This is a genomic window from Sphingobium sp. WR1, assembly GCF_059693745.1.
In genome coordinates this window covers 1-57,671 of record NZ_JCATID010000008.1, presented here as the reverse complement: position 1 = coordinate 57,671, position 57,671 = coordinate 1, and the positions used below count along the sequence as shown (strand labels likewise).

Sequence of the window (57,671 nt, the reverse complement as noted above, 5' to 3'; positions counted from 1 at the left end):
CGCCGCCGCGACGATGGATGCCTGCGGCACGTCGGGCGCCCGCGCCTCGCGCAGCGCGCCGTCGAGATCACCCTGAAGCAACAGCGCCTGCGCCATCACGGCGCGGCCCTGGGCGGCGGGCCAGCCGAGCGAACGGGCGCGTTCCACTTCCGCCTGCGCGCCGGCACCGTCGCCCAGTTCGGCGAGCGCCCGGGCCTGCGCGGCATGGGCCTGCACCGACCGGCCATTGCCCTTGATCGCATTCATCAGTTCGACCCGCGCACTGCGGGCGTCGCCCCGGTCGAGCGCGGCAAGGCCTCGCGCCAGCGCCGCGCTGCCGTCGCGTTCATGCGCGCGCCATTGCCACAGGCCCGCCGCACCGAGCATCAGGGCAGCCGCGCCGGCAAGCAGAAAGAGACGGGAGCGGCGCATGGATCAGTTCTGAATCTGATATTGTTTGAGCAGGTCGTAGAGCGTCGGCCGGCTGATTCCCAATATCTTAGCCGCGCCGGAGATATTGCCGTCGGTGCGCGCGATGGCGCGGCGGATGGCGCGACGGTCGGCCATTTCGCGCGCGGCCTTCAGGTTCACGACGTCTCCCCCTTCAAGCCGGTCGTCATCCAAGTCGAGATCGGCCGCGGTGATGAGCTTGCCGTCAGCCATGATGATCGCCCGTTTCATGCGATTTTCCAGCTCGCGAACATTGCCGGGCCATGGCCAGGCGTCAAGCGCGGCGAGCGCGTCGGGGGCAAGCCCCTTGACCTGCGGATTCATTTCGCGCGCAAAGCGCATCAGGAAATGACGCGCCAGCAGCGCAGGGTCGCCTGGCCGGTCCCGGAGCGCGGGGATGCGCACGACGATTTCGGCAAGACGATAATAGAGATCCTCGCGGAAGGCGCCGGCGGCGATCATCTCGTCCAGGTTCTGGTGGGTGGCGCAAACGATGCGGGTGTCGACGGCGATCGGCTGGCGTCCGCCGATCCGTTCGATCACGCGCTCCTGAAGGAAGCGGAGCAGCTTCACCTGAAGCGGGAGCGGAATGTCGCCCACTTCGTCCAGAAAGAGCGTCCCGCCCTGCGCCTGTTCGATCTTGCCGGGCGTGGTCTTGATCGCGCCGGTGAAGGCGCCCTTTTCATGCCCGAACAATTCTGATTCCAGCAGGGTTTCGGGAATAGCGGCGCAGTTGATCGCGACAAAGGCATCCTTGCGGCGCGGGCTGGCGTCGTGCAGCCCCTGCGCCAGCAATTCCTTGCCGGTGCCGCTCGCGCCCAGCAGCAGCACGGAAACATCGGCGTTGGCGACGCGATCGATGGTGCGGGCGACCTTCATCATTTCCGGCGCGCCGGTGATCAGGCGCCCCAGCACCCGCCCGTCGGCCGGCGCGGTTTCGGCAAGGCGGGCATTTTCCCGTTCCAGCGCATGAACATGGAAGGCGCGGCGGACGATGAGGCCGAGTTCGTCGATATCGACCGGCTTCTGGTAGAAGTCATAGGCGCCACCCGCGATCGCATCCAGCGCGCTTTCGCGCGCGCCATGGCCCGATGCGACGATCACCTTGGTGTCGGGCTTGATCCTCAGCATCTCCGTCAGGGTCGCGAAACCCTCGCTGGTGCCGTCGGGATCGGGCGGCAGGCCAAGGTCCAGCGTCACCACGTCCGGGGTTTCCGACCGCAGCATCTCGATCGCTTCCTGACGGTCACCGGCGATGAACAGCTGATAATCCTCATAGGCCCAGCGCAGTTGCCGCTGAAGGCCCGGATCATCCTCCACGATCAGCAATTTGGGGCGCGTATCACTCATCAGGCGGCCTTTTCTGTGTCTATGCGGGGCGCCAGCGGCAGGCGCAGGGTGAAGCGGCTGCCCAGCCCGAGCTGGCTTTCGACCTCGATCCGTCCGCCCATCGCTTCGGCCAGGCTGCGCGCCTCGAACGCGCCGAGGCCGAAACCGCCCGCCTTACTGGAGGAAAAGGGCTTGAACAGGTCGCGGCGGACATATTCGGCGCTCATGCCGCTGCCCTTGTCGATCACTTCGACGATGGCGTCGCGCGCATCGGCGGAAAGGCGCAATTCGACCGGACTGTCGGGCGGACTGGCGTCGATGGCGTTCTGCATCAGGTGGATGAGAATCTGCTCGACGCGCACGGGATCGGCGATCGCCATGGGCGCGGCGCCGACGACATGCACGGGATGCTGGCGGGCGCGGGTCCGGGCGACCTGATCGAGCAGATCGCGCAGCGCCATCGGGCGCGGCTCTTCTCGCCGGCTTTTGTTGTGCTGCGACAGGCGGGCGAGCATGTCGTTCATCTTGCCGACCGATTCCCTGAGCGTCAGCACCATGTCGGCGCGAAATTCGGCATTGTCGGCATGGCGCTCCGCATTGCGCGACAGCAGGGACAGCTGGCTCACCAGATTCTTGATGTCGTGCGCGATGAAGGCGAAGCGGCGGTTGAATTCGTCAAAGCGCCGCGCATCGTCCAGCGCCTGTTGGCCTTGCGCCTCGCTGATATAGGTTGCGGCCTGCCGCCCGGCGGCGCGCAGCATATCGAAATCCTCCCAGTCGAGCCGCCGGTCGATCGGCGGGCGCGCGAGCAGGATCGCGCCGATCAGCCGATGATAATGGATCAGCGGGGCGAGCGCCCAGGCGCGTCCGTCCTGCATGACCCAGTCGGGCGGCGGGGGCGCATGATCGGCCTTGGCAAGGTCCAATACCCAGCCGCTTTCCTCCAGCCAGGCGACCAGTTCGGGCGAGAGCGTCGCCGCTTCGGGCAAGTCACCGCTCCAGTTCCAGTGGGTTTCGAAAGCCAGCCCGCCCTGCTCGTTGCGCAACAGCAGCATGGCGGCGGGGGAATCGGTGATGTCGGCGACCGCCTTCGCCACGCGCTGACCGAGCGGCGCGGGATCTTCGCCGGGGCGGGCGATCGTCTCGCCAAAGCGCATCCATTCGGTGCGATAGTCGTAGCGATGCTGGAAGAAATGCTTGGCGACCTGCACCTTCCACAGCGCGCGCATCTGCGGCGAGGGCAGCAACACCAGTGCGGTTACGGCGGTGAAGAAGACCGCGCCGATCTCCACCAGCCGGGCATAGGGACCGGCGATCAGCTCGATCAGCACCGCCGCCGCGGTGATGATCACGACGTAGAGGGCGACCGCGAAGATGGAGAGCGACTGGACGGTCAGCGTGCGCGACAATTGCAACCGCCCGGCCATGTCCTTGCGCATCCCGATGGCGATGACCGGCGCGAGCAGGGCCATCAGCAAGCCCCGCAGCGCATAGAGTTCGCTCACCCGATCGATCGCGAAATAGCTGATGGCGTAGAGGCTGAGATCATAGGTCCACATCGCCGCCAGTGCGCCGAGCAACAGCGCCACCCTGCCCCGTTCGCGCGACGGCCAGGCGGTATAGAGCTGATGAACCAACAGCAGGCTGCCGATCGCGGTCATCATGCGCAGGATCAGCGAGCAGGTGACGAGCGCGTCATGTATGTCGCTGTCGACCGGCAATTGCCGCCAGGCAAGATCGGTGAAGGTCTGAAGCAGGATCAGGCCGGCGACCGCCGCATAGACGGCGGCTACCGCACCGATCGGGCCGGAGCGGCCGACAGGGCCACGGCGCAGCATCGCGAACAGGGCGAGCAGCCAGGCGGCGTTGCGGATGCTTTCGCCCACGCCCGACAGCGGTTTCGACACGCCGCCGAACGAGACGTAGAGCGCCCAGCAGGAGGTGAGCAGCAGCGCGCCCGCCAACATGCGCAGATCGATCGCTTCCTCGCGCCGGCGCAGCAGGAAGATGCCGAGCGCGGCGAACAGCACCGCCGCCAGCGCATGGCCCCAGTCGCCGATAAATTGCAGGAGGACGCCCACGCCCCGCCCCTCAGCGCGCGCCGTCGGGCCAGAGGATGACCCGCGCGGTCTGGAGGAGGATCAGCAGATCGAGGAAGGGCGTGTAGTTCTTGGCATAATAGAGGTCATATTCCAGCTTGTGCCGGGCATCCTCGATCGATGCGCCATAGGGATAGTTGATCTGCGCCCAGCCGGTGATGCCGGGCTTCACCATATGGCGTTCGGCATAATAGCGCAGATGCTGTTCCAGATCCTCGACGAACTGGCGGCGTTCGGGGCGCGGGCCGACGAAGCTCATTTCGCCCTTCAGCACCGTCCAGGTCTGCGGCAGTTCGTCGATACGGAGTTTCCGCAGCCAATAGCCCAGCCGCGTGATGCGCGGATCATCCTTTTCCGCCCAGACCGCCTGGCCTGCGACTTCAGCGTCCTGGCGCATGGTACGCAACTTAACGATCCAGAATTCCTGGCCGTAAAGACCGACGCGCTGCTGGCGGTAAAAGGCCGGCCCCTTGCTGTCGAGCTTGACGAGCAGCGCGGCGAACAGGATGATCGGGCCTGTCAGGATCAGCAGGATCAGACTGGCGACGATGTCGAACAGCCGCTTGGCAATGCTGGACAGACGGCGGCCGGCGGAAAAACCGTCGGAGAAGATCAGCCAGCTGGGGTTGACGCTGGCCAGGTCGACGCGGCCCGTCTCGCGCTCCAGAAAGCTGGACAGGTCGTTCACATGGACGCCGGTCGTCTTGATGCGCAGGAGGTCCGCCATGGGAATGGCGTTACGCCGTTCCTCCAGCGCCAGCACGACTTCGCTGGCGTTCAGGCGGACGACGAAATCGGCAAGATTATAAACCGCGCTGCGGTTGATCGCTTCCTCAATCACCTGCGTGCCGTCATTCATCGCGATATAGCCGACGACGAGAAAGCCCGAGCCCCTGCGCCGTTCCAGTTCGCGGATGCGATCGGCGCGATGGCCCGCGCCCAGCACCACCAGCCGCCGCTTGAAGGCTTCGCCCCCCAGGATCGAGCCGAGCAGCAGCCGGACAAGCAGGAGCAGCGAGAGCGACAAGCCCATGGCGTAGAGCGAATTGGACCGCCAAAGCGTCATGCCCGGTAGCAGGAAATAGAGGACGGAGAGAAAGATCACGCCAAGCGACACTGCCACGAGAAGCCGCGCGAAGGCGAAACGGATCGATTGAAGGGATTCGGGGCCATAGACGCCCACGGCGATCATGGCGGTCTGGATGGCGGCGGCAAAGCTGAGCAGCGGGCCGATCCGGGTGACGACAGGGTCAACCGTCATGCCGATCTGGTGGGCGCGCAGGATCCAGCCCGCTTCCGCCGCCGCAAGCAGCAGCATGAAATCGAGCAGCCCCAGCAGCAACACCGCGTGCGGCACATAATGTTTGAACAGCCTGATCATCGTCGCGTTTTTTCCGCTGCCGTCCGACCGCGAATCCCTAGTTGCACCGGACAGCGCCTTACAGAAGATTGTAAGGAAATCCGACGCTGACCATCCTGTCGGAAAATGACGAAGAAATTCTGAATCCGGCGCTAGGGATCTGCCGGCAAGGGCACGGTTCAGGCCGTCAGTTACGGTTGCGCAATTGGTCCGCCGCCTTCTCCGCCGCGTCACCCACCACGGCGGCGGCGTTGTCGACGGCGCCCGCCGCCTGGGTCAGCTTGTCCGCCTGCCGATCTTGCCGCCGCTCATTGGTCAGATAGAAAAAGGCGATCGCCAGGATCAGGGCCAGCGCAACCAGGGCGAATACCACGCTGCCGCCGCGCGAGCGCATCGGCTTCTCATCGCCGCCAGGCGGTTCCCGTGGGGCAAGGGGATCTTCGTCCATATCGCTTCTCTCCTCCCTGGGACTGCGAAGCGCCATGCCGAAGCGTTCCGATCGTCAGTCCTCTTCGTCCGAATGGCTTTCGACGCCGCGGCTCAGACGATCGACATCCTCCATGATCTCGTCAAGCACCGCCGAATCGGTCGTGACCTGGCTGCGGCGCGAGGGGAGATCGCCATTCTCCAATATCTGCTCCAGCGCGGCCCGGCCGCGCGCGACGCGGCTCTTGATCGTCCCGACCGCGACGCCGCAAATCTCCGCCGCTTCTTCATAGGCGAAACCGCCCGCCCCGACCAGAATCAATGCTTCGCGCTGCGGCTGGGGCAATTGCAGCAGGGCGCGCTGCATGTCGCTGAGTTCGACATGCTTGTCCTGCCCCGCCGGCGCCGCGAGGATGCGGTCTGCCGTCAGATCGTCCCAGTCGCCGCGGAAACGCGAGCGCCGCATCTGCGAAAGATAATGGTTGCGCAGGATGATGAAGGTCCAGGCCCGCATATTGGTGCCCGCCTGGAAACGCGCCCGCGCCGCCCATGCCTTCAACAGGGTTTCCTGAACCAGGTCGTCCGCGATATCGCGGTTCCCTGACAATGAGCGGCCAAATGCGCGCAGATGAGGGATGACGGCCGCAAGCTCGCGCTTGAAATCCGCATCCGACAGTGCGGCCCGCTCCTCGGCGCCACCAACGTCTTCATTCATGGGAACAACCCCCGTGCTGGCTGTCGCCCTCGTCGCATGAACCGACGTCGTCAAAGCCATAAATGCGCCCGTATCCTAAACCGTTTATCGTCAAAACCCTGCGCCCCGTCCACGCCCAAACACATCCAAAGGCCTCATCCAGGGATCACATCCAGAGCAGGGCCAGCATCGCGATGACTGCCAGAGCCAGCGAGATGCCGAGGACATATCGCACGACATGCTCCTTGGAGCCTGCCCGAGCCTTGTCGGTCGCGATGTGCTGTTCATGGTCAACCATGGCACGTCTCCCGATCGTTACGGTTCATTAACGCGACCGTCGACCGGGAGTTCCGTCCTGTCCGCAAAAGGGCGGTCAGGCGGGCGCCGTCGCTTCGTCGAAGAAGAGCGCCTGGGAAATCGCCGCCTTCACCGTCGCACGCTGGAATGGCTTGGTGATGAGGAAGGTCGGCTCCGGCCGTTCGCCGGTCAGCAGGCGTTCGGGGAAGGCGGTGATGAAGATCACAGGCACCGAAATCTCCGCGAGAATATCCTTCACCGCGTCGATACCGCTCGAATCATCGGCGAGCTGGATGTCGGCCAGAACCAGTCCCGGCCGCTCCGCCATGGCTTCGCGCACCGCATCCTCGCGCGTGACGGCGATGGCGGTGACTTCATGGCCAAGGTCGCGGACGATGGTTTCGATGTCCATCGCGATGATCGGTTCGTCCTCGATGATGAGAACCTTGGCGCGCGTCTGCGCCTCGATTTCGGTCAAGGCTTCCTCAACCAGTCCCTCGACATCGGCGCCGTCCAGACCGACCAGATAGGCGACGTCATCGACCGTGAAGCCTTCGAGCGCCGTCAGCAGCAGCGCCTGGCGCGGCAGCGGGGTCAGGCGGCCCAGCCGCGCCTGGGCAATCGCCTCACGCCCGTCGCCGGCGGTCAGCGGCACATCGTCCAGATGCGAGGAGGACCAGATGGCGTGGAAAGTCTTGTAGAGGCCAAGGCGCGGATCGACGTCGGACGGAAACTCCTCCGGCGCAGCGACGATCGCCTCCAGCGTGGCGCGGACATAGGCGTCGCCATGCGCCTGGCTGCCCGTCAGCGCGCGGGCATAGCGCCGCAGAAACGGAAGATGGGGGTGGAGTTTCTGTCCAAGCGACATCGTCAAATCTTCTCCCTGCCCGATAACAGGCCAACACTCTCCGGCCCGCGGACGGAGGAAAGGAAGGATGGAATGTCCATGCTGCGATGGCAACCCCCCGCCCCCCTTCGTCCCGCCCATGGCCGGTGGCGTCAAAAAAACGCTTCGCGTATCGGAACCATCGAAGCGCAAAATTGTTTCGCAGCCATATGGTTTTTTCGACGATATCGTGAATTTCGCAGCCATTATACGGGACGATGAATTGACGTCCCGCGCGATTCCCGCGAATACGGGCAGGCCGGCGTGATTGAGATTGCTTCAAAGGGGCAGATTTTGGTTTCTTCAACAACGGAACGACGGTCAGCGGGAGAAGGCGGGAAAGGCGCGAAATCGCCTTCGCGCAAGAATCGCAGCGCCAGCGCCAAGAATGAAGGCCATGTGTCCCAGGTGTTGCGCACCGTCTACCAGCGTGCGGTGGACGAAGATATTCCCGCGGAAATGCTGGATCTTTTGAGCAAATTGGATTGACGTCATCATGACCGGGGGCAGTCTTCCTCCGGCGGCCCGGTCGCTGACGGAACCGCTTGCCAACTTCTTCCGCTCCACCGGCGTCAAGATGTTCCTCATCCTGACGCTCGCGCTCCTGCCGCTCGGCCTGATCGCGCTGATCGCGTCATTGCAGGCAATCCGCACGGCCGACCTGGAAAAAGAGGCGCTGCTGCGCGTCGCCGTCACGCAGAGCGCGCGCAAGATGACCGCCGACCTGCAATCCGACCGCACGGCGATCCAGCTGACCATCAATGGCCTGGATGCCCTCGATACCCGTATTTGCGACCGGCTGGACCTGTTCCTGACATCCAACGACGCCGAAGGCGGGCTTTTCTATATCTATGACCGGGCTGGCAAGCGGATATGCGGATCCCGCCGGGCCGAGCCGGATGGGCTGGACCCGCGCGAACGCTTCACGGGGCCGCCGGCGCAAATATTGACGGACACGCCCTATCTCGTGACCCGGATCAAGAGTCGCGACAATCGGCTGGTGGGCCTCGTCTATTATTCGCGGCTCCATCTGGAGAGCGTCGCCGATCCCGCCACAGCGCTTCAGAACCGGCAATTGAGCCTGCGTCAGGGCGACAGTCAGTTGATCATCAGCCGCCCCAGTGCCCCACTCATCTACGGCCATAAAACCAGCCTGTCCGCCCGCATCGATCCGCCGGACATCGTGCTGACCATGACGGTAAGCGATCCGCCCGCAACGCTGGCGCGCACCCTGTCCCTCTTCCTGCCGCTGGTGATGTGGTTCGCCGCAGCCGCGATCGGCTGGTTCGTGGTCAACCGCCTGCTCATCCGCCCGCTGGTGCTGCTGCGGCGTGCGGTCGCCAGCTATCATCCCGGCGAGGTGCTGGAACCGATGCGGCGGGTGCGCACGCCCGCGCAGGAGATCGTGGCGCTGGGCGATACGTTCCGCGAGATCAGCGAGGATGTCGCCACCCATGAGGCGGAAATGGCCGAAGGGCTGGACACCCAGCGCAAGCTGACCCGCGAGGTGCATCACCGGGTCAAGAACAACCTGCAGATCATCGCCAGCCTGATCAATCTGCACGCCCGCTCCGCTCATGATCCCGAAGCGGTCGAGGCCTATGCGTCGATCCAGCGTCGCGTCGACGCGCTGTCGGTCGTGCATCGCAACCATTTCGCCGAACTGGAGGATAATCGCGGCGTCGGCGTGCGCCCGTTGATCAGCGAATTGTCCGCCAGCCTGCGCGGCACCGCGCCGTCCGATGCCCGCCGCTTCGGCATCCAGATCGACAGTGACGACCTGCATATCAGCCAGGACGTGGCCGTGCCGGTCGCTTTCCTGGTGACGGAACTTGTGGAACTGGCGATGCAGCTCGCGCCGCAGGGCGGGATGCGGATTTCGGTTCAGCAGCAGGCCGACGCGGAGAATCGCGCCGTGCTGGAGGTTCGATCAGCGGGCCTCAGCGAATCCGAGGCGATGACCGATCTTCTGGATGACCGATATCGCCGCGTGCTGACCGGCCTGTCGCGCCAGTTGCGCGCACCGCTGGAGCAGGACGGCGAGTCGGGGTCTTTCGCCATCGCCATCACGATCATCCCCGACCGTCAGACACGCCTATAATCGCGGCGGAAGTCGGCGGTGAAGCCGGCCAGCGTGCCGGCAGCGATATTGTCGCGCAGGCCCTGCATCAGTGCCTGATAGAAATGGATATTGTGCTGGGTCATCAGCATGGCGCCCAGCATCTCGCCCGCCTTCACCAGATGATGGAGATAGGCGCGGCTCCAGGTCGCGCAGACCGGGCATTCACAGCGCGGATCGAGCGGCCCCAGATCCTCGGCGAACTTGGCGTTGCGGATGTTGAGCGGACCGGCCCAGGTGAAGGCCTGACCGTTGCGGCCCGATCGGGTCGGCAACACGCAGTCGAACATATCGATGCCCCGCTCGACCGCGCCGACGATATCGTCGGGCTTGCCCACGCCCATCAGGTAGCGGGGCTTGTCCTGCGGCAGCATGTCCGGCGCGAAGTCGAGCGTGGCAAACATCGCCTCCTGCCCTTCGCCCACCGCGAGGCCCCCCACGGCATAGCCGTCAAAGCCGATCTCGATCAGCTTCTCCGCCGAAATGCGGCGCAGTCCTTCGTCGAGCGATCCCTGCTGGATGCCGAACAGGGCGGCCCGTTCCGCATGATCGCCGCCTGCGTCGAAGCCGTCGCGCGAGCGCTTCGCCCAGCGCATCGAGCGTTCCATCGACCTGGCGGCCTCGTCATGGGTGCAGCCATTTTTAGTGCATTCGTCGAACGCCATGACGATATCGCTGTCGAGCAGCCGCTGGATTTCCATCGAGCGTTCAGGGGTCAGCATATGCTTCGACCCGTCGATATGGCTGGAAAAGGCGACGCCCTCCTCACTCATCCTGGTAAGGGCGGACAGGCTCATCACCTGATAGCCGCCGCTGTCGGTCAGGATCGGCCGCTCCCAGCCCATGAAGCCGTGCAGCCCGCCCAGCCGCGCCATGCGCTCCGCGCCCGGCCGCAGCATGAGATGATAGGTGTTGCCCAGGATGATGTCGGCGCCGGTCGCGTGCACTTCGGCCGGACGCATCGCCTTCACGGTGGCGGCGGTGCCCACGGGCATGAAGGCGGGGGTGCGGATTTCGCCACGGCGCATCTGGATCGCGCCGGTGCGCGCCTTGCCGTCAATTGCGCTGATCGAAAAGGAAAAACGAGGCTTTGTCATGCCGGCGCTCTACGGGCGAACAGCGTCGCGCACAAGAATGGCCGGTCGGCGCGCGACTCAGCCGGCCCGGCGCACGCCTTCGAACAATGCCATCGCATCGATGTTGAAGCCCTGGACGCGGCGATAGGGTCCAACGAAGCGCAGACAGTCGGCGGACAGATGAAGCGGCCATGGCTCCCCCTGCTCATCGTGCAGGGCAAGGATGACGCGGGGCGATTCAGGGCGCGGCTCGATCATGGAGACGGGAATAAATAATGAAGGTTAACAAAGCCCTGAGCCTGGCCTCTGCGGATGGCTGAAAAAATTTATGTGGCATTCGCGTCACATCGTCTCCGTTTTGGGCCAATTTGCGGCGACCTCCCTGCAACAGTCTCCAATAAAAATGGTTAATGGCCTGTCAATAATTGGTCACTTGGTTGCATCATGCCGGCGAGCCTGATCCGTTCATTCGGAATAGCAAATTGGGGGCGCAGATGATTGATTCAGGACGCTTTAGTCCGACGCGAGATGATGCCGAAGCCGTCTCCGAAGACCATTTTGGCGACAGCGGCGACCATATCTCGCCTGCCGTTACGGAAACGCCGCTCGCGGCCGCGATGCGCCAGTCGACTCTGTTCGACCTGGGGCAGATCGACGTGCGTTGGGATGAGAAACTGGCGACGCTCTGGGCGTTCATGACGCCGCTCGAACGGCCCAACTCCAACATGGGCCTGATTCGCGACACGATGGCGTGGCAGCGCGAAAGCCGCCAGGTTTTCGGCGACAAGGGCGGCATGTTGAAGTTCATGGTGCTGGGGTCGCGCTTCCCCGGCGTGTTCAACCTGGGCGGCGATCTGGAGATGTTCGCCGAATGCATCCAGCGGCGCGACCGCGAGACGCTGCTGAAATATGGCGTCGCCTGTTGCGAGATCGTCGATCGCATCTGGCATTGCAACGACATGAACATCATCAATATCGGCCTGGCCCAGGGCGATGCGCTGGGCGGCGGGCTGGAAGCGCTGATGTGCTTCGACGTCATCATCGCGGAGCGGCAAGCCCGGTTCGGCCTGCCCGAAGTGCTGTTCGGCCTCTTCCCCGGCATGGGCGCCTATTCGATCCTCCAGCGCAGGGTCGGCCCGGTGCTGGCGCGGCAGATGCTCGCGGATGGACGCATCTACACCGCCGACGAGATGTTCGAGATGGGGATCGTCACACAAGTGGTCGACACCGGCGATGGGGAGGAGGCGACGGCGCGCTGGATCAGCGAGCATATGTCGCACCATGCCGGCTATGTCGGCATCAACCGCGCCGGACGGCGGGTCAATCCGATGACGCTGACCGAACTGACCGACATTGTCGAAATCTGGACCGAGACGGCCCTGTCGCTGTCCGATCGCGACCTGCGGATGATGCGGCGGCTGGCGACCGCGCAAACCCGGCTGCGCTAGGACCCTGAGATATTCGGAAAGCCGTCCGCGTCGGTCCCCGCGGGCGCGAAACGCGATGAACAGCGATGGTCAGGCCCGGCGGCGGCGCGTGTGAACGACCGGGTCCGGGCGCTCGGCCCCTTCGAGCGGGCCGGCGGCGATCATCTCGGCAATACGTTCGCTCACGACGGGGCGGCTGAAGAGATAGCCCTGCACATTAGTGAAGCCGGCTTCGCGCGCGTGGCGAAGCTGGTCCTGCGTCTCTATCCCCTCGGCCACCGTATCCATCGACAGGTCGCGCGCCAGTTTGCCGATGGCGTGGACGATCGCGCGGTCCTCGGCATTGGCGCTGACCCCCGCCATGAAGCTCTGGTCGACCTTGAGCGTGTCGAAACGGTAGGAACGCAGATAGGAGAGCGACGAATAGCCGGTGCCGAAATCGTCGAGCGCCAGCCGCAGGCCGATCCTCTGCAATTCGCGCAAAATGGCATTGGTCTGGCCACTATCGTCCAGGAAGATGGATTCGGTCACTTCCAGTTCCAGCCGACGCGCGGAAATGCCGGTTTCCAGCAACGCGGCGATGACATAACCGGGCAGTTCCGCCGACTTGAGCGAGGCGGGCGAGATATTGATGGCGATGCGCACTTCGCCTGGCCAGGACGCCGCGGCGATGCAGGCCTGACGCAGCACCCAGCCGGTCATCGCCTCGATCATGCCGATGTTTTCCGCGATCGGAATGAACTCCGATGGCGGGATGGCGCCCAGCACCGGATGATCCCAGCGCAGCAACGCTTCGCAGGCGTCGATCTCGCCAGTGGCGAGGTCGACGATCGGCTGGAACAGCAGTTTGAGTTCGCCGGCATCGAGCGCGCGGCGCAGGCCTGTTTCAATTTCATGCACGCGGTTGAACCGCTCCTTGAGCGACCAGTTGAAGCTGGCGGAACGGTTGCGCCCCTCCCCCTTGGCTTCATAGAGCGCCAGATCGGCATGTTGCATCAGCTCGTCCATGTCGCGCCCATCCTGCGGCGCGACGGCATAGCCGATCGAGGCTGTCACCTGGAGATGATTTTCGCCCAGGTCGAAACCATGGGCGAAATAGGCGATCAGTTCCTGGGCGATGCCGGCGGCCGTCACCCTGTCGGTGTCGGGGCAAATGATGACGAATTCGTCGCCGCCGAAGCGCGCGATCTTGCCTCTTTCCTGCACGACTTCGGTCAGCCGGTAGGCCACCGCCCGCAATAGCTGGTCGCCGACCATATGGCCGAGCGAGTCGTTGATTTCCTTGAAGCGGTCCAGATCCATCCACAGGATCGCGACGGCGTCGTTGCGCTTCTGGCTGGTCTGGAAGATGTCGCGCAACCGCATCTGCATCGCCATCCGGTTTTCGAGGCCGGTTAGGCTGTCGAACCGGGCAAGCCGCTCGAACTTTTCGGCCAGCAGCGATTTGTCCCGCTTGCCGAGCAGCGCCTGAACGACGATGCGATGCGTGGTCGAACTGATTTCAGCCAGTCCCAGCACCATCATCACCATGGCGATCGAAAGGACGCGATAGCCGGTGGAGCCTTCGAGCCACAGGCCGGTGGCCGTCGGCAACAGGGTGAGGCAGACCTGCCCGATGGCGATCTGCACCCGACCCGCATTGCGGCCGGAAATACCGCCGGCATAGCCCGTCGCCATCGACACGGTCAGCATGTGGATGACGCTGTTGCCCGAGCCGACGAGCGACACGAACGCCATCAGGCCGAGCAGCCCGGCATAGACCCAGGCGCCCAGTTCATAGGCCAGTTCCCAGCCGCGCGAGGCGACGGCCGTGCCGCGCACCAGTTGGCGATGGAAGAAGACGGCCGAAATGACGCGCAGCGTCGCGACGATGCAGAGCAAAGTCACCACGCCATGGATTGCCCCGCCGGGTGAGAGGCTGGCGACGACCAGTCCGACCGCCACGCCCGTCACCGCGCCGATCGTGAGCGATGCAGGCGAGGCATAGAGGGATTCGATCAGGCTGCGACGCACGTCCGCTTCCTGGCTCGGCTGCTGCGCCCGCTTTTCCAGCAATGTTTTCAGGGCGCGCAAATGGGCAGATCTCCGATTTCTCCCGGTCTTCGCATTTTCCCTTTATTTTTTCGTTAACCGCGACGGTCAGGCGAAAATCCGTCGGGCGACGCGGGCGCCCGCCCCCCTCGCCCTCAGCCGATCATCATCAGGCTGGCGTTGCCGCCCGCCGCCGTCGTGTTGACCGACGTCGACTGTTCCTCCAGCAGCCAGTCGAGGCAATAGCCATGGCCATGATCGTCGGCATGGACCGACACGATCGGACCGGGCAGATCGGCGACGCACTGGCCGGTGGCCGCGATCTTGGCGGCGTCGCCCTCCACCAGCGCGGCGGCATAATGGCCGGTGGCGTCGGTGCCGAAGCAGGCGGCGACTTCGGCAGGCAGACCCGGCGGAACCGTCATGCCCTGCACCACGCCATGATTGCCGGTGGCGAGGACGGCGCCCATCTGGCGGAACAGCCCCTGCCGTGTCGCCGGGCGCAGCAGGATGCGGCCGCGCGGATGCAGGGCATAGAGATTGCGTTCCCCCACTGGGCCGGGCAGCGCCAGTTCGACGCCCAACGCCGATGCGTCGCCGGTGCGGCGCGCCTGCGTGGCGGCATCCCCCTCGCCCTGGCTGTCGAGCCAGTCGGCGAAGGCGTGGAGCGGCGAGCGCAAATGGCTGATGCGGGCGGCGAAGACCGGGGGCGTGGCGACCAGCCGCCCCAGATAGAGCGGCCCGCCCGCCTTGGGACCAGTGCCCGACAGGCCGCAGCCGCCAAAGGGCTGCACCCCTACGATCGCGCCGATGACATTGCGGTTCACATAGATGTTGCCGACCTTCACCCGGGCGGTGACGCGGGCGATCGTCTCGTCGAGACGGGTGTGCAGGCCGAAGGTCAGGCCGTAGCCGGTGGCGTTGATCTGATCCACCAGCGCATCGAGCCGGTCGCGCCGGAAGCGCAGGACGTGGAGGACCGGGCCGAAGACTTCGCGGCTGAGGTCCGCGATCGAGTCGATCTCGATGATCGTCGGGGGAATGAAGGTGCCGTGCACGGCCTCGGCCGGCAGCACGCTCTGCTCGACCTTACGCCCCAGCGTCGCCATCGCGTCGATATGGGCATTGATGCCGTCGCGCGCCTCGGCGGTGATGACCGGGCCGATATCGACCTTCAGCGCGTCGGTGCGGCCGATGCGCAGTTCGGCCAGCGCGCCCTTCAGCATCGTCAGCGTGCGGTCGGCGACATCCTCCTGCAGGCAGAGGATGCGCAAGGCCGAGCAGCGCTGGCCCGCGCTGTCGAAGGCGGAGGCGATGACGTCGGCCACCACCTGTTCGGCGAGCGCGCTGCTGTCCACGATCATCGCATTCTGGCCGCCGGTTTCGGCGATCAGGGGGATGGGACGGCCGGTAGGCGAAAGGCGGGTGGCGAGTTGGCGCTGGATCAGGCGGGCGACTTCGGTCGATCCGGTGAACATGACGGCGGCGGTTTCGGGCGCAGCCACCAGCGCCGCGCCGATCCTGCCGTCGCCGGGGAGGAGGTGCAGCGCATCGGCGGGAACCCCGGCTTCGTGCAGCAGGCGGACGGCCTCCGCCGCGATCAGCGGGGTTTCCTCGGCCGGCTTGGCGAGCACCGGATTGCCCGCGACCAGCGCCGCGGCGACCTGCCCCGTGAAGATGGCGAGCGGGAAGTTCCACGGGCTGATGCAGGTGACGGGGCCAAGCGCCTGCTGCGCCGGGCCGAAAGTCGTGCGCGCCTGCGCGGCATAATAGCGCAGAAAGTCGATCGCCTCCCGCACTTCGGCGATGGCGTTGGGCAGCGACTTGCCCGCTTCACGGACGATGAGGCCGAGCAGGATCGGCATCCGCGCCTGCATCGCGTCGGCAGCGCGATCCAGCGCGGCGGCGCGGTCGGCGACCGGGATGGTCGGCCAAAGCGAGGCGGCGGCGCGGATGGCGGCGACGCGAGCTTCTTCCGGCGTCGCTTCGGTGACGCGCCCCACCACATCACGATGATCGGCGGGATTGAACACAGTCCGGGCAGGACCGGCAGCATCTTCGAGCGCAGCCGTCCAGCGGATCGTCGCGCTATGGCGCAGCGCCTCACCCAGGCTGGCAAGCGTGGCTTCGTTGCTGAGGTCGAGGCCGTCCGAATTGCGGCGGTCGGGATAAAGGTCGGCGGGCAGCGCAATCTGGTCATGATGCTGGCCGGGATGGGCCATGGCGCGCACGACATCGACCGGATCGGCGATCATCTCCTCCACCGAGACATTGGGATCGGCGATGCGGTTGACGAAGCTGCTGTTCGCGCCATTTTCCAGCAGGCGGCGGACCAGATAGGCGAGCAAAGTCTCATGCGTGCCGACCGGCGCGTAGATGCGGCACGGACGGTTCAGCTTCGCCGCGCCGACCACCTGTTCGTAGAGCGGCTCTCCCATGCCGTGGAGGCACTGGAACTCATATCGGCCGATCTGGAAGTCGGGACCGGCGAGATGGTAGATGGTCGCCAGGGTCTGGGCATTATGGGTCGCAAATTGCGGGAAAACGGCGTCCGGCGCGGCGAGCAGCTTCTGCGCGCAGGCGACATAGGCGACGTCGGTATGGACCTTGCGGGTATAGACCGGGAAGTCGGGCAGGCCGTCGACCTGCGCCCGCTTGATCTCCGCATCCCAATAGGCGCCCTTGACGAGGCGCACCATGATGCGACGGTCGGCGCGGCGGGCGAGATCGACGATCCAGTCGATGACGAAGGGGCAGCGCTTGCCATAGCCCTGCACCACGAAGCCCAAGCCGTTCCAGCCCGCCAGATCCGGGTCCAGCGCCAGGCTTTCCAGCAGGTCGAGCGACAATTCGAGCCGATCAGCCTCCTCCGCGTCGATATTGAGGCCGATGTCGTAGCCCTTGGACAGCAGCGCCAGTTGCTTCACGGCGGGCAGTAGTTCAGCCATGACCCGGTCGGCCTGCGCGCGGACATAGCGGGGGTGGAGCGCCGACAGCTTGATCGAAATGCCCGGCCCCGCATAGATGCCGCGACCGGCGGACGCCTTGCCGATGGCGTGGATCGCCTGCTCATAATCGGCATAATAGCGCTTCGCGTCGGCGGCGGTGGTCGCCGCCTCGCCCAGCATGTCATAGCTGTAGGCGAAACCCTTCGCCTCCAGTTCCCTTGCGCGCTTAAGTGCTTCCCTGATCGTCTCGCCAGTGACGAACTGCTCGCCCATCATTCGCATGGCAAGGTCGACGCCGCGGCGGATGACCGGCTCGCCGGCGCGGGCGACGAGACGGGTGAGCGCCGCGCCGAGGCCGCGATCATCGACGCTGCCGACCAGCTTGCCGGTGACGACAAGGCCCCAGGTGGCGGCGTTCACGAACAGCGACTTGTCCCCGCCCAGATGCGATCCCCAGTCACCGTCAGCGATCTTGTCGCGGATCAGCGCGTCGCGCGTGTCATTGTCCGGGATGCGCAGCAGCGCTTCGGCCAGGCACATCAGCGCCACGCCCTCCTGACTGGAGAGTGCATATTCCTGCACCAGCCCCTCGACCCCGCTGCCCTTGTGATTGGCGCGCAGCGCGGTGACAAGGGTGCGGCCAGTGTCCGCGATCGCGGCGCGCGTCTCGTCCGGCAGGGTCGCCGCGGCGATCAGCGGGGCGAGCGCCTCCGCCTCGTCGCGGCGATAGGCGGCGGTGATCGCTTCGCGCAGCGGCGTGGGCTGGCGGATGGCGGGGGCGAAAGCGGCGAAGGGTTCGGTCATGGCAGCAGAATAATCCAGATCAGATTTTCGTTCCGTCTTATGAATCACCCTCCTCTGGTCGGAGTGACTTTTTAAATAGCCCATGATAGGCATATTGGATGGAGAATAAGTCAATCATAGTCGAAATGGACGAGTTCGACCGGCGGATCATAGCCGCTTTGGTCGAGGATGGGCGAATGACAGTCACCGATCTCGCCGCTTTGGTCGGCCTGTCCAAGACGCCATGCCAGGTGCGGTTGAAACGGTTGCAGGAAGCGGGTGTCATTCGCGGCTTTCGGGCGATCGTCGATCCGGCGAAACTGGGGATGGACCATATCGCCTTTACCGAGGTGAAGCTGAGCGACACGCGGGAGGCGGCGTTGCGCGAGTTCAATGCGGCGGTGCGGCGTATCCCCGAGGTCGAGGAATGCCATATGCTGGCGAGCAATTTCGACTATCTGCTGAAGGTGCGAACGGCGGATATAAGGCGCTATCGGGCTGTGCTGGGGGAGAAGATCAGCGCCCTGCCCCATGTCGCCAGCACATCGACCTTCGTAGCAATGGAGACGGTGCTGGAGGCTGGAAGCCGGCGGGTGAGAGGGAAATCCTGACCTCCGTGGGTTAATCGAACAGGCTCAGAGGTATCGCCTCCCCCATCGCCCTGTAGCCCTTGGGCGAAGGATGGAGCGCGTCGCCGTCGTCATAGGCGGGCAGCAGCCGGTCGGGACGCGCCGGGTCGCGGGTCACGCGGTCGAAGTCGATCACCGCGTCGAAATGGCCCGGTGCCCTGATCCACGCATTCACCGCCTGCCGGTCGGCCTCATTCCGGGCATCGGCGTGATAATAGGCATTGCCCATGAAGGGCATGACGGTCGCGCCGATGACCCTGATCCCCTTCGCATGGGCGCGGGCGACGATCTGGCGATAGGCGCCGATGATGCGGGCGACATGGGCCTGATGCTCGGCCACGCTCACCGGCGCGTCGCGGGTCAGGGTGCCGAGATCGTTGATCCCTTCGAGCAGGATCAGGTGGGTGACGCCCGGCTGGGCCAGCACGTCGCGATCCAGCCGCGCCAGCGCATTGGGACCAAGGCCATCGTTCAGCAGGCGGTTGCCGCCGATGCCTTGATTGACGAGGGCGACGTGGCGGCGTTTCGGATCGGCCTGAAGCCGCTGCGCCAGCACATCGGTCCAGCGGTCATTACCGTTGGTGGTCGAGCCTTTGCCGTCGGTGATGGAATCGCCCAGCGCGACGATGAGCCGGGCCGGGGCGCAGCGTTCCACCTCCAGCGCGGCGAGATTGAACCAGTGGTCGAAGCTGGCGGCGCCAGTCATCTTTTCGTCGGTCAGGTGATTGCTGGGCAGATGCCAGGAGGTGGCGCGCGATCCGGGGTGCGAAGTCTGTTCGGGTTCGCCCTGATAGCGGATCGAGACGGCGATATTGTCCAGCGCCCTGGCGGGCAGCGATACCGGGTCGGAGAGATAGTCCGCACCGGCGGGGATCACGACTTCGGGCGCGCCGTCAAAGCGCAGCGAGATGAGCGTGGCGGGATCGACCGTCGGCGCGGCGCTGCCGAGGGCGCGGGCGATGCTCGCCCCGGCGATGCGGAGCGGCTGCGTGCCGGCAAGATTGGAAAAACGGACGCGCAGCCGTTCGCCCGAGACGGAGGGGCGGACGATCTGGCGCAGCGTCCGGTCCCTGAGCGTTCCGGCGGGCAGTTCGGCGTCGCCAGTGGGGCGGAATTGCGAAGAAGCCCAGCCCGCAACCCAGGTCGACGTGCAGGTCTTCGCCTGGGTCGGCGTCGCGATGAGGGCGAGCGGAAGGCAGAAAAAAAGAGAGAGACGCATCGTCGCCTTTCTTTGCACCGTCACAGTCGGGGCACAGCCGCGAAGTTCACACCATTGTCGGCGGATTCGAGGCAAACGCGCCCGCGAAGCGTCTGCAACGCGCTCGCGACGCGCCACTTGCATGAAGGCGGTTGCAGACCGGCGGAGACGGGAATGTAGCACCGGCAGGATAGACCAGATTAAATCCAACATTGGAAGCGCCGGCTGTTCCAGGAAAAAAGGGCCGGCGTTGCGACCGGCCCTGTGTGGCTCCTGGGGGAGGATCAGAAGTTCGCCCGGATGCCGGCCAGCACCTGACGACCCGGATAATAGACATAATAGGGCGCATTGTCGTAGCCGAAGGTCTGACGCAGCGGCTCATTGGTGATGTTGAGCACGTCGAGCGTGACGCGGAACGCCTTGTTCATGAAGGGCAGCTGATAGCCGGCCGACAGGTCGAGCTGACCGCGCGCGTCATTGCCCAAGCCTTCGGCGCGGTTGTTTTGCGGGCCGTTCGCAGCGACCGACTTGTCGTTCCAGACATAGTTCACGCTGATCGATACGCCATGATCTTCATAGAAGCCCTGGAGGTTATACGACCATTTCGGCACACCGGTCGCGACCAGACCCGACGACGAGGACTGCTTAAGATAGGTGCCGTTGGCCGAGAAGCCGAGGCCCTTCACCGCGAAGTCGAGCGGCTGCACCCAGGTCGCTTCGACGCCCTGAATCTTCAGGCTGGACAGGTTGACCGGACGATTGACCGTGATCGGCAGATTTTCGACCGACACGCCCAGCGCCGACGCGCGGTCGCGCATCGCATTCTGCTGTGTCGAGATCAGGCTGTCGAAGGGAATGTTGAGCGAACCGAAGGTCGCCTGCTGCTGGATGGTCGCGGTAAAGCCCTGGATCGTCTTCTGGAAGCCGGCAACGCCGACATAGCCGATGCCGCCGGTGTAGAATTCACCGCCAATGTCGAAATTGTCGGAAGTATAGGGTTGCAGATCGGGGTTGCCCGCCGATGCGATGATGCCCGAAGGATCGGTGAAGGTCACGCCCGGCAGGATGCTGCCCGCTTCCGGGCGGGTCATGGTGCGGGCGGCCGAGAAACGCAGCTTCACATTGTCGGCCACGTCCCAGGTGACATTGAGCGACGGCAGGAAATTCTCGTAGCTCGATTCCGCCCGAATATCGACGATGCTGGTGCCGACCTGGCTCGGCCCGACCACCAACTGGTCGGTATGGGCATAGCGCATACCCGCATTGACGTTGAGGTCGCGGCCAAACAAGGTCGTCTTGCCGTTGACCTCGAAATAGGCGCCCCAGACCTTTTCATCCACGTCACCGGTCGCGCCGCCCGTCACCGCACCGCGCGTTTCGGGTGCGCTGTCGCGATACTGGTTGTAGTTGGTGGCGTCGATGATCTTCTGGAAATCGGGCACGACAAAGGCGGTGTATCCGATGCTGCCGCTCGCCAGATGGCCGAAATTGCTGACCGGGAAGCCGGTCAGATATTGCGACACCTGGCTGTTGGGGATGGATCCGGTCAGGCCCTCGCAGTTGGTGCCGCAGACCGATTGCTGATAGGCCGCCGAATTGTCGTAGGCGCGGACGATGCGCTTGGCGCGGTCATAGGCGCCGCCGATCTTCAGGTTCAGATATTCGTCGCCATAGGTGACGTCGAGATGCGCGCCCTGCGTTTCAGTCTTGCGGCGGACCAGCTGGACATTCTGGCGATACCATTGCCAGCTGCCATTGTTGGGATCGTTGAGGTCGAGATTGGTGGTGATCGACGGATAATCGCCGCCACTATTGTCATAATAGACGTCGACACCCGACTGCGGCGTGGTCTGGAAGGCCCAGGTCGGCTGTTCACGGAAGAAGGTGCTCTTCGAATAGTTGACGTTCGCCACGACCTTCAGCAGGTCGCTCGGCTGCCAGGTGACGCTGGGGTTGACGTTCCAGAATTTGGTCGTCTGGATGAACTTGCTCGCTTCCAGGAAGAAGGAGGAGTTGGCGAAGGTGCCGCTGGTGACGACGCCATTGTCGTCGACGGTCAGATCGATGGGGATCATGCCGCCGGTCGCCTGGGGGGACGTGCCCGGCCCCGAGTTGCGGACCTGCCAGTTCATATTGACCTTGTCATAGTCGCGCTTCGATTTGGCCCAGATGCCGTCAATGGCGAAATGCAGCGCATCGCTGGGACGCCATTCGACCGATGCCAGCGCCGAAATGCGCGAGCGATCGCCGGTGGTGAGGCTGTTGCGGCCAAGGCGCGGCAGGAGGGCAGTGCTGAGCTGGTCGCGCGTCAGGCCCGAGGTGGCGACCACATCGACCGGCTGGCCCGCGACCAGGCCGTGGCCGGCGTTGCGCGGCACGACCGACGCCCAGGAAAAATTGTTGCCGCCCGCGTCGCCAACGCCCAGATTGCCGTCGGTCCAGCCCACGGTTTCAAAGCCGTCGATGCGGGTCTTCGTCTTCACGCCCGCAATGCCGACCAGGATGCCGAACGTGTCGGTGGTGTGGCTGGCGACGATCGCGCCGCGCGGGCTGATCTTGTCATTGGCGTCGGTATATTGGCCCTGCGCGACCACGGTGACATGGGTGCCCGGCTTGTCGAAGGGGCGCGCATTGCGCAGGTTGACGGTGCCCGCGATGCCGCCCTCGATCGTCGAGGCGGTCGAGGATTTGGCGAGATCGAGGCGGGTGAAGAGTTCGGACGGGAAGAAGTCGAGATCGACTTCGCGATTGCCGCCGCCCGTGCCGTTGGTATTGCCGTCCGACGCGACCGCGATCTGCGAACCGTTGAGCAGCACCTTCGAGAAGCTCGGCCCAAGGCCACGGATCGCGACCTGTGTGCCTTCGCCATTGATGTCGCGGTTGAGGCGGACGCCGGGCATCCGGTTCAGCGTTTCGGCGAGGTTGGTGGCGGGCAGCTTGCCGATATCCTCGGCAAAGATCGAATCCCCGAAAGCCACCGCATCCTTCTTGGCGTTGGTCGCGCTCTGGAGCGAGCCGCGGATGCCGGTGACGACGATGTCGGCGACGTCACTGTCCTGCGGCGCGGCGGCGGCAGCATCTGCCTGCGGCGCGGCATCCTGCGCCAGCACCGCCTGCGACAGCGTCAGCGAGCCAAGCGCGGAGGCCGCGAACAGCGCGATGCGAAAATGGCGATTGCGTGAAGACATGGTCAATCCCTCTCCCTGAGCGCTGCCCCCGACTCTCCGGTGGGCCTCGATTGGTAGCGCTATCAATATTGCCTCAATAAACGCCGCGTCCTTTTTGTCAAGACGCAGCGTTTTGCGTCAGTGGTAACGGTATAATATGTTCAATTCACTCGCTTTGCCGTGGTGATTTCCACCGTCGCATCGGCAAGGCCGGCAGCGCGGGCGCGGACCACTATCCGGCCGACTCGGGCGGGGTCGCCCTTCACGATCACCAGCGCAAGCCCGTTGAAGGCAGCCCGCTGGTGCGAGGGGAAGGCGATCATGTCGGTCGGGTCGCCATTGTCGGTGGCGACGATCTCGCCCGGCCCCTCGATCGTGAAATCGATCTTCTGCTTGGCGGCTGGGACGACATTGCCGTCCTTGTCCAGCACCCGGAGCGTCACGAAGCTCAAATCGCGGCCGTCGCCGGCGATGGCGGAGCGGTCAGCGGTCAGCGACAGCTTGGCTGCCTCGCCCACCGTATGGATCGTCTCGGTCGCCCAGGGCTGACCCTTCTTCCAGGTGACGACCTTCACCTCGCCCGGTTCGTAGACGACATAGTCCCAGCGGAAGCGATATTCATAGTCGCGCTTCTTGATCCTGCCCTGCGACTTGCCGTTGACGAACAGTTCCGCCTCGTCCGCAGAGGAGAAGACATGGACCGGCGTGATCTGGCCGACGCGATCAGGCCCAATTCTATCAGGCCACGTCCAGTGCGGCAGGATATGGGCGAACTTCAGGTCCGGGCGCCAGCGCGCCTGATAGAGCCAGAAACGATCCTTCGGGAAACCGGCGAGATCGACGATGCCCGAATAGCTGCTGCGCGACGTGTAATAGGGTGTCGGTTCGCCCAGATAGTCGAAGCCGGTCCAGACGAACTCGCCCGCGACATAGGGATGCTGGTCGTCGGCGGCGAAGACGCGGTCGGGCGAGGAGCCGAAGTCGGAGGCGTGGAGTTCATAGGCGCTGACCTGATGCGTGTCGGGATTGCCGCCCGACCAGGGGCGCACCGGGCCGCTGATCGCGCCGGCGACCGGGAACATATATTCGCCGCGGCTGGAGAGGGCGGAGGCGCTTTCGGTGGACAGGATGACCTTGTCCGGGAATTTCGCGCGGAAATTGGGATATTGGCCGACGATGCCGCGAATGCCCGCGCCCTGATAGTTGAGGCTGATGACGTCGACCGTGGTCGGCAGCAGCATGTCCGCCTTCGCATAGTTCATCGCGCTGGTGGCGGGACGGGTCGGGTCTTCCTCATGCGCGATGGCGACCAGTTCGCGGCCGATCTTCGCGCCCGCTTCGCCGTCATATTGCTCGCCAACCTCGTTGCCGATGCTCCAGAGGATGATGGAGGGATGGTTGCGGTCGCGGCGCAGCATGGCGCGGGCGTCGGCCTCATGCCAGTCGGGGAAGATCAGGTGGAAGTCGTGCGGCGTCTTCTTCTTTTCCCAGCTGTCGAACACCTCGTCCATGACGAGGAAGCCCATGCGGTCGGTCAGTTCGAGCAGTTCGGGCGCGGGCGGGTTGTGGCTCATGCGCACGGCGTTGGCGCCCATGTCGCGCAATATTTCGAGCTGGCGCTCGGCCGCGCGGGCGTTGAAGGCGGCGCCCAATGCGCCAAGGTCGTGATGGTTGTTGACGCCGCGCAGGGGGATATGCTCGCCATTGACGATCACGCCCCTGTCGGGATCGAACTTCACGTCGCGCACGCCGAAGCGGGTTTCGTAGCTGTCGATCTGCCTGCCGCCCTGCGTCACGGTGGAGATGGCGACATAGCGGTTGGGCGCTTGCGTGGGCGGCGGTCCCCAGAGGCGAGGGTTGGTGAGGATGGTGCTGCCGTTCAGCACCGCCTTCGCGCCGGGCGCGATGCTGGCGGACTGGCGGGCGATGCTGGCGACGGGGCGGCCGGTGCGCTTGCCGTTGGCGTCGAGCGCGTAGAGGGCGGTCGCGACCTCCACCTGCGCAGGCGTGTCGCCGTCATTGTCTAGGGTCAGGCTGAGGTCGATGGTGGCCTGTTCCTTGCTGACTTTGGGCGTGCGGACGGTGCTGCCCCACTGGCCGACATGGACCTTGTTCGTGGTGGTGAGATAGATGTCGCGATAGAGGCCGCCGCCCGGATACCAGCGCGCCGAGGCAGCGGGATTGTCGAGGCGGATGGCGAGCTGGTTCCTGCCCCCCGGCACCGCATAGGGTGTCAGGTCGAGGCGGAAGCTGTTATAGCCATAGGGCCAGCCGCCGACGAGCTTACCGTTCAGCCAGACGGTGGCGTAGGACATCGCCCCTTCGACATCGAGGAAGATCGATTGGCCTTTGGCACTGGCGGGGATGTCGAGCGTCTTGCGATACCAGCCGATGCCCCAGCTCGGCAGGCGGCCCATGCCGCCATAGGGGCCATCCTTGATAAAGGGACCGGCGATCGCCCAGTCATGCGGCAGGTCGACATGCGTCCATGCGCTGTCGTCGAAATTCGCCTGCACATAGGACACGTCGCCGCCGGGATTGCCTGCGGGGCGGACATGATGCCTGGTCGGGTCTTTGATGAATGGATTGGCGCTGGGGAGAATCCAGGGTTTCAGGACTTTCGCGCCGCTGTCGTCCACCTTCACCGCGGCGTCGGGGCGCGCGTCGGCCAGCTTGCCGTCGCCCGTATCCTGGATGGGCGGGCGGACGTCATAGCGCAGGTCGGTGGTGAGGCCGGCCGGGTCGCCCTTGGTGAAGCGCCAGTCCTTGCTGATCGAGACGCTGTCGCGCGGCGATGCGGCAAGCGCAGTCGGGGTCAGCAGGCAGGATGCCAGCAAGATCGTGCGGATGGGCGACATGGACTCCCTTTCTCTGTCAGAGCCGGGCCAGCGCCGCGCGGGCGCCGTCGGCTTCGAGGATGGTCAGCCAACGGGTGAGCGCCGCGCGGAACCGATCGCTGGTCGCGAGGTCAGGCGGCACCACCGCGTCGAAGGCCAGGATCGCGGCGATACGGTCCTCGGTCGATGCGGCTCCGGCCAGCGCGGCGGCGATGGCGTCGGCCAGGGGATCGTCCACCTTGTGGCTCGCGCCGCTGTCGTCCACGCCCGCCTGCCAGCGGACCCAGGCGGCGACGGCCAGCGACAGGGCGTCGATCCCCTGCCCCGCCGCCAGACGCGCGGCTATGGTGTGGAGCAGGCGCTGGGGCAGCTTCTGCGACCCGTCCATTGCGATCTGGCGCGAGCGATGGCGGAGCGTCGGATTGTCGAAGCGGGCCATCAACTCGCGGCGATAGGCGGCGACGTCCAGCTCGGGCGGCGGCGAGAGGGTAGTTTGCACCTCATCCCAGAGGGTTTCGACAAAGACGCGCGCTTCGGGCAGGGCCAGCACTTCATGGACATGGTCGATGCAGGCAAGGCCGCCCAGATAGGCGATGCCGCTGTGCGATCCGTTGAGGAGGCGCAGCTTGGCTTCCTCCCATGGCGCGACCGCCGCCGTCACCTGAACCCCCGCGCCGAAATCGGGACGCGGGCCGCAGAAACGGTCCTCGATCACCCATTGCAGGAAGGGTTCGGTCTTGACCATCGCCTGATCTTCTACGCCGAGGCGGGTCGACAGGGCGGCGATGTCGTCCACCGTGGTCGCGGGGACGATGCGGTCGACCATGGTCTGGGGGAAGGCCCCCTGCTCCGCGATCCAGTCGGCCAGCCCGGTGTCATGGCGACGGGCGAGCGCGATCACCGCGTCGCGCAGCCGCGTGCCGTTGTGCGGCAGATTGTCGCAGCTGATCGCGGTGAAGGGCGGCAGCCCCGCCGCGCGGCGCATGGCCAGCGCCGCGACCAGATAGCCGGGCGCGGTCTGCGGGCTGTCGAGCGAGGCGATGTCGGCCGCTAGTTGCGCGTCATCCTCGATCAACGTGCCGGTGGCGGGGTCGAGCTTATAGCCCTTCTCGGTGATGGTGAGCGTCACGATATGGGTATCGGGCGAGGCCAGCGCCGCGAGCAGCGCCTGCGGTTCTTCCGGCGCGACGATGACGCGCTGGACCGCGCCGATCACCCGCGCCTGCTCCGCCGAACCGTCGCGCACCAGCATGGTGTAGAGGCCGTCCTGCGGCGCCATCTGGTCGCGCACGGCAGGCGAACGTAGCGAGGCGGCGGTGATGCCCCAGCGCAGGTCGCCGGCGTTCAGGGCATCGTCGAAAACGACCGCCTGATGCGCGCGGTGGAAGGCGCCGATGCCCAGATGCACGACGCCGCAGGTGACGGCGGCGCGATCATAAGCGGGGCGGACGACATCGGCCGGCAGCGCGGCCAGTGTTTCGCGCGATAGCCGGGTCACAGCTTGTAGGCCGCCTTGGCGAGGTCATAGGCCAGCGCGCGCGCGACCTCATAGGCCTCATCCTCTTCCAGCCGATGCTCGGCGACGAGCTGGGCGAGCCAGGCGCAGTCCATGCGGCGGGCGACGTCATGGCGCGCCGGAATCGACAGGAAGGCGCGGGTGTCGTCGTTGAAGCCGACCATATTGTAGAAGCCGGCCGTCTCGGTCATGCGCTCGCGAAAGCGGCGCATCCCTTCAGGGCTGTCGTTGAACCACCAGGGCGGCCCCAGCTTGAGCGCAGGATAATGGCCCCCCAACGGCGCGAGTTCGCGCGAATAGACATCCTCGTCCAGGGTGAAGAGGATCAGCGTCAGGCGCGGATCATTGCCGTAAAGATCGAGCAGCGGCTTCAACGCCTGCACGAACTCGCCGGCGGTCGGCATGTCGGCGCCCTTGTCCTTGCCGAAGCGCGCGCGCACCGCCTCATTATGGTTGCGGTGGACGCCGGGATGCAGTTGCATCACCATGCCGTCCGCGATCGACATGCGCGCCATTTCGGTCAGCATATGACCGCGGAACAGCTCCGCTTCCTCCCGCGTGGCGGGACCGGCCGTGACCCTGGCGTAGAGCGCCTCAATCTCCTCGCGCGGCAGGTTGGCGGTGAAGGCGGACGGATGGCCATGGTCGGTCGAGGTGGCGCCGGCCTCGCGGAAGTCGGCGCGGCGCTTTTCATGCGCGCGCAGATAACCGGCATAGCTGCCCGCATCCTCCCCCGCCATGGCGCAGAAACGCCGCACATTGTCGATGAAGCTGGAATCGTCCGGGTCCAGCACCGGGTCGGGACGATAGGCGGTGACGACCCTGCCGCCCCAGCCCGATGCGCGGATCGCGCGGTGATGGTCGAGCGGATCGAGCGGTCCTTCGGTCGTGGCGATCACTTCGATATTGTAACGCTCAAACAAAGCGCGCGGACGGAAAGCGTCGGTCTTCAGCGCGGCGTCGATGATGTCGTAATAATGGTCGGCCGTGTCCGGCTCCAGCCGCACGTCGATGCCGAACGCCTCGGCAAAAACCCAGTCCAGCCACATGCGCGAGGGCGTGCCGCGGAACAGATGATAGTTGGTCGCGAAGCGCCGCCAGATGGCGCGTGGATCGCTTTCGGTCGCGCTGCCGTCGATGGTCGGGACGCCCAGTTCCTCCAGCTTCACCCCCTGGCTGTAAAGCATACGGAACACATAATGGTCCGGCACGATCAGCAGATCGGCGGGATTGGCGAAAGGCGCGTCATAGGCGAACCAGCGCGGGTCGGTATGGCCGTGTGGGCTGACGATCGGCAGATCCCTGACCGTGGCGTGGAGCCGGCGCGCGATATCGCGCGTGGCCGGGTCGGAGGGGAACAGGCGATCGGGATGAAGATGGAGGGCTTTGGTCAAGATGAAGCTCCCTGGCCGCTCGCGCCACCGGCAGCAACGATCTGATAGCGCGGAATGATGAGATGGATGGTCAGAAGCGCGACCAGATAGGCGCAGGACGCGACGACGAAGATCGGCTGAAAGCTGCCGACCGTTTCCAGGATGGCCCCGGCGAATTTCGCCATCAACATGCCCCCGATCGCGCCGGCCAGACCGCCCAGCCCCACGACCGACCCCGCCATCCAGCGGGGGAAGACATCGCCGGGCAGCGCGTAGAGATTGGCGGAAAAGCCCTGATGCCCGGCGCAGGCGAGGCCGATAAGGCCGACCGCGACCCACATGCCGGGCGCGTGGGTGGCGAAGGCGATGGGCACGGCGCACAGGGCGGCGAGGAACATGGCGCTCTTACGCGCGCGGTTGACGCTCCAGCCCCGGCCCATGAAGCGCGAGGAGGCCCAGCCGCCGGCCACCGAACCCACGTCCGCCATCAGATAGACAGCGATCAGCGGCGGGCCGAAATCCAGCATCTTCACGCCATATTGTTTGTTGAAGAAATCGGGCAGCCAGAAGAGGAAGGTCCACCAGACCGGATCGATCAGGAAGCGGCCCGCCATATAGGCCCAGGTCTGGCGATGGCGGAACAGGGTCGCCCATTTGACCGGGCGCTGCGCCTCGACCGGGTCAGTCTCGATCCACGCCAGCTCCTCCGGCGTCAGACTCTTCTTGTCGCGCGGGCGGCGGTAGAAGGCGAGCCAGGCAGCCAGCCAGATTACGGTCAGCAGGCCGGTCAGGATGAAGGCCCAGCGCCAGCCCAAGGTGACGGCGATGATCGGCACCACCAGCGGCGTCAGGATCGCGCCGACATTGGACCCGGCGTTGAAGATGCCGATGGCGAGCGCGCGCTCCTTCTTGGGGAACCATTCATTGGTCGCGGCAATGGCGGCGGGGAAGGTTCCGGCCTCCCCGATCGCCAACGGAATACGCGCGAACAGCATCCCGGCGGTCGAGGTGAAGAAGATATGGGCGACATGGCCGATCGTCCACAGCGTCACCGCCAGCGCATAGCCCGCCCGCGCGCCGATCCTGTCGATCAATCGGCCGAAGACGACATAGGCGATGCCGTAACCCGCCTGGAACCAGATGGCGAGGTCGGCATAGCCGCTCTCGCTCCAGCCATAGCGGGCCTGAAGATCGGGCTTGAGCGTCGGCAGGACCAGCCGGTCGATATAGCTGAGGACGACCGCCGCGAAGAGCAGGCCGCAGACGATCCAGCGGATTTTGCCGGAGGGTTTGGGGATGGCGTTGGTCATTATCCTCTCCCAAAATATGTCGTCATTCCCGCGCAGGCGGGAATCCATCTCCAACGCCATCCCCAGACGCGATGCTGGGAGATGGATCCCCGCCTGCGCGGGGATGACGATGATGAGCGAGGGTGGAACAAGGGATCACCAATTATACATGGTGCCGTCTTCCAGCCGGTTCACCGGCAGGAAGGCGCGTTTATATTCATATTTAGCGGCCAGTTCCTCATCGAGGTCGACGCCAAGGCCCGGCTTGTCGCCCGGATGCATCATGCCGTCCGCGAATGTATAGGCATGGGGGAAGACCGCGTCGGTTTCCGGCGTGTGGCGCATATATTCCTGGATGCCGAAATTCGGCACGCTGAGGTCGAAATGCAGCGCGGCGGCCATACAGACCGGCGACAGGTCGGTCGCGCCGTGGCAGCCGGTGCGGACCTGATAGAGATCGGCCAGGTTGGCGATCTTGCGCAGGTGGCTGATGCCGCCGGCATGGACCACGGTCGCGCGGATATAGTCGATCAGCTGGTTTTCAATGAGTTCGCGGCAGTCATGGATCGAATTGAAGATCTCGCCGACGGCCAGCGGCGACGTGGTGTGCTGGCGGATCAGCCTGAAGGCTTCCTGATTTTCCGCCGGGGTCGCATCCTCCAGCCAGAAGGGGCGATAAGGCTCCAGATCCTTGCCGAGCCGCCCCGCCTCGATCGGGGTCAGGCGGTGGTGGATGTCGTGCAGCAGATGCACGTCCCAGCCCAGCGCCTCGCGCGCGGCTTTGAACAACTCCGGCACGACGCGCATATATTTGCTGGTATTCCAGACATTCTCGGTCGGCAGGTCGGCGTCGGCCGGCTCGTAGAAATATTTGTCCTTCGACACGCCATAGGTGGAGGCCATGCCGGGTACGCCGCACTGGAGGCGGATCGCCTTATAGCCCTGCCGCTGATATTCGAGGGCGACATTCACCGTGTCCTCGATCGTCGTACCGTTGGCATGGCCATAGACCATCACGCCCTCACGGCTCGCGCCGCCCAGAAGCTGATAGACCGGCAGGCCCGCGACCTTGCCCTTGATGTCCCACAGCGCCGTGTCGACGGCCGCGATCGCCGACATGGTGACGGGGCCGCGACGCCAATAGGCGCCCTTGTAGAGATATTGCCAGATATCCTCGATCCGGTGCGCGTCCCGGCCGATCAGGCAGGGAATGACGTGGTCGGTGAGATAGCTGGCGACCGACAGTTCCCGGCCGTTGAGCGTCGCGTCGCCCAGGCCGTAGACGCCCGCGTCGGTGATGATCTTCAAGGTGACGAAGTTACGGCCGGGACAGGTGACGATGACCTTGGCATCAATAATCTTGGGCATGTGAGCGGTCCTGTTCAGATGATTTCGAGCGTGACGGTCTGGAGATTTTGGCTGTCGGGTCCGACCATGATGTCGAACAGGCCGGGTTCCACGACCTCCTGCATGTCGAGATTCCAGAGCGCGAAGGCTTCGGGGCCGATCGTCAGCCGCACCGTCTTCGTCTCGCCGGGGGCGAGGGTGACGCGCTCGAAACCCTTCAGTTCCTTGAGTGGTCGGGTGACGCTGGCGACCTGGTCATGGACGTAGAGCTGGACGACCTCATCCCCTGCCCTGTCCCCCGCATTGCGGACGTCGACCTCTACCGTGACGCTGCCGCCCACTCCGATGCGCGGCGCGGAAAGCCGTGGTTTTCCGAAGTCGAACCTGGTGTAGCTGAGGCCATAGCCGAACGGGAACAGCGGAGAGATGTCCTCGAACACATAGCCGCGGCGGGCCGATGGCTTGCGGTTGTAGAAGATCGGCACCTGTCCCGCATCGCGGGCGACGGTGACGGGCAGCTTGGCGCCGGGGTTCACATCACCGAATAGGATGTCGGCCATGGCGGTGCCGCCTTCCTGTCCCGGATACCAGCACAACAGCAGCGCGTTCGCGCCTTCGACCACGGCGGGATAGCTGGGCGGGCGGCCATTGATGGCGCAAATGACCACGGGCTTGCCGGTCGCCTTCATCGCGGCGAAGAGTTCGTTCTGCTCGCCCACCAGATCGAGGCTGGTGCGGTCGCCGAGATGATTCTTGGCAAAGCCTTCGCGGCTGGTCTGTTCGGTGTCGCCGATGGCGAGCAGAATGATATCGGCGGTCTTCGCGACCTCGACCGCCTCGGCGATCAGCTCGCGGTTCCTGGCAGGGTCGGCGAGGAACACCTCATCCACCGAACGGTCCTCGCTCCGGGTGATGAAGACACCCTGGGCATGGACGACCTCCGCCTTGCCCTTGAGCTTCGCCTTCACACCATCGAGCAGCGAGATAGACTGGCGCGGGATCGAGGAATAGCCGCCCAGCCGGGCGATGGCGGCGTTGGGACCGATCACCGCGACGCGCTTGTGCGCGCCCGCCGCCAGCGGCAGCGTGCCGTCATTCTTGAGCAGCGCGATCGATTTGTGCGCGGCTTTCAGTGCCAGCGCGCGGGCCTCCGCATTGCCGGTCAGCGCATCATAGTCGCGGCGCGGCCAGGGATTTTCGAACAAGCCCGCGCGGAACTTGAGAGTCAACATGCGCTTGGCTGCGAGGTCGACCGCTTCGAGGGGCACCTTGCCCGCGCGGACCTGTTCCACGAGCGTCCGATAGGCAAGGCCATCGGGCAGTTCGCAATCGACGCCGGCCCGGAGCGCGGCGCGTGCCGTCGCTTCCAGATCGGGCTGGACATGATGGATGGTGTCGAGTTCGGGCACGGCGCCATAGTCGCTGACCACCGCACCGTCGAAACGCCATTCGCCGCGCAATATGTCGCCCAGCAGCCATTTGTTCTGGTGCGACGGCACGCCGTCAATCTCGTTATAGGACGGCATGACGGCGGCGATGCCGGTGCGCTTCACCACCTGACGGAAGGGCGGGAAGAAATTCTCACGCAATTCGCGCTCGCTGATCGGCGCGGGGGCGATATTCTCGCCGCTCTGGGGCTGACCGTGGCCGGTCATATGCTTGAGCGTGGCCATGACCTTGTCCGGGCCGAGTTGCCTGCTTTCGCCTTGCAGGCCGAGCACCGCCGCGACGCCCATTTCGCCGCAGAGATAGGGGTCTTCGCCGAACGTCTCCTCGATCCGACCCCAGCGCGGGTCGCGGGCGATATCGACCACCGGGGACAGCGCCAGATGGACGCCGCGCGCGCGGACTTCACGGGCGATGACCGACTGGACTTCACGCATCAACTGCCGGTCGAAACTGCCCGCCAGACCGATCGCCATCGGGAACATGGTCGCGTCGGTCGCCATATAGCCGTGCAGCGATTCCTCATGGAACAGCACCGGAATGCCGAGCCGCGTTTCTTCGATCGCCCATTTCTGGACGGCGGTGATGAAGGCGACCGTATCGGCAGGCGTGCGCCAGCGCGCACCGACGCCGCCCGCCTGGGTGGAGCCGCCCTGCGCGCCGCGCCGGTCGGACGGGCGGGTGATCTGGCCGAAGCTCGCCGGATAGGCCTTGCTCGCTTTTTCGGGCGAGAAGGTAAGGTCGTCCATGATGTCCGCCTTGGTCGCCCAAAGCGCGATGATCTGGCCGACCTTTTCTTCCAGCGTCATGCGCGACAGGAGATCGCGGACGCGCAGGTCGATGGGAGCGGTGGCGTCCTTGTAGAGCGGGCCGCCCTTCTTTGCAGCCACTGCGGGCGTCGCTGCGAGGAAGGAGGTGGAGGCGAGCAGGCCCAGCGCCTGACGGCGTGCGAGACGGGCGCTCATGGCTTCACCGTCAGCGTGGCGGACTGGAGCGCGACCGAGCTGTTGCCGGTCATGATCTCGAAATCGCCCGGTTCGACCACGCGGCGCATTTCGTCATTCCACATCTGGAGGCTTTCGGGGCTGATGGTGAAGCTGACGGTGCGGGTCTCGCCGGGTTTGAGCGTGACGCGCTGGAATCCCTTCAATTCCTTGACCGGCCGGGTGACGGAGCTGATCTTGTCGCGGACATAGAGCTGGACCACCTCGTCGCCTTCGCGCGCGCCGGTGTTGCGGACATCGACCGAGACGCTGGTGCTGCCGCCGGCGCCGATGCTCGTGGCGGCGAGGCGCGGCGGCGACAGGCTGAACGTCGTGTAGGAAAGGCCGAAGCCGAAGGGATAAAGCGGGTCGGTCGTATCGAACAGATAGCCGCGCCGCGCCGAGGGCTTGGCATTGTAGAACATCGGCAATTGGCCGACCGAGCGCGGCACGGTGACGGGCAGCTTCGCGCCGGGGTTCACATCACCAAACAGCACGTCCGCGACGGCATTGCCGCCCTGCTCGCCCAGATACCAGCCTTCGAGAATGGCATTGGCCTGCTCGCTGACCTTCACGGTCGAGGCCGGACGCCCGTTGATGAGGACGACGGTGATCGGCTTGCCCAGCGCCTTCAAGGCATCGAACAGCTCCTGCTGCTCGCCTACCAGATCGAGGCTGGGACGATCGCCGAGATGATTGTCGGCCCAGCCCTCGCGGCTCGATTGCTCGGTGTCGCCCAGCGTCAGGACGATCCGGTCCACGCCCTTGGCCGCTTCGACCGCCTGCGCGATCAGCTTGCGGTTTTCGGCCGGGTCGGACTTGACCACCTTGTCTTCCCACCAGTCGTCATTTTCGGTGATCTTTACGCCCTGCGCGAAGACGATGTTGGCCCTGGCGCCGACTTTGGCCTTGATGCCGTTGAGGATGGAGACGCTGTGCGGCGGCTGGCCATAATAGCCGCCCAGACGCGCGACGGCGGCGCTCGGCCCGATGACGGCGATCGTGCCTTCAAGCTTGAGCGGCAACATGCCATCATTCTTGAGCAAAGTGATCGACCGCTGCGCCGCCTTGAGCGCGAGTGCGCGCGCATCAGCGTTATTCGTGATTTTCTCCGCGGCCGCCGCATCGGCATAGGGATTTTCGAACAGGCCGGCGCGGAACTTCAGCTCCAGCATTCGGCGGACGGCCTTGTCCACCTGTGCCTCGCTCACCTTGCCCGCACGCACCAGCTTGCCGAGCGTGGCATAGGACAGGCCATCGGGCAGGTCCGCGTCGACGCCTGCGTCCAGCGCACGCATCGCCGCCTCCTCCAGATTGGCGGCGATATGATGGATGCTCATCAACTGATCGACCGCCGAATAGTCGGAGACGACCGCGCCCCTGAAGCCCCATTCCCCGCGCAGCACATCCTGCAACAGCCAGCGATTGGCATGGCTGGGAACGCCGTCAATTTCATTGTAGGACGCCATCACCGCTTCGATCCCGGTGCGCTTCACCACCTGCTCGAAGGGCGGGAAGAAATTCTCGCGCAGTTCGCGTTCGGAGAAGGGCGCGGGGCCGACATTGGTGCCGCTTTCGGGCTGGCCATGGCCGGTCAGATGCTTGAGCGTGGCGAAGACCTTGCCGGGGCGCAGCTCGCGCGAGCGGCCCTCGCCCTGCAATCCCTCGACCGCGGCGACGCCCATTTCACCGACCAGATAGGGGTCTTCGCCATAGGTTTCCTCGATCCGGCCCCAGCGCGGGTCGCGGGCGATGTCGACCACGGGTGAGAGCACCATCGGCACGCCGCGCGCGCGGATTTCGCGGGCGATGACGGCATTCACGTCGCGCAGCATGGCGGTGTCGAAGGAGGAGGCCATGGCGATCGATTGGGGGAAGCTGGTCGCGCCGACGGCCGCATAGCCGTGCAGCCCCTCTTCGTGAAAGAGGATCGGGATGCCGAGGCGGGTCTGCGTCATCGCCCATTTCTGGAGCGCGTTGACCAGCGCCACCGTCTGGCGCGGATCGCGGCCCCTGGCGACGCGCGGGCTGAACGCGCCCTTGGCGTCCGACGGCCGGGTGAAATGGCCCAGCCCATGGGGATATTGCGCCGCCAGCTTCGCTGGATCGAGCTGGAGCCGGTCGTCGAAAATCTTGACCTTGTCGAGCCAGACCGCCGTGATCTGCGCGATCTTCTCGTCCAGCGTCATGCGCGACAGGAGATCGTCGACCCGCGCCTCGACCGGCGCGGCTGCATCCTTGTAGACGGGCCTGGCGGGTGCAGCGGCGGCCGGAGCAGCCCGGACGGGCGCTTCCACACCGGCAACACCGATCGCCAACAGCGATGCGGCGCACAGGATTTTGCAGCTACGGATCACGAAACCCCTCTCCATTTTTGCGACGCGGGCATCTTTCCGCTTGCCGCAACCGAACTGATAGCGTTACCATTGCTCGGACAAGAGGAACTTGTCAATGCCCGTTGCGGGTGTTGAAGATGATGGGTCGAGGGAGAGGGACGAGTGAAAGCGCGCCTGTTTTGCTGGATTGCTGCCGTGGCCGGATGGGGTCTGACGCCGATGGCGCAGGCCGAGGATGGCTATGATCTATGGTTGCGTTATGCGCGCGTCGACCAGACGCGGACCGCCGCGCTTTCGGCCCATGCGACCGCCATCATGACGACCGGAAACAGCCCGACCCTGGCCATCGCCACGCAGGAATTGCAGCGCGGCATCGCCGGCATGACGGGCGCCCGGCCGGCGGTGTCGGCAACGGTGCAGCAAGGCGCGATCCTGCTGGCCACGCCCGCCACCACCCCGTCCCTGCCGGTCAGGACCGATGGCCTGGGCAATGAAGGCTATGCGATTCGATCGACCATGGTCGATGGCAAGGCCGTCACCCTGATCGCCGCCAACAGCGATATCGGCCTGCTGCATGGCGCCTATCACTGGCTGCGGCTGGCGCAGAGCGGCGCGAGCCTCGATTCGCTCGACATTCGCAGCGCGCCGAAGATCGGGCTGCGCCTGCTCAACCATTGGGACAATCTCAACGGCACGGTGGAGCGCGGCTATGCCGGGCAATCCATCTGGGACTGGTGGCGGCTGCCCGACTGGAAGGGGCCGCGCTATACCGACTATGCGCGCGCCAATGCTTCGATCGGCATCAACGGCACCGTCCTCAACAATGTGAATGCGAAGGCCGACAGCCTGACCGCATCCTATATCGCCAAGGCGGCGGCGCTGGCGGACGTCTTCCGCCCCTATGGCATCAAGGTCTATCTGTCGGTCAAATGGACCGCGCCGATGGAACTGGACGGCTTGAAGACCGCCGATCCGCTCGACCCGCAGGTCGCCGCCTGGTGGAAGGTGAAGGCGGACGAAATCTACCGGGCGATCCCCGATTTCGGCGGCTTTCTGGTGAAGGCCAATAGCGAGGGCCAGCCGGGACCGCAGGATTATCAGCGCACCCATGCCGACGGCGCGAACATGCTGGCGGCGGCGGTGAAGCCCCATGGCGGCATCGTGATGTGGCGCGCCTTCGTCTACGCCCATGACAATCCCGACGATCGCGCGAAACAGGCCTATAGCGACTTCAAGCCGCTGGACGGCAAGTTCGCCGACAATGTCATCGTGCAGGTGAAGAATGGCGCGATCGACTTCCAGCCGCGCGAGCCTTTCCATCCGCTGTTCGGCGCGATGCCGAAGACGCCGCTGATGATGGAGTTCCAGATCACCAAGGAATATCTGGGCCAGTCGACCCACCTCACCTATCTGGGCACGCTGTTCGAGGAGACGCTGGACGCCGATACCTTCGCGAAAGGCAAGGGATCGACGGTGGCCAAGGTGATCGACGGGTCGCTGGAGGGACACAGGCTGACCGGCATTGCGGGCGTCGCCAATATCGGCGTCGACCGCGACTGGAGCGGGTCGATCTTCAACCAGGCGGACTGGTATGCGTTCGGCCGCCTCGCCTGGGACACCAGCCTGTCGGCGGAAAGCATCGCGCGGGAATGGGCGGCGATGACCTTCTCCCCCGACCCGAAGGTCGTGCAGCCGGTGGTCAAAATGATGATGGGATCGCGCGAGGCGGCGGTCGACTATATGACGCCGCTCGGCCTGGCCCATGTCATGGATACCGGCCATCATTATGGTCCCGGTCCCTGGGTCGCCGATCTGGCGCGCCCCGAATGGAACCCGGTCTATTATCACAAGGCCGACGCACGGGGCATCGGCTTCGATCGCACCAAGAGCGGCAGCGACGCCGTCGGCCAATATGCCGCGCCGGTTGCGAAGATGTGGGCCAATGCGAAGACCACGCCGGAGCGCGACCTGCTCTGGTTCCATCATCTGCCCTGGGATTATCGCCTGACGTCGGGCGAGACTTTGTGGGACGGCCTGATCCACCATTATGATCGCGGTGTGGCCTATGTCGCGGACATGCAAAAGACGTGGGAGACGCTGCGTCCCCATGTCGATGCCGAGCGGTTCGCGGAGACGGAGGCGTTCCTCAATATCCAGCATCGGGAAGCGCAATGGTGGCGCGACGCCAGCATCGCCTATTTCCGGTCGGTGTCGAAACGCCCCCTGCCCGCCGGGTCGGCCGCGCCCCCGCATGATCTCGACTGGTATAAGGCGCTCAAATTTCCCTATGCGCCGGGACATAACTGATTTTTTGCTTCTGTCGGGTGATGTCGCTACCATTTCGATAACGACATCACCCGCTCCAGAAGAAGGGCGCCGCCTTGACCGACACACGCACCTCCCGCCGCCAGCGCAACGCGCCGACCATCAACGACGTCGCCCGCCACGCCGGCGTCTCCCCGATGACAGTGTCGCGCGTCATCAACGGCGAACAGGTGGTGAAGGCCGAAACCCGCGCCAAGGTGGAAGAGGCGATCAAGGCGCTTAACTACGCCCCCAGCGCCGCCGCGCGCAGCCTGGCGGGCGGCGACGAGACGCGGATCGGCCTGCTCTACAGCAACCCGTCCGCTTCCTATCTCAGCGAATTTCTGGTCGGCAGCCTGGATCAGGCGAGCCGCAGCGGCGTCGACCTGGTCGTGGAGAAATGGGACGAGCAGACATCGGTCCAGTCGGTGGTCGACCATCTGCTGCGCGGCCGGATCGACGGGGTCGTGCTGCCGCCGCCGCTGTGCGACCTGGAGGAGATGGTGGAGGCGCTGGCCGCCGCCGATATTCCCGCCGTCGCAGTGGCCACCGGCCGCCCGCCCGTCGATCTTTCCGCGGTCAGCATCGATGACCGGCAAGCCGCCTATGAAATGACCCGGCACCTGATCGCGCTGGGCCATGCGCGCATCGGTTTCGTCAAGGGCAACCCCAACCAGACCGCCAGCGCCAAGCGTTTCGAGGGCTATGTCGCGGCGATGCAGGAAGCGGGTCTCAAGATCGAGGACGAGTTGATCGCGCAGGGCTATTTCACCTACCGGTCCGGGCTGGACGCAGCCGAGCATATCCTCTCGCTCATCGATCCGCCGACCGCCATCTTCGCCAGCAATGACGACATGGCCGCTGCGACCGTGGCGATCGCCCACCGCAACGGGCTGGACGTGCCGGGCGACCTGACCGTCTGCGGCTTCGACGACAGTTCGCTGGCGACGACGATCTGGCCGGAACTGACCACGATCCGCCAGCCGATCAGCGCGATGTCGCGCGCGGCAGTGGAGGTGCTGGTGCGGCGGCTGAAGGGCCGCAAGGGACAGAAGACGCAAAGCGTCGAGCATCTGGTGCTCGACCATGCGCTGATCCGGCGCCAGTCGGACGCCGCGCCGAGGATGCGGCCGCGGATGGGGGGCAGGTAAAGACCTCCGTTCGCTTCGAGCGCAGTCGAGAAGCGGATAAGACAGTGCTTCCCGTTTCTCGACTTCGCTCGAAACGAACGGATGTGGGCTTAAACCTCGCCGAACACCCGCTGGAAGATCGTGTCGACCTGACGGAAATGATAATCGAGGTTGAACTTGTCCTCGATCTCCTGCGCGGAGAGCGCGGCGGCGACATCCTCGTCGGCCTTGAGCAGTTCCATCAGCGACAACTGGCCGTCCGATTCCCAGACCTTCATCGCGTTACGCTGAACATAGCGATAGCTGTCCTCGCGGCTCACACCCGCCTGGGTCAGGGCCAGCAGCACGCGCTGCGAGTGGACCAGGCCGCCCATCTTGTCGAGATTCTTCATCATCCGCTCGGGGTAAACGAGCAGCTTGTCGATCACCCCGGTCAGGCGGCCGAGCGCGAAGTCGAGGGTGATGGTCGCGTCCGGGCCGATATAGCGCTCGACCGACGAATGGCTGATGTCGCGCTCATGCCACAGCGCCACATTCTCCATCGCGGGCATGGCGTAGCTGCGCACCATGCGGGCGAGGCCGGTGAGATTTTCGGTCAGCACCGGGTTGCGCTTGTGCGGCATGGCGCTGCTGCCCTTCTGGCCGGGCGAGAAATATTCCTCAGCTTCCAATACTTCGGTGCGCTGGAGGTGGCGGACCTCGACGGCGAGACGCTCGATCGAGGAGGCGATGACGCCCAAGGTCGCGAAGAACATGGCATGGCGATCGCGCGGGATGACCTGGGTCGACACCGGCTCGATCGCGAGGCCCAGCTTCTGCGCGACATGCTCCTCGACGCGGGGATCGATATTGGCGAAGGTGCCGACCGCACCCGAAATGGCGCAGGTGGCGACTTCGGCGCGGGCCGCGATCAGGCGGGTCTTGCACCGGCTGAATTCGGCATAGGCTTCGGCCATCTTGAGGCCGAACGTCACCGGCTCGGCGTGGATACCGTGGCTGCGGCCGATGGTCGGGGTCAGCTTATGCTCGAAGGCGCGGCGCTTGATGACGTCGAGCAGCTTGTCCAGATCCTCGATCAATATGTCGGCGGCGCGGGCCAGTTGGACGGCAAGGCAGGTGTCCAGCACGTCCGAAGACGTCATGCCCTGATGCATGAAGCGGGCTTCGTCGCCCACCTGTTCGGCGACCCAGGTGAGGAAGGCGATGACGTCATGCTTGGTGACGGCCTCGATCGCGTCGATCGCGGGGACGTCGATGGCGGGGTTGGTCGCCCACCAGTCCCACAGCGCCTTCGCCGCCGACGGCGGGACGACGCCCAGTTCGCCCAGCTTCTCGGTCGCGTGCGCCTCGATCTCGAACCAGATTTTGAACCGGGCCTCGGGTTCCCAGAGGGCGGTCATTTGCGGGCGGGCGTAACGGGGGACCATGGGCGAATCCTGCGGCTGGAGGGACTGTCGCCGCGCCGCCTAGCAGCCCCGTCCCGACCTAGCAAATGATGGCGGCGCATTCCGTCCCCGCTTCCATTTCCGCAGTCGCAACAGCGAAAAAGTTGAATCGAGCCATTTGGCATGACGAATGACGCAAGATGAACGGATATTCAGGAACAATAGAGCGGCTTCAACTATTATCTTCTCACGAATTCATGAGTCGGCGGGGCACGCTCTGCTTGTCCGCACGGTCGCATAATAGGAGATCGCAATGATCCGCTCGTTTTTGTTCACCACGGCGCTGGCCGTCGCCGCGCCGGCCATGGCGCAGCAGGCTACCAGCCCGGATCAGGGCGCCATGCCTCAATCGACGCAGCCGGCCACGCCCGCCTCCCCCGCCCAGCCGCAGCCCGCCCAGCCGCAGCCCGCCACGCCGGCCCAGCCTGCTCAGCCGGCAGCCCCGGCCAATCCGGGGAACACGGTGGCATCGATCGTCGACAGCGAATTTCCGGCCTATGACGCCAATAGCGACGGCCAGCTCGACAAAGCGGAATTTTCCCGCTGGATGGTGGCGCTCAAGGATCAGGAGATGAAGGCGACCGGCAAGACGCTGCCTGCTGAGCAGGTCACGGCCTGGGCCGATGGCGCTTTCACCAGCGCGGATTCGGACAAGAGCACGACCATCAGCAAGCCCGAGCTGATCAGCTATCTGAGCGGCGGCGCGGCTGGATAAACAGCTTGGACAAATAGCGAAGTTCCCCGCCGGTCACGAAGGCGGAAAAGAACCCGGAACGGGTCGCATGATGGGGCGGCATGGAGCGAAGGCCATGCCGCCCATTTTTTTCCAGAGCACAATATTTGATCGGGAGGGCCGATACGATCCTCCGGATCAGCCCTTCCTGCGCGCGTAGAGCAGCGCCGCGACGATCGCGGCCGATCCGATGCCGACGGCGGTACCCATCCAGACGCCCTTGCCGGCGGACTTGCGCGCGGCGCCGGCGAGATCGGCCTTTTCAGCGGCGGGGGTTGCGGGAGCGGCGGTTGCGCCGGTTGCCGGCGCGCTGTCTTCGGTCTTGCTCATGGTCCCTACAGCTATGCCCCAAAGCGGCGGGCCGGAAAAGACCGAACCGTCCCCTCCCTACGACTTTCCGATGACGCGCCTTTTGCGCAACACCTCTTGACTCTGCGGCCCGTTCCATGTTGGTAGCGCTATCAATTAACAACCATCCGCTTTAGGAGTTGATGATGCCGGGCGATGTTTCCCTGCTCGATTGCCTGCCCACCGACTGGCGTGAGGGCCTGTTCATCGGCCGCGTCCAGACCGCCGCCGGCCCCAGCCCGATCCTCGTGGCTGGCGGCATCGCCCATGACATGAGCCGGGTCGCGCCGACCGTCGCGCAACTGGTGGAAAAGCTGCCCCTGTCCGCCGCGGCCGGGGAGGTGCTCGGCCCGCTCGAAATGCTCGACCTGCCGCTGCTCAGTCCGATCGACCTGCAATGCGTCAAGGCCTGCGGCGTGACCTTCGCCCTGTCCGCGCTGGAGCGCGTGATCGAGGAGCGCGCGCGCGGCGACGCAAGTGCCGCCGCCGACATTCGTGGCCGACTGGAAGACCGGGTGGGCGGATCGATCCGCGCCGTCGTGCCGGGGACGCAGGAAGCCGCCGCACTCAAGGCCGCGCTGATCGAAGACGGCCTCTGGTCGCAATATCTGGAGGTCGCGATCGGCCCGGACGCAGAGGTCTTCACCAAGGCGCCGGTCCTGTCGACCGTAGGCCTGGGCGCGGAGATCGGCATCCGGTCCGATTCCACCTGGAACAACCCGGAGCCGGAGGTCGTGCTGCTGGTCAATGCCGCTGGGACAGCTATCGGCGCGACGCTGGGCAATGATGTCAACCTGCGCGATTTCGAGGGCCGATCGGCCCTGCTGCTCGGCAAGGCGAAGGACAATAATGCGTCCTGCTCGCTCGGGCCGCTGATCCGTCTGTTCGATGCCGGCTTCACCATCGACGATGTCCGCAACGCCGAAGTCGAACTGACTATCGACGGGCCGGAAGGCTATCGCCTCGAAGGCACGAGCAGCATGAACCAGATCAGCCGCGATCCGCTGGAACTGGTGCGCCAGACATTGTCGGAACATCAATATCCCGACGGTTTCACCCTGTTCCTGGGCACCCTCTTCGCTCCCGTGCGGGACCGTGACGAGCCGGGCCGCGGCTTCACCCACAAGGTCGGCGACGTCGTCGCCATCTCGACCCCGCGCCTGGGCAAGCTGGTGAACAAAGTGGTCACGTCGAAAGACGCCGCGCCCTGGACCTGGGGCCTCGCCGCCCTGATGAGCAATCTTGCCACACGCGGCCTGCTGACCGCCCAGAAGGAAACCGCATGAACCGCGCCATCTATCCGAGTCTGAAGGGCAAGAGTGTCTTCATTTCCGGCGGCGGCAGCGGCATCGGCGAGGGCCTGGTCGAGGCGTTCGCAGGGCAAGGCGCGCATGTCGCCTTCTGCGACATCGCCGTGGCAGAGAGCGAGGCGCTGGTCGCCCGCCTGTCCGGCGCGGCCTTCACGCCGATCTTCCATGCCGTCGACCTGCGCGACATTGACGCAGTGCAGGCGATGATCGGCACGGTCGAGCAGCAGCTGGGCGGGATCGACGTCCTGATCAACAATGCCGCCAATGACGATCGTCACACGATCGCGGAAGTCACGCCTGCCTATTGGGACGAGCGGATGGCCGTCAATCTGCGCCATCTCTTCTTCGCGGCGCAGGCAGCCGTGCCGGCGCTCAAGCGCGCGGGCGGCGGGGTGATCCTGAATTTCGGCTCGATCAGCTGGCACCTCGCCCTGCCCGACCTCACGCTCTACCAAACCGCCAAAGCCGCGATCGAGGGGCTGACCCGCAGCCTCGCGCGCGATCTGGGCCGCGACAATATCCGCGTCAACACCATCATCCCCGGCAACGTGAAGACGGTGCGCCAGGAAAAATGGTACACGGCCGAAGGCGAGGCAGAGATCGTCGCGGCGCAGTGCCTGGACGGCCGCATCCTTCCGCAAGACGTCGCCGCGCTGGCGATGTTCCTGGCGTCGGACGATGCGCGCTATTGCACCGGGCATGACTATTTCATCGATGCCGGCTGGCGCTGAGATGACGGGCGCCGATCCGCACAGCATCCTGTCGGTCGGCGCGACGCTGGGCGAAGGGCCGGTCTGGGTGGCGCGCGACGCCGCCCTGTGGTTCGTCGACATAAAGGGCCATCGCATCCACCGCTATGACCCGGCGCTGGATGTCGGCCGCAGTTGGGCGGCGCCCGGACAGGTCGGCTGGATCCTGCCCACCGCCGACGGGCTGTTCGCGGTCGGGCTGCAATCGGGCGTGCATCGTTTCGATCCAGCGCAGAACAGCTTTTCGCTGATCCACACCCCCGAAGCGCATCTGCCCGGCAATCGCCAGAATGACGCCTGCGTCGCGCCCGACGGCGCGCTCTGGTTCGGGACGATGGACGATGCGGAGGCGGCCGACAGCGGCTATTTCTACCGCTTCCACAAGGACGATTGCATCGAAACCGGCCTGCCCGCCGTCTCGATCACCAATGGCCCCGCTTTCTCCCCCGATGGCCGCACCCTCTATCACACCGACACGCTGGGCAGGCGCATCTGGCGCACCGGCCTGACGGAGGACGGAACGGTCGGCAACACCACCCTGTTCGCGAAGATCGAGGATGGCGCGGGCTATCCCGACGGGCCGACGGTCGATGCCGAAGGCTGCCTGTGGACCGGCCTGTTCGGTGGATGGGCGGTGCGCCGCTATGATCCGGCGGGCAAGCTGATGCGCGAAATCCGCTTCCCCGTCGCCAACATCACCAAGATCGCCTTCGGCGGCCCGGACCTGGCGACCGCCTATGCGACGACGGCGCGCAAGGGGCTGGACATGACAGCGTTGACAGAGCAAGTCCTGGCAGGCGATCTGTTCGCCTTCGATCCCGGCGTCGCCGGGCTGCCGGGCCGTGTCGCAACGATATAAAAGAGCTGGAAGGAACAAGGAATGACAGAGGGGAGCGCCGAGAGGGTCAACATGGCCTTCATCGCCGCGATCGTGGCCGTGGCGACGATCGGCGGCTTCATGTTCGGCTATGATTCGGGCGTCATCAACGGCACGCAGAAAGGGCTGGAAAGCGCCTTCGACCTGGGCAAGCTGGGCATCGGCGTCAATGTCGGCGCGATCCTGGTCGGGTCATCGATCGGCGCGTTCGGCGCGGGCCGCATGGCCGACCTGATCGGCCGGCGCGGCGTGATGATGGCCGCCGCCATCCTGTTCCTCGTCAGCGCGCTGCTCGCCGGCGCGGCCGGTTCCTCCGCCATCTTCATCATCGCCCGCATCATCGGCGGCCTGGGCGTCGGCGCGGCGAGCGTGATCTCACCCGTCTATATCTCCGAAGTCACCCCCGCCGCCGTGCGCGGGCGGCTGTCGTCGGTGCAGCAGGTGATGATCATCTCCGGTCTCACCGGCGCCTTCATCGCCAATTTCGTGCTGGCCCGCTATGCTGGCGGATCGACCGCGCCGCTGTGGTTCGACTTCCCGGCCTGGCGCTGGATGTTCTGGTTGCAGGCGATCCCGGCCGCCATCTACTTTCTCGCCCTGCTCGTCATCCCCGAAAGCCCCCGCTACCTCGTCGCGCGCGGGCAGGAAGAACGCGCCCATGCCGTGCTGACCCGTCTGTTCGGCGCGGAGGCGGCGACGCGCAAGGTCGCCGAAATCCGCGCCAGCCTGGCCGCCGACCATCATCGCCCGAAGCTGTCCGACCTGATCGACAAGGCCAGCGGCAAGGTGCGCCCGATCGTCTGGACCGGCATCGGCCTCGCCGTCTTCCAGCAGCTGGTCGGCATCAACGTCGTCTTCTATTATGGCGCGACCCTGTGGGAAGCCGTGGGCTTCGCCGAGGATTATGCGCTTCAGATCAACATCATTTCCGGCGTGCTTTCGATCGGCGCCTGCCTCGCCACCATCGCGCTGGTCGACCGGATCGGCCGCAAGCCGCTGCTGCTGATCGGTTCGGCGGGCATGGCGGTGACGCTGGCGACGGTCGCCTATGCCTTCTCCACCGCCGTCACCGGCGCGGACGGCGCGGTGAGCCTGCCCGGCAATAATGGCGTGATCGCACTGGTCGCGGCGAACCTCTATGTGATCTTCTTCAACATGAGCTGGGGTCCGATCATGTGGGTCATGCTGGGCGAGATGTTCCCGAACCAGATCCGCGGATCGGGTCTGGCCATCGCTGGCTTTGCCCAGTGGATCGCCAATGCGGTGGTGTCGGTCAGCTTCCCCTCGCTCGTGACCTGGCCGGGCCTCGCCGCCGCCTATGTCGGTTATGCGCTGTTCGCCCTCATCTCCTTCTTCTTCGTGCGCGCCATGGTCCATGAGACCAAGGGCCGCGAGCTTGAGGATATGGTCGGCTGAGCCAGGAAGCCATCATCCTGCGGGCGGAAGGGTTGGAAGCGGCCCTTTCGCCCGCGATCGGCGGTTCGCTGCTGCATCTGGCGCTGGACGGCGTCGACCTGATGCGGCGCGCGCCCGAAGGCGCCGGGGATCCGCTCGCCATGGCCAGCTTCCCGCTCGTCCCCTATGCCAATCGTATTGCGGACGGACGCTTCGCCGTCGATGGGACGCACTATCAGCTTCCCCTCAATTTCGGCGATCATTCGCACAGCATCCACGGCTTTGGCTGGCAGACGAACTGGACAGCGAAAGCGACAAGCGCCGGGTCGGCGGAGCTGGTGCAGGCGCATGACGGCGATGCCGGCTGGCCCTGGCCCTATCGCGCCGAACAGCAGGTGACGCTCACCCCGTCGAGATTGTCCATGTCGTTGTCGGTCGAGAATGTCGGCGACCGTCCGATGCCGCTCGGCCTCGGCTTCCATCCCTATTTCGCGGCGGATGCGGCGACCACGCTCCGCTTCGACGCCCGCAGCCTTTGGCTCTCCACCCCCGACATGCTGCCCGAGCGTGAAGTTCCCGCCGACGCGCTGGGCGACTGGTCGCTGCCTGCGATCGTCCGCGGCGACAGGCTGATCGACAATGTCTATGGCGGCTGGAGCGGCAGCGCCATCGTCACGCGCGGCGACGGGCTGCGCCTGAACCTGACCGCCATCGGCGCGGACTGGCTGCATGTCTATCGCCCGCCCGACAGCGCCGATTTCTGCCTGGAGCCGGTCAGCCACATGCCCGACGCGATCAATCGTGGCGGCATGGCGACGGTCGCGCCCGGCGCGGTCGCACAGCTTTCCATGACCATCGTCATCGACAGGATCGATCGGACGCTTTGGGAATCGGGCAGGACCGAATAGGGCGATCCGGGGTCCGATTACCCCGGAATCGACAGCGCCATTTCCGGTTTCGCGCATTTTCCGACCCGCCGGGTGTTTCCACCCGGCTCGAAAATGCTCTAAGCTGCCGTAAACAAGCAGCAAGGGGTTTAAGCCTATGCAATTTCTGCGGACAGCCTTCTGGGTCGTCATCGCCGTGGCGCTCGCCTTCTTCTGCATGGCGAATTATGTCCCCGTGACCGTGCGTCTGTGGGGCGATCTGGTGATGGAAACCAAGCTGCCCGTTCTGTTGATCGGCGCCTTCCTGCTGGGGGCGCTGCCCTTCTGGGTGATGGCGCGGGCGACACGCTGGCGGCTGAAGCGCCGGCTGGACAGCAGCGAGCGGGCGCTCGCCGCCGCGACCGCCGCCGCCACGCCGCCATCCCCGCCCGCGCTTGCGGACACCACTTCCGCCGCGGCGGGCACGGACGCCCCTCTTTATCCTTCCAGCATCACAGGACCAGCATGAGCAGCCCCATCTATGTCGCCATCGATACGCCCGACCTCGCCAGGGCGCAGGCCCTTGCCGGGCAGGTGCGGCATCATGTCGGCGGGCTGAAGCTGGGCCTGGAATTTTTTTGCGCCCATGGCCATCATGGCGTGCTTGAGATGATGAAGTTCGGCCTGCCGATCTTTCTGGATCTGAAACTCCACGACATTCCCAACACGGTGGCGAAGGCGGTGCAGGCGCTGCACATGCTGGAGCCGGCGGTCCTGACCGTCCATGCCGCGGGCGGCCGCGCCATGCTGGAAGACGCCAAGGCCGCGGCGGGCGTCAATACCAAGGTCGTGGCAGTGACCGTGCTGACCAGCCTGGACAATGGCGACCTGCTCGACATCGGCGTCGGCGGGAAAGCGGAGGATCAGGTCCGTCGCCTCGCCGATCTGGCGCAGAGCGCGGGCCTCGACGGCATCGTCTGCTCCGGTGAGGAGGTCGCGATCGCCAAGGCGGCGTGGAATGACGGTTATTTCGTGGTGCCGGGCGTCCGCCCCGCCGGCGGCGCGCTGGGCGACCAGAAGCGGGCGGTGACGCCCCGCGAGGCGCTGGACCGGGGCGCCTCCATGCTGGTGATCGGCCGCCCGATCAGCCTGGCGGAAAATCCCGACATGGCCGCGCGCGAGATCGAGGCGACGCTTTAGGGGATTGCGGCTAATTCGCTGTGCGAACATCGGCGAGATCTGCCCGTTTTCAATGCAAGCGCGTCGGCCGCGCGGCTTCTCAAGGCGCCACCGAACATTCAGCGGCGATCCGCACAGGGTTGCATCGCGCCATCGCGCCTTCCGGTAGCGTAATCGAAAAACCCGTCTTCAACGGATCAGGCGCGCCGGGATAATAGTCCGTGCTGACCGCCTGAGCGCCGCTCGCCATAGCAGCCTGCGCTTTGCGATGATCGCCGGCGCGGGCCTCGACCGTGTTCGCATCGGTGCGGGTGCGCACGATCACGCCCTGCCTGACCCAGTCACGGATCTTCGCGCCATCGACCAGCGGGTCCTGGACGATCTGGACGACGGATTCGGCCTGACCATCGGGATACCAGCCGAACATGGCGCGCCCGGCAAGCGAAGGATGACCCGCGCGATAGGCGTTGGATACCGCGTCCCGGACATCGAACAGGATGTAGATGCGACCGCGTGCGGCATCCAGGCTGGGCCACCCCCGGGTGCGCACGGCATCGCGCAGCGTCGCCATCCCGCCCCGCACTTCGTCCGGGGTGATGAGGCGCTTGCCGGGCAGGACAGATCGTATCTCCGCATCCAGCGCATCCAACAACGCCTTGTCCTCCAGCGGTAGCGGATTGCTGATGCCCTCCCGGTTGGACAGTGTATCCGCCGCGTTGAGGGTGATCATGATCGGCAGATGATCGGGATGCGCAAGCGACCATGCGTTCACCTGGCGCAGACACTGGACCAGGCTTACGCAGGTGCTGAGATAATCGACGTCGGGAATATGGAAGGTCTTAAAGCCCGGTTTGCTCATCGCCGCCCGATCAAAGCCAGTCTTCTCGCCAGCCTCCTGCGCCCACGTCGCCCCCTTGGGGCTGGCATAGCGCCCGCCCTGCGGATCGGCGAAAATATCCAGTTCCAGCTGGCGGACGCCAGCGTCCAGTTGCTCGGCCAGCGGCAGATGATAATAATCGAGCCCCTCGGCCAGCCTTGGCTCCATCGCCCGAATCCTGGCCATCACGGCAGCCGGTATCTCGGCCTTGAAGCTGTTGTGCGAACCCACGACCTGAATGTCGTTCATCGCGAGCGGCTTTGGGGCCGGCTCCGCCGCGCCGACCAATGTCGACGCGGTGGCGGCAAAGGCAGCGATCAGAGCAAGCCTGCGCATCAGAATTCGGTCCGAACGCCGAAGAGGAAGGTGCGCCCATAATATTGAATCTCGTTATAGCGCTCCTTGATTCCGTTGTAGGAATAGACCTTGGCCCCCGCGAGGTTGATCCCTTCGAGGCTTAGCAGCGTCTTGGGCAGAATGCGGAAGGACAGGTTGCCGTCGAGCGATCCGAACGGGGCGACATAGACCTCCGTCTGGGTGGTGCTGCCGTTGCTCGACAGGTAGCGGCCGCGCCACACATAGGACAGCCGCGCCGAGATCGGCCCCTTGTCGTAGAAACCGACAAGATTGTAGCTGTTCTTGGACAGGTTGATGAGCTGGTTGACGATCGGGCGCGCACCCGCGGTGTAGTTGGAACGCACCGACGTATGGGTGTAGGAGGCCTGGAAGCCGAGGCCGTCGAACGGCGCGGGCAGGAAGTCGAACACCTGATTATAGGCGGCCTCGACACCATAGACCTTGGCATCGCCGCCATTGACCTGGGTGCTCAGCAACACCGTGCCGCGGCCCGGAATGTCGATATTGACGTTCTGCGCAGTGATATAATCGTCCATCTTCTTGTAGAACACCGCCCCGGTCAGCGATGCGTTGGGGCGGAAATACCATTCCAGCGAACCGTCGAACTGAGTCGCGAGGAAGGGCTTCAGGTCAGGGTTGCCGCCGCTGGCCGTCGGCGCGTCGGTCGACACGCTGATCTGCGGCGCGGTCTGCGTCATGTTCGGGCGGGTCAGCACCCGGCTCGCGGCCAGGCGGCCGATCAGGTTCGACGTCAACTCGGCGCGCAGGTTGAAGCTGGGCAGCCAGTTGTTGAACTTTTGCGGGAAGCTGGCCGGTGTGGGCGTCGTGCCCAGCGTCAGCGTGCCGCTCGCCACCTGATCGGTATGGACGTAGCGCACGCCGAAATTGCCGCTGATGTCGATGCCGCCCAGCGGAAAGGCATAGTCGGCGCGGACATAGCCGCCGAAGATCTTCTCGGTAACGACATAGGATGCGCGAAGGTCGCCGGCGGTCAGCGGCGCATTGGCGATTGCGTCGCTGAACAGCGTGTCGTAGAAAGCGCTGGTGATCGGCACTGCCCAGCTGCGCGGAAAATTGCCGGACACGCCCGACAGGAAATCGTCGAACGGCAGCGCTTCATAACCACCCGGCACGACTTGCGAGATGGGCGGGTTGCCGGCGATGTTCACGGTGAAGTCCCGGCGCCAATAATCGCGTTTGCGCCAATGATATTCGCCGCCGGCCTGGATTTTCGTGATGATGCCATCGAGATCGCGGCCGACATCCAGCCGGGCGTAGGTGTCCCAGTCCTTGCTGTTTTTGGGCGCGATGTTGAAGGGATAGTAGATATAGCTGGCCGGGTTGGTGACATCGGCCGGCGTGCTGATCGTCGGCGCGACCTTGTAGCCGCCCGATGCGTCATAGGTGAGCGGCGCGATGATCTGCATCCGGCTGCGGACCGTGCCTTCGGCATAGCTGGGGTGGAAGCTGTGCGCGTAGGACCAGTTCACATTGGCCGCCACATGCCAGTCGCCCGGATTCCAGAGTTGCTTAAGGCCCACATTCACCAGGTCATGGCGGTTGAGGCTATATTCGCGCGACGCCATGAAACGGACATTGTTGATCGTCGCCCGCGTCACGGTATCGCCAACTATGGTGAAGGAACCGGGGACGATGCTGGTGCCCGGATCGTCGGGATAGATGTCGAGGCCGAACTCGTCATATTCGACGTCGAGCCGCGTCAGCGACACGTCCAGCGTCGTTTCCCACTCGGGCGACGGGCGCCACTGCGCCGACAACAGGCCCGACAGGCGTTTGCGATCCTCGGTCTCGACGGTGGGCCGCGTACGGGTCGGCGTATAATAGCTGCCACCCAATGTTCCTGCGAAGCGCGGGATGAGGTTCCAGCCGGTGTTATAGAAACGGTCGTTGCGCACCGACTTGGCCCAATATTGGGCGCCAACCAGGATGCCGAACCGATCGTCCCTGGTCGTGAAGCTGCTCAGCACGGTGGCGTTGGGCTTCACCTTCTCGGTCATGGTCGTGTAGGTGCCGCGCAGGTTCAATGTGGTCTTGGTGCCGACATCGAGCGGATGGAAGGTTTTCACGTCGATATTGCCGCCCAGCGCGCCCTCGGTCATGTCGGCGGTCGGCGTCTTGATGACGTCGATCTGCGAAACGAACTCGGCTGGCAGCATTTCAAACCGGAACTGACGGCCCTGGGCGCCGCCATTTTCGATCAGATCGTTGATCGCGACCGTGCGGCCATTGACCAGCGTGCTCTGGAATTGCGGACCCAGGCCCCGGACGCTCACATACAGGCCTTCGCCGCGCGGCCGCGTGATCGCCACACCAGTCACCAGTTGCAGCGCTTCGGCGACATTCTGCGTCGGGAACTTGCCGATGTCGGTGGAATTGATCGAGTCCACGCCATAGGCGGCCTTGCGCTTGGTTTCCGTCGCGGCGGCCAGGCTGCGCGCATAGGTGCCGGTGACGACGATCTCGCCCTCGTCCCCTGTATCGGCCGGGGTTCCGGCGGTCGGCGCAGCCGATTGTGCAAAGGCCGGCTGGGCCAGTGTCAGCGCAAAAACGGCAAGCGGAAGCGGTGCGCAAAGCAGGCGCGAAACAAGCGACATGCGGTGATCTCCCCTTTGGCTCTGGGCCAATAGGGGGCGGTTAGGCCGTTGTTATTGCGATATTGTGGCGCCAATATTTCAGTCAGAATTTCTAGCCCATTCTCTCGGCCGCAGTCCAATGCGTTATCCCGATCGATCCTAATCGGCCGTTCAGTAGGTCACAGTCACGGTGATCGTATCGCTATAGACGCCGCCCGATACATTCTGCGCAGGGCGGATGCGCGCATAGATGGTGGTGGTCTGATCAACAATGAGCAGAGCGAAAAAACTGCGCGCGACATCCAACGACCCACCTGTGCCATCGCCCCATATCTGGCTTCGCGTCGCGTTGGTGTAGAGGTTGTAGCCAAGGTTGGATGCGCCTTTTCGAAGGGTTCGCTGCGTATAGCTTCCAGACGAACCTGTGCTGAGGTCGATCGTATAGGAACCCGCGAGCGCCGCCAGGAGCGTGCAGCGCACACGCACCGACCCGGTGGAATCAGTGTCGGATGAGGACAAAGGATTATAGTTGCCGAAGCTGACCCCCGTTGCGGTCACTGTGCAACTGCAAAATGAGAGCGGGTTACATGCCGCCTGTGCTGGCGCAGGCATGAGCCATGGGGCCACAGCAAAAGCGGCCATGATCGCACTTGTGCGCCTGGTGATCATTGGCGTTCTCCCTGTTCCTGACAACGTAGTGGACCGACGCGGGGCAAAATCTCCGTAGTGGTTGGCTGATGGATGGTCGTGCGGCATGATCCTTCGGGAAGGTCGATAATCAGCGACATGCCCGGCCGCATGTCCGGCACGAAAACCTCGCCACCATAGCCTACAAACAGCCTCTCGCCGCTATCCGTGCGAACCGACGTGCCCGCGTCTACGGCTTTGCCGTCCGGCCGTTGCAGAAGGATCGTCGCCGGACGATCCTTCTCGACAGGGAAACGGGCGATGGCCGCCCCGCGATAGCGCGGCACCACGAACAGCGTGTCGCGGGGCATTCGCGTATCCAGCGGCAGGTCGGCCGGCGCGATGGCGACACGGTTCTGCTCATATGCGCGAAGATCGGGAATGATGGCGCGACCGTTACGGCCGGTGCGAGTGAGGAGCCGATTTTCCTGATAGATGCGTACATTGGGCAAATCGGGCACCTCGACCACCCCAACCGCATCCTCGACGCGCCGCGTTGTATGCAGGCCGCCTCCGGCAAGGAGCAGGCCGCCGCTGGCCAATAGCCTGACGCCGCTATCCGTCCCGAACCGCGCGGCCTCCATGCTGATCTCGCCCACGTCGCCGCGCCATTCGACTTCGGCCTGTTGCCGGTCGGTCTCACCGCTGCTGGCCGCGATGCGATAGCCCCATCCGCCTTCCGTGGGCGGGGTCGCGCGCACTTCGGCCAATATGTTGCGGCTGTCGGCCTGGGCATAGGCGCTGCTGCGCGGTCCGAATGGAATGGTGAAACCCACGCCGAAAGTGGTTTCCGCGCCGGCTCCTTCGACATCGCTCCTTATGGCGAATAGATTGGCATAGCCGCGTTGGCCGATTCCGACGCTGTAATTTGCCGAAGCCAACTGCGCGCGATTGCCGTCGGCGTAGCGCAGATCGGTATAGGCGATGCCAATATTTCCCCAGCGCCGCAACGACAGCCCGGCGGACGCCTGGAACTGATCGGTTATCCGCTCCCGATCGTCATCGATGCCGAGCTGGTCGAAATTGCGCGTGGCCTGCTGATAGCTGATCGCGACGTTCCAGTTCGGTGTGACCCGGCTGAATTGGACGCGGTAGAGGAAGCCACTGCCGTCTTCACCCTGCGATGCCGCGCCCGCCAGGCCGAATTCGCCCAGAGGCGTCCAGATCACATCCGCGCCCGCGCCCGCCATGCGGACATCGCCGCTGGCCTCCGCACGCATTTCGAGCGTCAGCCATGGGGTGACACCGTGCCGGACGCTGCCGGCGGCGAAGGGATTACGATAATCGAAGCTCCTGATGCCATAGTTACGGCGCTCGAATCCCGCCTCCAGCGACCAGGCGCTCAGGCCTTCGCTCAGAAGGCGGGAACTTACATAATAGGAGGAGGTGACGCGACGCTCCACGCCGAGCGCATCGCGGACAACGAGCGTGACGTCTCCCGAGCCGGTGACGAGTGGCACCTGGTTGATTGAAAAAGGCCCCTGATCCACTTCCGTCTGGAAGCGCAATGCGTCATTGACCAACAGTTCGACGTTGGAGGGAATGGCGGCCCGTCCCGCGAAGGCCGGCGTGGGAAAAGTAACAAGGCCAGGCTGAAGGCTGAACTCCGTCCCCCATCGCACACCACCAAAGCGAACCTGGCGCGACCAATCGCCCACGTCCGTCACCGTATCCCCGATGACGAGGCGCGTGAGACCGCGGGGATCGTCGCGCAGATAATAGCTGTCGAGCCGCGTTATCCCCTCGCCGCCGGTGCCCTGGCCAATCGCCACGGTGTTTGCGACCAGCCCCCAATCGTCGGAGACGCCTGCTTCGAGAAAGGCATTGCCCCTCAGCCCATCCCGATATTCGGCCGAAAGATCATAATTGAGGAAGGCGGCGAATGCGCCTTCCGTCGGTTGCGCATAGGGGGTGGAGGCCGAGACGCTCCGGGCCTCGAACAATTCGGCGGGAATCGCGAGTTGCAGCCGCTGGCCTGGCTCGTCGAATGTGGCGCTCGCGCCCGGCAGCGCACTCAGTGCAACATAGGCGTCGCCATCAATGACTATCGATCCGCCTGTGGGAACCCGTATCCGCCATCGAGCCAGGTCGGTGATCTGGAGAAGGAATGTTTCACCTCTCCGCGCCACGAGATAGTTGCCGTCGCGAGGGGCGCCATTGATTGTCACCGTCACCAGCAGTTGTTCCGACTCATCGGGAGGCGCTGCTCTATCCTCGGACGGCGGCGCGGAAACTTGCGCCCGCGCAGCGATCGGGTCAGCCAGGATGCAAAGCGCGCCCATGATGACCCTAGCGCCGGCTTGCTTCACGCGGTCCCGCCTCACTGACGAGTTGGGTGGAGATGCGTCCTTGGTCCGTCACAGCGTCAAGCTTGATGGATTGACCCGCGCGGGGTGGTCCACTGACGTCGAGCAGGATTTGGTTCGACGTGCCGGGTAGCAGATAGACAGAGAGATCGGCATTCCCCCTGGGCGTTCCGCCCTGATCCGCAAGGGTCAGGCGATTAATCTGCGCATGAGCGGCTCCGTCGTTGCGAACAGCGATCGCCATTTGCTTTGGTCCGGCGGGCCATGCGCGCCAACTCAATTGCACCTTGGCATTGGGGGCAGGCACGAAAATGGGAATGCTGATCCGCAGCAACGTTTGCACTTCGCCGGCTTTTACTGGCCTTTCGGTGGGCACCTCTTCCAGAAAGACACGATAGGCCTTTTCGGTCGCGCCAACGCTGGTTCGCAACCCAAAGCGCGCGATCTGCTCACCGCCCGGCGGCAATTCGAACTGCGCCGGATTGGCCAGCACGTCGCGTGTTTCATCAAACTTGTCCTCGCCATTCACTTGCCGCCAAGCGTAGACACGAAGTTGCACCCGCGAAGGTTCCGCGCCGTCATTGTGGATCATCATCGTCTGCACCGGGTCCTTTGCCGTCAGCATGACTCGGACGGGATAGACTTTGAGCGATCCGGCGACTGCAACGCCCGACGGCAACGGCGCCATCAACAGCGCTGCGGCGATACGCCAGAATGCGCGCATGGCGCGCTCTAATAATTTACGGTGACGGTGATCGTATCGGCATAGCCACCGGCGGGCACATTCTGGCCGGCGGGAACGCGGCCATAGACAGTGAGCGAGCTTGCCCCAACGGGCGCGGTGGTGGCGGGCGGCGTGTCGGTTCCCGGCGTGTTGCCCCAATTATTGGTGCGGCCCGCCTCGCGATAAAGCGCATAATTGAGGGCATTGGCCCCGCTCACCATTCGCCTGGTAGTGACGGTGGCGCCGCTCGCCGTGCCTGCGTTCAGCCCTACTGTGAAGGATGTCCCGACGGTGCAGAGCACGGAAAGGGTGCTGGTGGCGTCAAGCGCCGTGGCGGCTGTCGGATCATAATTTCCAAAGGCAAGCGGGTTGGCCGAAACAGAGCACGCCGTTTGGACGGTCGCGGTCACGGGAAAGGTGGTTGTGGTGGCCGCCGCCTGTGCTGACGTCGCACCGACGCCAGCACCGACGCCAGCGAAGGCAAACGCGAGAAGAATCCGATTTCTTTGACGCATATCGTCCCCCAAGGCCTGTTTCATTTTCCCCCTTGGCAACGCGCGACGTTGAAATAATTTCCCGGTGACAGGAAGTTAGCCCGTCCTTTCAACGCAATATTGAAACAACTCGTCCTCCGATAGTTTTGGAAATCGTCAAAAGCAGCGCCAACGGACGCAAGATTCAGAAAATAATTTCTGACCATGTGGGCGCGGCGACGTCTTCCTGAGCAGGAGGCGCAGGGTCGGTATTGCCGAGACGAAAGCGCTTTGTTCGCGGCACGATGCGCGGTTCTGGTTCGGCGGCGTTCGCGCACATTACAACAGGCGCCATCGCACCCTTGGCCACACCTGATGCAATGGCGCAGGGTGCGACCACGACCGCTCCGACGGTGAAGCGCCCCATTGTATTGGTGGCGAGAGCGGACGCCCCCCAGCAAGGCAGGGACGTCCCGAAAGCAAGGATCAATTTTCCGACATGAATTGCACGCATATACAGCTCCCTTGGAGAAACTGTAGAACGACAATATTGGCCTTCGCTTGCGCAATATGTTCAACGCGGGGGTAAGATATAGGGGTTCGCCACAGCGCGGAGCCTTTCCGCAGGCTGCCACAGCGGATTTTGCGGCGAGATATGAGCGCGGCATTCAAAGCTGATGCTGAACCCATCGGTGCAGGATCAGATTGTCACGGCCGGCTACAGCGGCCTCCAGACGATCCGCTGGCACGCATATGCCCGCCTTGTTCAAGGCCTTGAATCCATCCGCCTTTCCCGGATCTTTTTTTGCGGTGAAAGCTCTTGCCATTTCCCCCGTGCCGATGCATAGGCGCGGCCTGCCCGACGGAAGCCGGGTCGCTCCCCGATAGCTCAGCGGTAGAGCATTCGACTGTTAATCGAATGGCCGTAGGTTCGAATCCTACTCGGGGAGCCACACTCTTTCAGGGTGGTTTTGTGCGTGCAATTTCAATGCTTTAGTGTATGAAAGCACCAAAGATACAAAACCCCTTTTCCCGCAAACTACTGAATTCCCATTATTTTTTGTTCATATCCAAACTGGTGTGACCAAATGGGATGTGAACAATTTTGCGATGCACAGATGGAGCTTTGAGGACACGGCTTTCCGCCTTTCCGCGACCCTTTGTGGACGTTCAGCGGGTATTTTTGCCTCCCCAGGTGCAGACCGTCAGCTATCCGGCGGCTGTCGACCAAAACACGCCCTTCCTATGACACCTCTGGAAGGTCAGCTTTTGGTGACACAAAGGACATCCTT

Annotated in this window: 45 protein-coding genes and 1 tRNA gene (1 of these 46 running past the window's edge); 16 read left to right on the top strand and 30 right to left on the bottom strand. The window is 64.7% G+C overall.

All coding sequences use genetic code 11. From position 1 onward, the window contains the following. The 8 genes from AC58EF_RS11795 to AC58EF_RS11760 all read right to left on the bottom strand — a co-directional run. Window positions 1-411, bottom strand: the start of a protein-coding gene (locus tag AC58EF_RS11795; RefSeq protein WP_497276443.1) for a tetratricopeptide repeat protein. Its footprint begins 1,629 nt before the window's first position; 411 of the gene's 2,040 nt are visible here — the first part of the coding sequence; it begins with the start codon at window positions 409-411; the stop codon falls past the left edge of the window. Between the two features lie 3 nt (window positions 412-414). Next, window positions 415-1,779 carry a PEP-CTERM-box response regulator transcription factor gene (gene prsR / locus AC58EF_RS11790; RefSeq protein ID WP_497276441.1) on the bottom strand — a complete coding sequence of 455 codons (1,365 nt, stop codon included), beginning with the start codon at window positions 1,777-1,779 and terminating at the stop codon, window positions 415-417. After that, the gene (gene prsK / locus AC58EF_RS11785) at window positions 1,779-3,839 is read right to left on the bottom strand and encodes an XrtA/PEP-CTERM system histidine kinase PrsK (RefSeq protein WP_497276439.1); all 2,061 of its coding nucleotides are present in this window, start codon (window positions 3,837-3,839) and stop codon (window positions 1,779-1,781) included. The genes prsR and prsK overlap by 1 nt, the downstream gene beginning before the upstream one ends. A 10-nt stretch (window positions 3,840-3,849) precedes the next feature. Beyond that, a complete protein-coding gene (locus tag AC58EF_RS11780) occupies window positions 3,850-5,238 on the bottom strand; it encodes a TIGR03013 family XrtA/PEP-CTERM system glycosyltransferase (RefSeq protein ID WP_497276437.1) in 1,389 nt (462 codons plus the stop codon). A gap of 166 nt (window positions 5,239-5,404) precedes the next feature. Then, on the bottom strand, window positions 5,405-5,665 hold the full coding sequence (locus tag AC58EF_RS11775; RefSeq protein WP_497276436.1) for a hypothetical protein: 261 nt from the start codon (window positions 5,663-5,665) through the stop codon (window positions 5,405-5,407). A gap of 54 nt (window positions 5,666-5,719) precedes the next feature. Continuing rightward, entirely contained in the window at window positions 5,720-6,358 is a 639-nt protein-coding gene (locus tag AC58EF_RS11770) for a sigma-70 family RNA polymerase sigma factor (protein ID WP_497276434.1), read from the bottom strand. 145 nt (window positions 6,359-6,503) lie between these two features. Next, complete coding sequence (locus AC58EF_RS11765; RefSeq protein ID WP_497276432.1) at window positions 6,504-6,635, bottom strand: hypothetical protein; 132 nt, start codon at window positions 6,633-6,635, stop codon at window positions 6,504-6,506. 75 nt (window positions 6,636-6,710) lie between these two features. Then, complete coding sequence (locus AC58EF_RS11760) at window positions 6,711-7,502, bottom strand: response regulator (RefSeq protein WP_497276572.1); 792 nt, start codon at window positions 7,500-7,502, stop codon at window positions 6,711-6,713. 282 nt (window positions 7,503-7,784) lie between these two features. Here AC58EF_RS11760 and AC58EF_RS11755 point away from each other — a divergent pair, with 282 nt between their 5' ends. Together AC58EF_RS11755 and AC58EF_RS11750 are read left to right on the top strand one after the other, a co-directional pair. After that, window positions 7,785-8,009 (top strand): NepR family anti-sigma factor, encoded by a 225-nt coding sequence (locus AC58EF_RS11755; protein ID WP_497276431.1) that lies wholly within the window; start codon window positions 7,785-7,787, stop codon window positions 8,007-8,009. An 88-nt stretch (window positions 8,010-8,097) separates the two neighbouring features. After that, window positions 8,098-9,621, top strand: coding sequence for a sensor histidine kinase (locus AC58EF_RS11750; RefSeq protein ID WP_497276571.1), 1,524 nt, complete (start codon window positions 8,098-8,100; stop codon window positions 9,619-9,621). Here the strand turns inward: AC58EF_RS11750 and tgt are convergent. Next, entirely contained in the window at window positions 9,606-10,736 is a 1,131-nt protein-coding gene (gene tgt / locus AC58EF_RS11745; RefSeq protein ID WP_497276430.1) for a tRNA guanosine(34) transglycosylase Tgt, read from the bottom strand. The genes AC58EF_RS11750 and tgt overlap by 16 nt on opposite strands. 57 nt (window positions 10,737-10,793) lie before the next feature. After that, window positions 10,794-10,973: a hypothetical protein gene (locus AC58EF_RS11740; protein WP_497276429.1), complete on the bottom strand. Its 180-nt coding sequence runs from the start codon at window positions 10,971-10,973 to the stop codon at window positions 10,794-10,796. Window positions 10,974-11,209: 236 nt separating this feature from the next. Here AC58EF_RS11740 and AC58EF_RS11735 point away from each other — a divergent pair, with 236 nt between their 5' ends. Further along, the gene (locus AC58EF_RS11735; RefSeq protein ID WP_497276427.1) at window positions 11,210-12,163 is read left to right on the top strand and encodes a crotonase/enoyl-CoA hydratase family protein; all 954 of its coding nucleotides are present in this window, start codon (window positions 11,210-11,212) and stop codon (window positions 12,161-12,163) included. A gap of 69 nt (window positions 12,164-12,232) precedes the next feature. Here AC58EF_RS11735 and AC58EF_RS11730 read toward each other — a convergent pair whose 3' ends face one another. Next, complete coding sequence (locus tag AC58EF_RS11730; protein ID WP_497276426.1) at window positions 12,233-14,215, bottom strand: putative bifunctional diguanylate cyclase/phosphodiesterase; 1,983 nt, start codon at window positions 14,213-14,215, stop codon at window positions 12,233-12,235. 113 nt (window positions 14,216-14,328) lie between these two features. Then, window positions 14,329-17,925 (bottom strand): trifunctional transcriptional regulator/proline dehydrogenase/L-glutamate gamma-semialdehyde dehydrogenase, encoded by a 3,597-nt coding sequence (gene putA, locus AC58EF_RS11725; RefSeq protein WP_497276424.1) that lies wholly within the window; start codon window positions 17,923-17,925, stop codon window positions 14,329-14,331. Between the two features lie 98 nt (window positions 17,926-18,023). Here putA and AC58EF_RS11720 point away from each other — a divergent pair, with 98 nt between their 5' ends. Then, entirely contained in the window at window positions 18,024-18,515 is a 492-nt protein-coding gene (locus tag AC58EF_RS11720; RefSeq protein WP_497276422.1) for an Lrp/AsnC family transcriptional regulator, read from the top strand. A gap of 10 nt (window positions 18,516-18,525) precedes the next feature. Here the strand turns inward: AC58EF_RS11720 and AC58EF_RS11715 are convergent, their stop codons facing one another. The 9 genes from AC58EF_RS11715 to AC58EF_RS11675 form a co-directional block, all read right to left on the bottom strand. Beyond that, window positions 18,526-19,752, bottom strand: a complete 1,227-nt coding sequence (locus AC58EF_RS11715; protein ID WP_497276420.1) for an SGNH/GDSL hydrolase family protein — start codon at window positions 19,750-19,752, stop codon at window positions 18,526-18,528. Window positions 19,753-20,015: 263 nt separating this feature from the next. Continuing rightward, window positions 20,016-22,919, bottom strand: a complete 2,904-nt coding sequence (locus AC58EF_RS11710) for a TonB-dependent receptor (protein WP_497276419.1) — start codon at window positions 22,917-22,919, stop codon at window positions 20,016-20,018. A gap of 140 nt (window positions 22,920-23,059) precedes the next feature. Continuing rightward, entirely contained in the window at window positions 23,060-25,756 is a 2,697-nt protein-coding gene (gene galB, locus AC58EF_RS11705) for a beta-galactosidase GalB (protein ID WP_497276418.1), read from the bottom strand. 16 nt (window positions 25,757-25,772) lie between these two features. Beyond that, complete coding sequence (locus AC58EF_RS11700) at window positions 25,773-27,233, bottom strand: mannitol dehydrogenase family protein (RefSeq protein WP_497276417.1); 1,461 nt, start codon at window positions 27,231-27,233, stop codon at window positions 25,773-25,775. Next, entirely contained in the window at window positions 27,230-28,645 is a 1,416-nt protein-coding gene (gene uxaC / locus AC58EF_RS11695) for a glucuronate isomerase (protein WP_497276416.1), read from the bottom strand. Before uxaC ends, AC58EF_RS11700 begins: the two co-directional genes overlap by 4 nt. Then, the gene (locus AC58EF_RS11690) at window positions 28,642-29,934 is read right to left on the bottom strand and encodes an MFS transporter (RefSeq protein WP_497276415.1); all 1,293 of its coding nucleotides are present in this window, start codon (window positions 29,932-29,934) and stop codon (window positions 28,642-28,644) included. The genes uxaC and AC58EF_RS11690 overlap by 4 nt, the downstream gene beginning before the upstream one ends. Before the next feature lie 135 nt (window positions 29,935-30,069). Then, on the bottom strand, window positions 30,070-31,281 hold the full coding sequence (gene manD, locus AC58EF_RS11685) for a D-mannonate dehydratase ManD (RefSeq protein ID WP_497276414.1): 1,212 nt from the start codon (window positions 31,279-31,281) through the stop codon (window positions 30,070-30,072). Window positions 31,282-31,295: 14 nt separating this feature from the next. Further along, complete coding sequence (locus AC58EF_RS11680; protein WP_497276412.1) at window positions 31,296-33,671, bottom strand: glycoside hydrolase family 3 N-terminal domain-containing protein; 2,376 nt, start codon at window positions 33,669-33,671, stop codon at window positions 31,296-31,298. Further along, entirely contained in the window at window positions 33,668-36,046 is a 2,379-nt protein-coding gene (locus AC58EF_RS11675) for a glycoside hydrolase family 3 N-terminal domain-containing protein (protein WP_497276411.1), read from the bottom strand. The genes AC58EF_RS11680 and AC58EF_RS11675 overlap by 4 nt, the downstream gene beginning before the upstream one ends. A 198-nt stretch (window positions 36,047-36,244) precedes the next feature. Here AC58EF_RS11675 and AC58EF_RS11670 point away from each other — a divergent pair, with 198 nt between their 5' ends. Continuing rightward, complete coding sequence (locus tag AC58EF_RS11670; RefSeq protein ID WP_497276569.1) at window positions 36,245-38,332, top strand: alpha-glucuronidase family glycosyl hydrolase; 2,088 nt, start codon at window positions 36,245-36,247, stop codon at window positions 38,330-38,332. Between the two features lie 74 nt (window positions 38,333-38,406). Next, complete coding sequence (locus AC58EF_RS11665) at window positions 38,407-39,480, top strand: LacI family DNA-binding transcriptional regulator (RefSeq protein ID WP_497276410.1); 1,074 nt, start codon at window positions 38,407-38,409, stop codon at window positions 39,478-39,480. Window positions 39,481-39,569: 89 nt separating this feature from the next. Here AC58EF_RS11665 and purB read toward each other — a convergent pair whose 3' ends face one another. Continuing rightward, window positions 39,570-40,886, bottom strand: a complete 1,317-nt coding sequence (gene purB / locus AC58EF_RS11660) for an adenylosuccinate lyase (protein WP_497276408.1) — start codon at window positions 40,884-40,886, stop codon at window positions 39,570-39,572. Between the two features lie 271 nt (window positions 40,887-41,157). Between purB and AC58EF_RS11655 the strand changes: the two genes are divergently transcribed. Next, on the top strand, window positions 41,158-41,619 hold the full coding sequence (locus AC58EF_RS11655; protein WP_497276407.1) for an EF-hand domain-containing protein: 462 nt from the start codon (window positions 41,158-41,160) through the stop codon (window positions 41,617-41,619). Between the two features lie 156 nt (window positions 41,620-41,775). Here the strand turns inward: AC58EF_RS11655 and AC58EF_RS11650 are convergent, their stop codons facing one another. Then, window positions 41,776-41,967: a hypothetical protein gene (locus tag AC58EF_RS11650; protein ID WP_497276406.1), complete on the bottom strand. Its 192-nt coding sequence runs from the start codon at window positions 41,965-41,967 to the stop codon at window positions 41,776-41,778. A 164-nt stretch (window positions 41,968-42,131) separates the two neighbouring features. Here AC58EF_RS11650 and AC58EF_RS11645 point away from each other — a divergent pair, with 164 nt between their 5' ends. The 7 genes from AC58EF_RS11645 (at window position 42,132) to pyrF (ending at window position 48,382) form a co-directional block, all read left to right on the top strand. After that, entirely contained in the window at window positions 42,132-43,271 is a 1,140-nt protein-coding gene (locus tag AC58EF_RS11645) for a fumarylacetoacetate hydrolase family protein (RefSeq protein ID WP_497276405.1), read from the top strand. Further along, a complete protein-coding gene (gene xylB / locus AC58EF_RS11640; RefSeq protein WP_497276404.1) occupies window positions 43,268-44,026 on the top strand; it encodes a D-xylose 1-dehydrogenase in 759 nt (252 codons plus the stop codon). Before AC58EF_RS11645 ends, xylB begins: the two co-directional genes overlap by 4 nt. 1 nt (window position 44,027) lies before the next feature. After that, window positions 44,028-44,903: an SMP-30/gluconolactonase/LRE family protein gene (locus AC58EF_RS11635; protein ID WP_497276568.1), complete on the top strand. Its 876-nt coding sequence runs from the start codon at window positions 44,028-44,030 to the stop codon at window positions 44,901-44,903. Between the two features lie 21 nt (window positions 44,904-44,924). Next, the gene (locus AC58EF_RS11630) at window positions 44,925-46,337 is read left to right on the top strand and encodes a sugar porter family MFS transporter (protein WP_497276403.1); all 1,413 of its coding nucleotides are present in this window, start codon (window positions 44,925-44,927) and stop codon (window positions 46,335-46,337) included. Window positions 46,338-46,369: 32 nt separating this feature from the next. Further along, entirely contained in the window at window positions 46,370-47,224 is an 855-nt protein-coding gene (locus AC58EF_RS11625) for an aldose 1-epimerase (protein WP_497276401.1), read from the top strand. A gap of 136 nt (window positions 47,225-47,360) precedes the next feature. Further along, a complete protein-coding gene (locus tag AC58EF_RS11620) occupies window positions 47,361-47,711 on the top strand; it encodes a lipopolysaccharide assembly protein LapA domain-containing protein (protein WP_497276399.1) in 351 nt (116 codons plus the stop codon). Beyond that, window positions 47,708-48,382 (top strand): orotidine-5'-phosphate decarboxylase, encoded by a 675-nt coding sequence (gene pyrF / locus AC58EF_RS11615; RefSeq protein ID WP_497276398.1) that lies wholly within the window; start codon window positions 47,708-47,710, stop codon window positions 48,380-48,382. The genes AC58EF_RS11620 and pyrF overlap by 4 nt, the downstream gene beginning before the upstream one ends. A gap of 79 nt (window positions 48,383-48,461) precedes the next feature. On the opposite strand, the gene AC58EF_RS11610 is transcribed toward pyrF, so the two are convergent. The 7 genes from AC58EF_RS11610 to AC58EF_RS11580 form a co-directional block, all read right to left on the bottom strand. Further along, entirely contained in the window at window positions 48,462-49,574 is a 1,113-nt protein-coding gene (locus tag AC58EF_RS11610) for a Ca2+-dependent phosphoinositide-specific phospholipase C (RefSeq protein WP_497276397.1), read from the bottom strand. Further along, on the bottom strand, window positions 49,574-52,210 hold the full coding sequence (locus AC58EF_RS11605; protein ID WP_497276395.1) for a TonB-dependent receptor: 2,637 nt from the start codon (window positions 52,208-52,210) through the stop codon (window positions 49,574-49,576). The genes AC58EF_RS11610 and AC58EF_RS11605 overlap by 1 nt, the downstream gene beginning before the upstream one ends. A 150-nt stretch (window positions 52,211-52,360) precedes the next feature. Further along, the gene (locus AC58EF_RS11600) at window positions 52,361-52,858 is read right to left on the bottom strand and encodes a Csu type fimbrial protein (RefSeq protein ID WP_497276394.1); all 498 of its coding nucleotides are present in this window, start codon (window positions 52,856-52,858) and stop codon (window positions 52,361-52,363) included. Further along, window positions 52,855-55,185: a fimbria/pilus outer membrane usher protein gene (locus AC58EF_RS11595; protein ID WP_497276393.1), complete on the bottom strand. Its 2,331-nt coding sequence runs from the start codon at window positions 55,183-55,185 to the stop codon at window positions 52,855-52,857. Before AC58EF_RS11595 ends, AC58EF_RS11600 begins: the two co-directional genes overlap by 4 nt. After that, window positions 55,166-55,870 carry a fimbrial biogenesis chaperone gene (locus AC58EF_RS11590; RefSeq protein WP_497276566.1) on the bottom strand — a complete coding sequence of 235 codons (705 nt, stop codon included), beginning with the start codon at window positions 55,868-55,870 and terminating at the stop codon, window positions 55,166-55,168. Before AC58EF_RS11590 ends, AC58EF_RS11595 begins: the two co-directional genes overlap by 20 nt. A gap of 44 nt (window positions 55,871-55,914) precedes the next feature. Continuing rightward, window positions 55,915-56,445, bottom strand: a complete 531-nt coding sequence (locus tag AC58EF_RS11585; RefSeq protein WP_497276392.1) for a Csu type fimbrial protein — start codon at window positions 56,443-56,445, stop codon at window positions 55,915-55,917. A gap of 139 nt (window positions 56,446-56,584) precedes the next feature. Further along, window positions 56,585-56,893 (bottom strand): hypothetical protein, encoded by a 309-nt coding sequence (locus AC58EF_RS11580; protein ID WP_497276390.1) that lies wholly within the window; start codon window positions 56,891-56,893, stop codon window positions 56,585-56,587. Window positions 56,894-57,257: 364 nt separating this feature from the next. On the opposite strand from AC58EF_RS11580, the gene AC58EF_RS11575 reads away from it, so the two are divergent. Next, window positions 57,258-57,332 (top strand) — tRNA-Asn (locus tag AC58EF_RS11575). A gap of 43 nt (window positions 57,333-57,375) precedes the next feature. Next, window positions 57,376-57,671 (top strand): hypothetical protein (locus tag AC58EF_RS11570; protein WP_497276389.1); only part of this gene is annotated, 296 nt, incomplete at its 3' end.

Excerpts from the sequence above, each read along its gene's own strand:
- AC58EF_RS11635 (WP_497276568.1), top strand. The coding sequence starts at position 44,028 with ATGACGGGCGCCGATCCGCACAGCATCCTGTCGGTCGGCGCGACGCTG.
- AC58EF_RS11645 (WP_497276405.1), top strand. The coding sequence starts at position 42,132 with ATGCCGGGCGATGTTTCCCTGCTCGATTGCCTGCCCACCGACTGGCGT.
- AC58EF_RS11620 (WP_497276399.1), top strand. The coding sequence starts at position 47,361 with ATGCAATTTCTGCGGACAGCCTTCTGGGTCGTCATCGCCGTGGCGCTC.
- AC58EF_RS11655 (WP_497276407.1), top strand. The coding sequence starts at position 41,158 with ATGATCCGCTCGTTTTTGTTCACCACGGCGCTGGCCGTCGCCGCGCCG.
- purB (WP_497276408.1), bottom strand. The coding sequence starts at position 40,886 with ATGGTCCCCCGTTACGCCCGCCCGCAAATGACCGCCCTCTGGGAACCC.
- AC58EF_RS11605 (WP_497276395.1), bottom strand. The coding sequence starts at position 52,210 with ATGTCGCTTGTTTCGCGCCTGCTTTGCGCACCGCTTCCGCTTGCCGTT.
- galB (WP_497276418.1), bottom strand. The coding sequence starts at position 25,756 with ATGTCGCCCATCCGCACGATCTTGCTGGCATCCTGCCTGCTGACCCCG.
- AC58EF_RS11590 (WP_497276566.1), bottom strand. The coding sequence starts at position 55,870 with ATGGCGCCGTTGCCGTCGGGCGTTGCAGTCGCCGGATCGCTCAAAGTC.
- AC58EF_RS11670 (WP_497276569.1), top strand. The coding sequence starts at position 36,245 with ATGGCGCAGGCCGAGGATGGCTATGATCTATGGTTGCGTTATGCGCGC.
- prsR (WP_497276441.1), bottom strand. The coding sequence starts at position 1,779 with ATGAGTGATACGCGCCCCAAATTGCTGATCGTGGAGGATGATCCGGGC.
- AC58EF_RS11720 (WP_497276422.1), top strand. The coding sequence starts at position 18,024 with ATGGAGAATAAGTCAATCATAGTCGAAATGGACGAGTTCGACCGGCGG.
- AC58EF_RS11765 (WP_497276432.1), bottom strand. The coding sequence starts at position 6,635 with ATGGTTGACCATGAACAGCACATCGCGACCGACAAGGCTCGGGCAGGC.
- xylB (WP_497276404.1), top strand. The coding sequence starts at position 43,268 with ATGAACCGCGCCATCTATCCGAGTCTGAAGGGCAAGAGTGTCTTCATT.
- tgt (WP_497276430.1), bottom strand. The coding sequence starts at position 10,736 with ATGACAAAGCCTCGTTTTTCCTTTTCGATCAGCGCAATTGACGGCAAG.
- AC58EF_RS11770 (WP_497276434.1), bottom strand. The coding sequence starts at position 6,358 with ATGAATGAAGACGTTGGTGGCGCCGAGGAGCGGGCCGCACTGTCGGAT.
- manD (WP_497276414.1), bottom strand. The coding sequence starts at position 31,281 with ATGCCCAAGATTATTGATGCCAAGGTCATCGTCACCTGTCCCGGCCGT.
- AC58EF_RS11585 (WP_497276392.1), bottom strand. The coding sequence starts at position 56,445 with ATGAAACAGGCCTTGGGGGACGATATGCGTCAAAGAAATCGGATTCTT.
- AC58EF_RS11740 (WP_497276429.1), bottom strand. The coding sequence starts at position 10,973 with ATGATCGAGCCGCGCCCTGAATCGCCCCGCGTCATCCTTGCCCTGCAC.
- AC58EF_RS11610 (WP_497276397.1), bottom strand. The coding sequence starts at position 49,574 with ATGCGCAGGCTTGCTCTGATCGCTGCCTTTGCCGCCACCGCGTCGACA.
- AC58EF_RS11690 (WP_497276415.1), bottom strand. The coding sequence starts at position 29,934 with ATGACCAACGCCATCCCCAAACCCTCCGGCAAAATCCGCTGGATCGTC.
- AC58EF_RS11780 (WP_497276437.1), bottom strand. The coding sequence starts at position 5,238 with ATGATCAGGCTGTTCAAACATTATGTGCCGCACGCGGTGTTGCTGCTG.
- AC58EF_RS11710 (WP_497276419.1), bottom strand. The coding sequence starts at position 22,919 with ATGTCTTCACGCAATCGCCATTTTCGCATCGCGCTGTTCGCGGCCTCC.
- AC58EF_RS11775 (WP_497276436.1), bottom strand. The coding sequence starts at position 5,665 with ATGGACGAAGATCCCCTTGCCCCACGGGAACCGCCTGGCGGCGATGAG.
- AC58EF_RS11735 (WP_497276427.1), top strand. The coding sequence starts at position 11,210 with ATGATTGATTCAGGACGCTTTAGTCCGACGCGAGATGATGCCGAAGCC.
- putA (WP_497276424.1), bottom strand. The coding sequence starts at position 17,925 with ATGACCGAACCCTTCGCCGCTTTCGCCCCCGCCATCCGCCAGCCCACG.
- AC58EF_RS11715 (WP_497276420.1), bottom strand. The coding sequence starts at position 19,752 with ATGCGTCTCTCTCTTTTTTTCTGCCTTCCGCTCGCCCTCATCGCGACG.
- AC58EF_RS11650 (WP_497276406.1), bottom strand. The coding sequence starts at position 41,967 with ATGAGCAAGACCGAAGACAGCGCGCCGGCAACCGGCGCAACCGCCGCT.
- pyrF (WP_497276398.1), top strand. The coding sequence starts at position 47,708 with ATGAGCAGCCCCATCTATGTCGCCATCGATACGCCCGACCTCGCCAGG.
- AC58EF_RS11600 (WP_497276394.1), bottom strand. The coding sequence starts at position 52,858 with ATGATCACCAGGCGCACAAGTGCGATCATGGCCGCTTTTGCTGTGGCC.
- AC58EF_RS11580 (WP_497276390.1), bottom strand. The coding sequence starts at position 56,893 with ATGCGTGCAATTCATGTCGGAAAATTGATCCTTGCTTTCGGGACGTCC.
- AC58EF_RS11680 (WP_497276412.1), bottom strand. The coding sequence starts at position 33,671 with ATGAGCGCCCGTCTCGCACGCCGTCAGGCGCTGGGCCTGCTCGCCTCC.
- AC58EF_RS11750 (WP_497276571.1), top strand. The coding sequence starts at position 8,098 with ATGTTCCTCATCCTGACGCTCGCGCTCCTGCCGCTCGGCCTGATCGCG.
- AC58EF_RS11760 (WP_497276572.1), bottom strand. The coding sequence starts at position 7,502 with ATGTCGCTTGGACAGAAACTCCACCCCCATCTTCCGTTTCTGCGGCGC.
- AC58EF_RS11630 (WP_497276403.1), top strand. The coding sequence starts at position 44,925 with ATGACAGAGGGGAGCGCCGAGAGGGTCAACATGGCCTTCATCGCCGCG.